The organism is Glutamicibacter sp. AOP38-B1-38 (genome assembly GCF_052377485.1).
In the GTDB taxonomy this organism is placed as follows: domain Bacteria; phylum Actinomycetota; class Actinomycetes; order Actinomycetales; family Micrococcaceae; genus Glutamicibacter.
The window spans coordinates 57,672-114,534 of record NZ_JBQSWU010000008.1 but is presented as its reverse complement, the minus strand read 5'-3'; the positions used below and the strand labels follow the sequence as shown (position 1 = coordinate 114,534).

The window sequence follows — 56,863 nt, the reverse complement described above, 5'->3', positions numbered from 1 at the left end:
TTGTTTTACTTGGTGGAGAAACGCTGCCAATTTCGTTTATTCGCGAATGAGGGGGAAGTTTTCCTTGACTCTGAGGATCGTTCTGCAATAAGTTGTTGCTAACTACAAATCATTTAGGAGTACGCATGACTTTGCAACCAACGCCAGCAGACCGTTTCACCTTTGGCCTATGGACGGTGGGATGGACCGGGAACGATCCGTTCGGCACGCCAACCCGCCAGGCACTCAACCCGGTCGAAGCGGTCAATCGGCTCAGCGAGCTGGGTGCTTACGGTATTACCTTCCACGACAACGACCTGATCCCGTTTGATGCAACGGCAGCAGAACGCGAGAGCATCCTCAAGGATTTCCGTGGCGCCTTGGAAACGACCGGTTTGAAGGTCCCAATGGTTACCACCAACCTGTTCAGCCATCCGGTCTTCAAGGACGGCGGCTTCACTTCCAACGATCGCTCCATTCGCCGCTATGCCTTGCGCAAGGTGTTGGAAAACATTGACCTCGCTGCCGAGATGGGTGCCGAAACCTTTGTCATGTGGGGTGGCCGCGAAGGCAGCGAATACGACGGATCCAAGGATCTGGCATCTTCGCTCGATCGCATGAAGGAAGGCGTTGATACCGTCGCCGCCTATATCAAGGAAAAGAACTACGGGCTGCGCCTTGCGCTGGAACCTAAGCCAAACGAGCCACGCGGTGACATCTTCCTGCCCACGGTAGGCCACGCGCTGGCTTTCATTGCCGAGCTTGAGCACGGCGATATCGTAGGCGTTAACCCGGAAACCGGCCATGAACAGATGGCAGGATTGAACTTCACGCACGGCATCGCGCAGGCGCTTTGGGCAGAAAAGCTGTTCCACATCGACCTCAACGGACAGCGCGGAATCAAGTACGACCAGGACCTCGTCTTCGGCCACGGCGATCTCACCAGCGCCTTCTTCACTGTCGACCTGCTTGAAAATGGATTCCCGAACGGCGGGCCAACCTACAACGGTCCACGCCACTTCGACTACAAGCCATCGCGAACCGACGGCTATGACGGGGTATGGGACTCCGCCAAGGCGAATATGTCCATGTACTTGTTGCTCAAGGAACGCGCTACCGCATTCCGCGCCAACCCAGAGGTGCGGGAAGCGCTGAAGACCGCAGGCGTCTTCGAGCTGGGCGAAAGCACTCTGGCCGCCGGCGAAACCACCGCGGATCTGCTGGCGGATACGTCGGCATTCGAAGGCTTTGATGCAGACGCTGCCGCCGAGCGTTCCTTCGGGTTCATCCGCTTGAACCAGCTGGCCTTGGAACACCTGATGGGCGCACGCCAAGCCTGAGGTTTTTACAAGAAAAGTTTGACCGCGTCCCCGGTTCTGTTGCCAGATCCGGGGACGCGGCGCTGTTATTCATCCCAAGCCCGAAAGTTACCTAAATGCAGCTGGTTGCCGGAGTGGATAGCTCCACCCAATCTTGTAAGGTCGTCATTCGTGACGCCGGTTCCGGAGCCCTGATCCGACAGGGCTCCGCGCGCCATCCATCGGGCACCGAGATCGACCCAGAGCACTGGTGGACGGCACTGCAGCAAGCCATCGAAGAGGCCGGCGGCCTGGAGGATGTCTCGGCTATTTCGGTGGCAGGCCAGCAACATGGCATGGTTTGCCTCGACGCCGACGGCGCGGTAGTTCGTCCGGCCTTGCTGTGGAATGACACTCGCTCCGCGGGCGCAGCTCGGCAGCTCGTCGAAGAATTCGGCGCCGAGTATTGGGCGCGCACTCTCGGAACCATCCCGGTGGCCTCACTCACCGCGACCAAGCTGTTGTGGCTGGCTACCGCGGAACCAGAGAACGCCGCGCGCACTGCCGCGGTATGCCTACCTCACGATTGGCTCAGCTGGCGCCTGGCAGGATTTGGCCCAGGCAGCGGTGCCGAAGGCCTAGCCGCGTTGCGCACCGACCGTTCGGATGCCTCGGGAACCGGGTACTGGTCACCGAGCACCGGCGAGTATCTTCCAGAGGTGCTCGAACGCACCCTAGGGCATGTGCCGGTCCTGCCAAAGGTCCTGGCGCCATTGGAAGTCGGACAGTTGACCTCATCTGGAATGCTGATCGGCCCCGGCTGCGGCGATAACGCCGGAGCGGGATTAGGCGTGAACGCCACGCTGGGCACCGTGGTGATCTCGGTTGGCACCTCCGGGACGGTATTCACCGTGTCCGACCAGCCTACCGGGGATCGTTCGGGGCTGGTGGCCGGATTCGCCGATGCCACCGGCAGCTACCTGCCACTGGCTTGCACCTTGAATGCCTCCCGCGTGCTGGATGCGACGGCGGCGCTGCTGAAAGTCGATCTTCCGCAACTGTCCCAGCTGGCATTGACCGCGCCTGCCGGTGCCGAGGGTTTGAGCCTGATCCCTTACTTTGAGGGGGAACGAACCCCTAATCTGCCCGACGCTACAGGCTCGCTGCACGGGCTGACCTTGGAGAACTTCACCGCCCAGAATCTGGCTCGAGCCGCCTTCGAGGGGATTATCTGTTCGCTGGCGGACGGGCTGAAGGCACTGACGGACTTGGGGGTGCTGGCCGAGCGTATTGTGCTGGTCGGTGGGGCGGCGCGTTCGGTTGCACTGCAGGAAATTTCGGCCAGTGTGCTGGGCCTGCCGGTAAGCGTTCCGGAACCCGGGGAGTACGTTGCCGATGGGGCAGCGCGCCAGGCGGCGGGAGTGTTAAGCGGAGTATTGCCGCTCTGGCCAACCAATGAGGCCCTGCTGGCGACAAGCGAACCGGACAGCCGGGTCCTCCGCCAGTACCGGCAGGCTGCTTCCGGTTACTGAGAGCCCAGAGGACTGCCCTTCGGCTACATGGTCAACATGAAGTCGAGGGGCAGTCCTTTGCCGGAAGCGCGAGCTAAGCCGAGGCAGGGGCGGAACTTCTCGGGAGCTGAAAATTTACTGTGAGGCTAAAGTGTCGGAGCGTCCTCGTAGTGTCGTTGATGGATCAAGCAAGATTCAATCCGGATCACGACCATGGGGTATGAGCCGGTTTCACTTAGGCGCTGGCTAAGCGCCGTCATCACTTGAGGAAATATTCATGTCTGCTGGAACTCCACTGGAGCCTGCACCGCACTCGCAGCTCCCACCCGCAAAGTCCACTGCCGGCAAGGGGCTGGGAATTGCCGCACTGGTCATTGCCATCGTTGCCCTGACCCTGTGCTGGGTCCCGATCGTGAACAACTTCGCCGCGGTTCTGGGTTTTGTCGCCCTGATCCTCGGCGTCATCTCGCTCGCCATCGCCGCGAAGCGGCGCGGCAGCAAGGGGCTGGGGATCGCCTCTAGCGTGATCGCCATCGTTGCCATCGTGCTGGTCTTCGTCACCCAGTCCGCCTACGTCAAGGCCTTGGACGGTGTCTCGGCTGCCATCGATGACGCCGCGGACGGAGAGGTCGCGGCTCCGGAGAAGGTCATCGAGCAGGCGGCAGATGAGTCTCAGGTGCTCAAGCTGGGTGAGGCGGCCACTATCGGTGAATATTCGGTCAACGTCAGTTCCGTGAACCTCGAAGCCGACGAGGCCATGGCCAAGGCCAACTCATTCAATGAAAAGGCCGAGGGGCAATATGTCCTCGTAGATCTTTCCGTGGTGTACAACGGCGAGGAAGAAGGCGACGCCTGGCTTGACCTGTCTCCAGAGCTGGTTGGTTCCGATTCGCGCATCTACAGCACCTCTAGCTCCATGGCCATGGCTCCGAAACCAGCCATGGATGTGCCTACGCTGACCAAGGGCGGCAAGGGAACCTACCAGGTCGTCTTCGATGTACCGGCCGATGCGCTCGATGACGCGAAGATCCGCGTCACCGAAACCTTGTCCTTCGACGACGAAGCGGGACTCTGGGCAACTAAGTAGTCCTGTCCGGTTAGGCGCACGCACGGGGCAGAGCAAGGCCGTGCCGCACAGTGACTTACTGTGCGGCGCGGCCTTGCGGCATTATTGCCCGGCGCCGGCCCTGTCGATGTGCAGTTGGACCGCCGCCGCATACTGCTCGACGACCTCGTCGGAATCGAAATCCTCGGACGCGAAATAGCCCAGGACTCGAATGCCCTCGGCCAGGCCCAGCAGCTGGCAGGCCACGGCCGAGGCGTGGCGGCGGTCGGCGGTGGTATCTCCGATGGTCCTTGCCACCCCGGCCAGATAGGTCTCGCGCAGCTCGCGCTGGGTTATCTCTGGAGTGGGCGATTGCCTGATCCGCGGGACCAGGGTCTCCCAGGGATCAACCACCGCGGCATCACGCCGGTTGAGGATCTGCTGCACCAGCGCCCGGCCCAGGCGTTCGCGGGGCAGGTCCAGGTCTGCCAGCGGAACGGTGATGGTGCTGGCCACGGTGTACAGCTCGGCCTTGGAACCGAAGAGCTTGATCACCAAGGCGGGGGAGACCTGGGCGGCCTCGGCGATCTCGCGCACGGTAACATCATGAAATCCGCGCTCGCCGAACAAGGCCGATGCCGCTTGGCGGATGCGTCCCCGGCCATCGATGGCGCTCATGCTGGCAACTCGATATCCACACGCTCGGTCCGCGCCCGCAGAATGAGCTTGACCGAAGTGGCGGTGTCACTGTGCGGTGACGCGGCGGTTAAAACGTAGGTTCCCACCGGAGGCAGATCCAAGGTGTAACTCCCGCGCCCGTCGGTGTGGGTCGCGGCGATGAAGTCGCCGGCTCCGGCACTCAGGCTGACCAGGGCCCCGGTCACGGCCATATTGCCGGTAGCCACCACGCCACTGAGCGAAAGCGTATCGTGCAGTTCCACATTGTGCTCCGTGGTTCCGCCGGAGAAGGTCACCAGCTGGGAATTTGGCACCCAGCCTGCGGCGTTGGCGACCACGAGATAGCGTCCTGGTCCGGGCAGCGCCGCGGTGAAAAGCCCCTCATGGTCGGTGCGCGCCCAGTCACCGGGGACGCCGTCCTGGCGCACAAAGGTCACAATGGCCGGACGCTGGGTACCGCCGGCAGCGGACATGATGACCCGGCCATGCACCATGGTCTCTTCGACGTTGTTGTCTGCCTTCGGCGTGCGCCCGCCGCTGGGGATGAACAAGGCAATGGCGATGCCGATGGCCGCGGCCAGCGCCGCGAGCCAGAACGCCAAATGCAGCGCGTCGATCGAGGGCAGCACGGTGCCGTTGTGCTCGACGACCAGCGTGGCGAGGATCAGGCCGGTCAGTGCGCTGGCCACGCTGGTGCCCAGCGAACGGATCAGCGCATTGACCCCGTTGGCCGAGGCGGTTTCGGTAATCGGCACCGCGCTCATGATCAGCGTCGGCATCGCGGCGTAGGAGAAGGCGACTCCGACGTTGACCAGGGTTGCCCCGACGATCACCTGCCACACAGCGTCATCCAGGAAGACCCGGCCCACGTAGGTGAGGGCCATAATCGCCGCGCCGAAGATCATCGTCGGTTTGCCTCCCCAGCGATTGAGCATCGCGCCGGCAACCGGGGACAAGAAGACCATGGCCAGCCCCGAAGGCACCATGGCGAGCCCGGCGACCAGCACCGACAAGCCAAAACCATAGCCGGTCTGCGTGGGGATCTGCAGCTGTTGGGTGGTGATGAGCATGTTGACGAACATCGCCACGCAGAGGAAGAACGAGGCGACGTTGGTCAGAAGCACCGGCCGCTTCACCGCGGTGCTCAGGTCCACCATCGGCTGGTTGACGCGCAGCTGCAGCGGGATCCAACCGGCAAGCAGCGCGAGTGCCAGAGCAAATAGGCCGAGTGTGAGCGGACTGTTCCAGCCCCAACTGGCACCCTTGGTGACGGCCAATAGGGCGGCGGTGAGTATTACGGAGAGGACCAGCGCCCCGGAGATGTCGAAGCGGCCGGGGGTGGTGATCGTCGATTCCTTGACCAGCAGCAGCACGCCTACGAGGAATACCAGGCCCAGGCCTGCGGAAACCCAGAACAGCGATTCCCAGCCATAGGCGTTGTAGAGCAGTCCGGACATCGGCATGCCCAGCGCCGAGCCGATGCCCAAGGTTGCGCTCATCAGCGCGACGGCCGAGGCCACCTTTTCCTTGGGCAATTCGTCGCGAAGCACCGAGATTCCCACCGGGATCAGCGAGGAGGCGAAGCCCTGCATGGCCCGCCCGGCGATCAGTGCGCCAAAGGATCCGCCGAGGGCGGCAACAAGCGAGCCGAGGGTCATCACGGCCAAAGCGAGCAGCAGCATTTTGCGCTTGCCGTACATGTCGGCCATGCGGGAAATGACCGGGGTGAAAATCGCCGCGCTGAGCAGCGTGGCGGTGACCAGCCAGGAGGAATCTTCGGCCGAGACGTCGAGGATCACCGGAAAATCAGGCAATAGTGGGACAACGAGGGTCTGCTGGAGCGCTACCACCATCCCGCACAAGGCGAGGATGGCGGTGGTCGCCCACGCGGGAACGGAACGTATCGGCACGACGGTGGCCTTCGGATAATAGATGGCGCAAATGGGGTGAACGGCTGTTTACCCTCTCTAAGAACACACGGACATTCGGTGTACTGTCAGGTAGGTTCCGGTGCCGGAGGGGGCGATGAGACCGTCGGAACCGGACTATCGGATCCTCAGCGTGCACGGCAGCAGGGCGTTCAGTGCCCTTTCGGTTGCATGGATTCCAGCTAGCAATTGTTGATCCGGAAAAGTTCATCCCGGACGATTTTTCAAAAGCGCCAGCGTACTTCTACAGAACGTAGCCGGCGATCACTTGGGAGAGGGCGCGAATATCGACTTTGCCCTTGAAATCCAGGCTCACCTTGCCCAGACCGCTAAACCACAGTTCCAATTCCGCGTCGAGATCAAAGGTTCCGGCCGTTTCGACGGAGAAGGCCTGGATGCGGGAGTAGGGCAGCGAGGTGTAGTCGCGTTTCTTGCCGGTCAGGCCTTGGACATTGACCGCAACGAGCCGCTTATTGGTGAAGACTACATAGTCGCGTGCACCCTTGAACGCGGCGAGCAGTTCTTCCCCGGAGACGAGCATGGGAGTTATTTCCGGTGCTACCTCGGCCAGGTTCCATGGGCCGAGTTTGAACACTGAGGAGTTATTAAAATCGATCATGCCTTGATCCTAGGCATGACTTGGGACAATTTGGAGCGCATTCGTCGGTGGGCGTGCCTATGTGATGTTGGCAAGGAATGAAGCGCTCCGGGCGCATCTGTCGGAAGCTGGTGATACGTTGAGCCCATCGGGCCTTCGGGCGCATTACAGGGGGAACACGTGCCACTTTTCGCAATGAATTCGATCGAGCATGACGACGCAGTCGCCGATCTCAAGAAGTACTTTGAAATCCGAGAGAACGGTCGACCTCGATATTCAGGTTCGCAGTTCGAATCCTTCGCAGGTGGAGGTGACCTTCGCGAACCCAACAAGATCACTGCCGAGGATTTGATAGCGGTTTCGATGCTCTCGGTTCACGTTCCAGGACAGGCCGCATTGGGGATTTTGGGAACCTATGCGGAACAGCTCGGCGAACAACTTGCTCAGATTCCAGTGGGCCTTCGATTCGAGGAGCTGACCGAAGGAGAATTCCAGAAATTTCTGGCCGACGGATCTCCCGCAGACAAGTTGTGGGAGATCCTTCGTCAACCAGGGAACAGGTGGGGGATTGGGCAGACTACCGCGAGCAAGATCCTGGCCCGCAAGCGTCCGCATCTGATTCCTATATTCGATTCCGTGATCGCCAAGCGGGTAAAAATACCTGGCTCCGGTACTCAATGGGCTCGTTGGTGGGACGCGTTCCATCAGGATCCAGCTGAGGATGTAAAACTCGTTGAGAAGCTGAAGAGCATTCGCGAGGACGCGGGGCAAACGCACCTCTCGCTCTTGCGAGTGCTGGATATTGTGCTGTGGACAAGCGGCGGAAGGCAAGGCATCGTTCCCGATGCAACACTCGACGAGGCGTAACGAGCTGAACGACGAGCATCCCGCTTAGCTCCGCAAATTCCCGCCAACGGGTCAAGAATTTCATACGAAAAAATGCGTGATGGTCGCTCCGGATAGTTCTCGAAGCGACCATCACGCATTGCGTATTAGAAGCGAACGCTACTCGCCGAGCGCCGCGATTGCACGCACCGCGCGCGCGGCTTCGGCGCCCTTCGTGACGAAGTGCTCGAAGTAGAACTTTTCGTGCTCTTCGCTGGAGTGGAAGTGGTGCGGGGTCAGGCTCACCGAGAAGGTCGGCACATTCGTGTCCAGCTGCACGCGCATCAACCCATCGACAACCGCCTGAGCGACAAAATCGTGGCGGTAGATCCCGCCGTCGACTACTAGCGCGGCGGCCACCACGGCATCATACTTTTCCGACTGCGCTAGCCGCTTGGCCTGCAGCGGCATCTCGTAGGCACCAGGCACGGTGACCACATCGATGCCGTATTCAACACCGGAAGCATCCATATCTGCTTTGAACCCTGCCAGCGACTGGTCCACGATATCTGCATGCCAGCTGGCCTTGATGAATGCGATATTTAGTGGCTTGCTCATGTAATTCTCCTGTGTCAGTTTTTCTTGTATTAGGCAAAATCTCATCGGAGCCATTCGAACTGCTCAACGGCTCGGGCAGTCTGAAAACCAAGCTCTCCCTATCCAGCCTAGTGTCCTGCGTCTCATTCGCTTCAATGGCGGCGAGAATTGTTGTAACGATTGCTCTCCGCCGAGTGCCTACCCCGTAGCAGCGCCAGCGGCACCGATCTGGAATCGATGGCTGGCCCGTTGTACTTGATGCCCGGCTAGTTCGGGGCAACCGGACTATTTTCCTGCGGCGTGCTGCACTAGGCTTAAATCGCCTCGGAATCGCGTCTGATCTCGACATCTTGTTCATCGCGACGCGCTGTGGAGTGCCATCCGGCGGAACCTGCCCCGACAAGATCAAACCGAACGGAAACTTGATGCACGAGTATGATTTCTGGAATGCAATCCACGCTGAACGGCACAGGCTCCTGGAAATATTGTCGCGACTGGATCATGAGGCTTGGCAATCTCCCACGCTGTGCAGCAATTGGTCGGTCTCCCAGGTTGTCGCGCATCTGAGCGCCGCCGCAAACACCGGCACGATGTCTTGGCTGCGCAGCATCGTGTTGGCAGGTTTCAACTCCGCTGTGCATAACGAGCGTAGGCTGCGCAGATATTTGGGCGACACTCCTGCCCAGACGCTCGCGAACCTGCGTGCATCCGCCGAGAACACAGTCGCCCCGACCAAGGATTACGCGGCGATGCTCGGGGAAGTGATCGTCCACGGTCAGGACATCGCCCGGCCGCTTGCCCTCGAGCTGATCCCTGATCCGGATGCGGTGCACGAGGTTGCCAAATTCTTCTCCGAGCGGGATTTCGCGGTGAACAGCAAACGCCTCGTCACTGGTCTGGCCCTGAAAGCCGAAGATTCTTCCTTCTCGGCGGGAGACGGGCCGCTGGTCAAAGGCAAGCAACTCGATCTTGTCATGATCATGGCGGGACGGCCTGACTACCTGTCTTCCCTTCGCGGCGACGGGGTAGCGGTGCTCGCACAGCGGCTAGCCTAGGGAATCCCGTGAAGTAGCCAGGCCGGTAAAGATCAGCTCGGCGTTCTCCCTAGCGCCAGCCCAGCAGCGGAGCGACATGTTTGAGCACCGATTCGATAACGTGTGCGTTGTACTCGACTCCTAGCTGATTGGGCACGGTCAGCAGCAAGGTATCCGCCGCGGCAATGGCCTCATCCTCGGCCAGCGTCTTGGCCAGTTCATCGGGTTCTCCGGCATAGGACTTGCCGAAAATTGCGCGGGTTTTGGCGTCGATGTTGCCGATCTGGTCGGAGCTGTAGCGGTCGCGTCCGAAGTACTGCCAGTCCCGCTCATCGGTCAGGGCAAAGATGCTGCGGCTCACCGAGACCCGCGGTTCGCGTGCATGGCCAGCGTCTTTCCATGCCTGTCGGTAGAGCTCGATTTGCTCGGCCTGCTGCACATGGAACGGTTTGCCGGATTCGTCGTCTTTCAGCGTGGAGCTTTGCAGGTTCATTCCAAGTTTCGCCGCCCACACGGCGGTGGCGTTCGAGCCCGAGCCCCACCAGATGCGCTCGCGCAAACCCTCGGAGTGAGGTTCTATGCGCAAGAGCCCCGGGGGATTGGGGAACATCGGCTTGGGGCTGGGCTGGGCGAATCCTTCTCCGGAGAGCACTTGGAGCAGACGCTCGGTATGCCGGCGTCCCATCTCGGCGTCGCTCTCGCCCTCATGCGGTTCGAAACCAAAATGGCGCCACCCGTCGATGACCTGTTCCGGTGAACCGCGGCTGATGCCCAACTGCAGGCGGCGGTTGGAGATGAGGTCGGCGGATCCGGCGTCCTCGGCCATGTACAACGGGTTTTCGTAGCGCATGTCGATGACGCCGGTGCCGATTTCGATGCGGCTGGTGCGCGCTCCGATGGCGGCGAGCAGCGGGAAGGGGGATGCGTATTGCTGGGCGAAGTGGTGCACGCGGAAGTATGCGCCGTCCGCGCCGAGTTCCTCGGCCGCAACCGCTAGATCGATTGCTTGCAGCAGCGCATCCGAGGCACTGCGGGTTCCTGACTGTGGGTGATCAGTCCAATGCCCAAAGGACAAAAATCCGATGTTCTTCATACTTGTGCCCAACGCATATTGCCCGGCCGGTATTCCGCAAGGTCGCCGCGCCCGGGGGCTAGGCGGGAATCGGAGCCAGCGCACGGGCCGCTGCGGCCAGCGCCTCCGGGCGGCGTGCCGGATCGCGGACCAGATTTGCGGGCAGTCTCCCGGCGAAGCTCCACCCGAAACGGGTGGCTAAGGCCCGCAGACCCGCCAGATTGCATTCGGCAAGCTGCGTGGGGCGGTCCGGGTAGCTGCCCAGCACCAGCGTGCCGCGGGAGAAGCCGCGGGCCGCACAGGCCTCCAAGGTCAGCGCGGTGTGGTTCAGGGTTCCCAGGTCCGGGCGGGTGACGACCACCAGCTCCGCCGAGACGGCCGCGGCCAGATCAGCGATGGTTTCGCCCGCGGACGTCAGCTCGACCAAGAGCCCTCCGGCGCCCTCGACAAGCACCTCGTCATAGGCAGCTGCCAGCTCGCGGATCCGCCGCACGTGCTCGGCCAGGGGCGGCAGGACCTCGGCGGGGTCGGCGAATCCCGCGCACCGGGCCGCATCCAGCGGTGCCATCGGCGCACACAGCCGCACCCCCTCGGCGGTGCCCAGCCGCTCCGGGTGGCCAAGCCAGCCGGCCGCGTCTTGCACGTCTCCGGGCTGTCCGGGAAGCACACCGGTCTGCGCCGGCTTGTAGATCGCCGCCCGGGCACCGCGGGCCAGCGCCCGGGCGGCGAGCACGGCGGTGGCCACCGTCTTGCCCACCTCGGTGTCGGTTCCGGTGATGGCGTGGATCATCGGTGGGTCCTTTCGAAGGGGAATCCAGTCGGCACCGCGACCGGCGCCTGGAAGGAGAGCAGGTGGGCGAAGCGTGGGGCCGCGCCGGCGGCTTCGAGGTCCGGAAGGCAACGGGCCGTTTCGGCGAGCACCAGTTCGGCCTCCATCCGGGCCAGGCCCGCCCCCAAGCAGCGGTGGACGCCATGGCCGAAGGCCAGCGAATCGTCGCCGCCGGTGCCGAGGATTCCGCCGGACAGGCGCAGCACCAGCTCCTCGCCGACGGCGAATTCGTGATCGCCGACGCGGGCGTCCACCGCGGCGATGCGCCGCCAGGTTGGCACCGAGGAGGCGACGGCCAGCACCTCGCGCACCACGGCTTGGGCCGCGGCTGGTCCGGTGTCCGGGTCGGCGCAGGCGGCCCAGTGGCCCTCGCGCAGCGCCGCGTGCAGAGTGCTCTGGATGAGCATCGCGGTGGTCTCCTGTCCGGCGATCCCCAGGAAGTAGGCCAGCGAGCGGATTTGGCGTTCGGGAACTCCCGAGCGATGCAGCACGGCATAGAGGTTCGGCTCCTGGCTCCTGACCGCCTCGTGAACCGTCTGATCCAGCCAGGCATAGAATTCGGCGGCGCTGGCGGCGAGCACCAGCTGTCGTTCCTCCTCGGGCCACCCCCAGAACAATTCCAGCGAATCCTGGCTCCAGCGTTTGAGTTTTTCGGCCGGCGGCACGCGCACCCCGGTCAGCACCGCCATGATTTCGACGGGGATCACCGCGGCCAGCTCTACGGCCAGATCCAGGGATTCCCCGTTGCGGTAGCGCGGTTCGAGCCGGGCGCAGATTTCCCGCACTCGTTCGGTGACCGGCTGGCGCTGCGACTGGACCTTGGCGGGGCTGAAGAATCCGGCGACGAGCCGGCGCACGGAGAGGTGTTCGCTGCCCGAGGCGCTGGCGAGCACCGGTGGCAGCGCGAATTTCACCGCGGCCAGGATCCGCAACGCGGCCGGGGTGAGGTTGATGGCGGTGCTCAGCGCGTTGGCCGTGGTGAATTCCCCGGGGCGGCGCAAGATGCCGCGCACCGTGTCCGGGTCCTCGACGCTGCGGTAGCGCCGGTTGATGGCTTCGGGAAAGGCCGCGGGCAGCGGGCCGGCCAGCGGGGCGTCGGCCAAGCTGCCGGCGGTGGGGGCGTAGGGGCAATTCATGATTCCTCCTCGATGGCCGCCCGGGCTACCTTCCCGATGGCCGTGGACAGTTCGGCCGGTTGCTGGTGGGCGTGGGCGGTCAGCCGGATACGGGAGATTCCGTCGGGGACGCTGGGCGGGCGGAAGCAGGATACCGCGATGCCCTGCGCGGCCAGGGTGGCGGCGGCCCGCACGGCGGCCGCGGCGCTGGGCATCTTCACCGAGTGGATCGGTCCGGCCCCGGATTCCACCCGCCCGGCCAGTTCCGGGTACTCCGCCAACAGACCGCGGATCAACCGCTGGTTCCGGGCCAGCGCGGCAAGCCGGGCCCGGTCCGCCAAGCGCAGGGCGGCCAAGGCACCGCCGGCGGCGGCGGGGGCCAGCGCGGTGTCGAAGATGAAGGTGCGGGCGGTATTGAGCAGATGTTCGCGCAGCGCTGCGGCAGCCGGGCCGCCGAAAAGCACCGCTCCGCCTTGGGCGCCCAGCGACTTGGACAGGGTTGCGGTGGTGATTACCTGGCCGCGAGCTTCGAGGCCGGCGGCGCGCAGCGCCGACCCGGATTCGCTGGCGGCCAGCGAGTGGGCCTCATCCACCAGCAGCAGCGCGCCGAACTCCCGGCACGATGCTGCCAGCTCGGTTAGCGGCGCAGCGTCGCCGAAAACCGAGTAAACCGATTCGACGGCCAGCAGCACCCGAGGCTTGGGGTGCGCGCTGCTGTGGTTGGCTTGGAGCAGCCGCCGGAAGCTGGCCAGGTCGTTGTGCCCGGCGGTGGCCACAGCCGCGCCGGAGAGCCTGGCCCCGTCGACCAGGCTGGCATGGGCATGCTCGTCCAGGATGAACAGGCTGCCCGGACCGCCCAGGGAGCCGAGCACCCCGAGGTTGGCGGTATACCCGCTGGAGAAGACCAAGGCGGCATCCCGGTGCGTATACCGGCACAGCGCGGCCTCCAGCTCCCGGTGCACTGCTAGAGTTCCGCTGGCCATTCGGCTTGCACCGGCCCCGGTGCCGTAGCTTTCCAGGGTTTCGGCGGCGGCCCGGAGCACCTCGGGATGATTCGAGAGACCCAGATAGTCGTTGGAGGCCAAATCAATGGATCCGGCCCGCAGCGCATCGCTGCGGCGCAGGCCGCGGCGCTCGCGCACGGTGGCTCGGGCGGACAGCCAGCGCTCCCAGCCGGAGGTATTCTCAGCCATGGACCTGCTCCACCGCGGCCAGCAGTCCGCGGCCGAGCGCGGCGAGCTCTTCGGGGGTGCTGATATAGGGAGGCATGACGTAGACCAGATCGCGGAACGGGCGCACCCAGACCCCCTGCGCTACCGCCGCTCGAGTCACTTCGGGTACGTCAACCGGGGCGTGAAGTTGGATGACTCCAACCCCGCCGAGCACCCGCACGTCCTTGACTGATGCCAGTCCGGCCGCCGGGGCGAGCCCGGTGCGCAGCCCGGATTCCAGCGCGGTAACCTGGGCCTGCCAGGGTGCCGCCGGTGGGCTGCCGGCCGGTGCACCGACGAGCAGGTCAAGCGAGGCGCAGGCCACCGCGCAGGCCAGCGGGTTGCCCATGAAGGTCGGCCCATGCAGCAGCGCGGACCCGGCGGACCGAGTGCCGCTGGCAAGCGCGGAGGCGATTTTGCTGGTGCAAAGCATCGCGGCCAGGGTGAGATACCCTCCGGTCAGCGCCTTGCCCACGCACATGATGTCCGGGACGATGCCTGCATGCGCCACGGCGAACAGCTCGCCGGTGCGTCCGAATCCGGTGGCGATTTCATCGGCAATCAGCGGCAGGTCGTGCTCGTCGGCGAGTTCGCGCAGGATGCCGAGCGCCGCCGGCGGGTAGATGTGCATGCCTCCGGCGCCCTGGAGCACCGGTTCGCACACGATCCCGGCCAGCTGTGCGGAGTTTTCGGAGATCAATGCGCGCACCGTGCATTCCCAGTCGGCCAGCTCGGAGACGAGGTATTCCCAGTGCCCCTGTGCGCTGCGGCGTGCGCTCGGGGGCTTGGGCAGGAACAGCTCGGCGGAGGAGCGCGGCGCGAAAGCCGCGTGCATTCCGTCCTGCGGGTCGCAGATGCCCATGGTGGCGAAGGTGTCCCCGTGGTAGCCGCCGCGCAGGGCCGCGAACCGGTGGCGCGTGGTGCGGCCCTTTGCCTCCTGGTATTGGAGGGCGAGCTTCAGGGCCACCTCGACGCTGATTGACCCGGAATCGGCCAGAAACACGTGGCGCAGCTCGCCCGGGGCCAGGTCCACCAGCCGCTCGGCCAATTCGATGGCCGGGGCGTGGGTCAGCCCGCCGAACATCACATGGCTGAACTTCTCCAGTTGTCCGCGCGCCGCGGCATCCAGCGCCGGGTTGCGGTAGCCGTGCACCGACGACCACCACGAGGACATCCCGTCGATCACCTCGCGGCGGATGCCGGTCTCGTCTTCGAGGACCAGCCGGGCGCCGCGTGCCTCGGTGACCGCGTAGCCTGCCCCGGCATCAAGTGCGGCATAGGGGTGCCAGAGCAATCCTGCGTCGCGGGAGAGCAGGCTGGCATCGGTGGGCATCACGCGTTGGGGTTCTCTGCGGTCCCGGCGCCGCGGCGGCGCAGCACCGGTTCGGTCTCGCCGGCGCCGCCACCTGAGGCCGCTTTGCCGCAGGCCGCCGAGGCCGCGGAGGAGCAGCAGGATCCGGCGCACCCGGCCGCGGCGGCATTGTCTGCGTCCGCTGGTTGGCGGGCGGCGTGGGCGGCGGCTTCGTGCAGGGTCTGGGCGATCTGCGCGGTGTTTTTGCCTTCCTGGCCCAGCACCACGAATCCGGCGTCGGCGATCATCGCCAGGTCGGCGCGTGCATCCTGGCCTTCGCTGGTCAGGTAGTCGCCCAGAAAGAGCGAATTAGCCACTTCCAGCGCGGCGGACTGCAGGGAGCGCAGGTGCATTTCCCGGCCGGCGGCGATACGCAGTTCCTTGTCCGGGCAGGCCAAACGAACCAGTGCGAGGATGCGCAGGCAAGCCAGCGGGGTGAGGTTCCAGGTGCCTTCCAGGGGAGTGCCGTCAAAGGGCATCAGGAAATTGACCGGAATTGAGTCGGTATCCAACGCACGCAGCGCGAAGACCGCTTCGATGAGCTGGTCGGTGCTTTCGCCCATGCCGACAATGAGTCCAGAGCAGGGGGAGAGGCCTGCCCCCTTGGCCTGTTCGACGGTGGCTACGCGCTCCTGGTAACTGTGTGTGCTGCAGATTTCCGGGTAGAGGGATTCTGCGGTGTTGAGATTGTGGTTATAGGCGTCGGCGCCGGCCGTCTTGAGCTGTTCGGCTTGTCCTCCTTTGAGAATGCCCAGGCAAGCGCAGACCTCTACCTGCGGATGTTCTTCTTTGAGCTGGTCAATCATGGTGCTCACGCGATTGACGTCCCGGTCGGTGGGCCCTTTGCCCGAGGCCACCAAGCAGACCCGCGAGGCTCCGGCGGCAATGCCCAGTCCGGCCTGGCGGACCGCTTCATCTGGTTTGAGCCAGGTGTATTTCAGGATTTCTGCCTTGGAGCCCAGGCGTTGCGAGCAGTAGGTGCAGTCTTCCGGGCACAATCCAGATTTGAGGTTCACCAAATAGTTCACCTTCACGGTGTTGGAGAAGTGCTTCCTGCGCAGCCGGCCGGCTGCCGTAACGAGCGTTAGTGTCTGCTCATCAGATGTGGCCAGGATAGCGCGGGCCTCGGCCACGGTCAGGCGATGCCCTTCGCTGATCCGTGCGGCGAGGGCAAAGGGGTCAAGCGCGATGCGCTTCGGGCCGGTTAGTGTTGTCATCAAAAATCTCCTGTTGAACAGTGTTCAATATTGTTTGAATTCACTGTACAGCGGATTTCCGAATCATTGAACACTGTTCAGGTTTTTGGCTCGAAGATTAAATGAAGCAGCTCGCGTCGTTCGATGCCAACCAAACGACGCGAGCTGCGAGAAGCTATCGCTAAACCGGAGAGACCACCCGAACCAAGGGGTTGTCCAAATCGCCGGCATAGAGCAGCCCGCCGGATTGATCCGAAAGATCCAGCATCTGCTGGTTATTTCGCAATTGCAGCCGGTTCAGGCAAGAGAGCGGGAAGCTGTCGGCAAACAGGCCCAATGCCTCGAAGCGGTCTGCAAAATCAGGATGCTGTTCCCGGTAGTTCAACAGGTTTTCGGTGACGACCTGCCAGAATTCGGTTTCCGGGAGCAAGGATTCGGCATCCAATAACGGGGCGAGGAAGCGGAAGAAGGAATCAAAAACATCGGTGAAAATCGAAAGCACCGGGTCGCCTCCGGTGCGCACCCGACGAATTGTTTCCGGAAGTTCCACGCGGTCCGAGAGCACCGCAATTTCTTCGCCCAGGTCCTTGAGCAGCACCCGCTGCACCGCCCCGTCGCGCAGGACCAGGATGATGTTCTCGCCGTGCGGCATGAACACCAGATCATAGGCCGCGAGGCAATGCACCAGCGGAGCCAGATAGGCCTCCAGGTACTGGTTGAGCCACACCTTCGGTTCAAGTCCGCTCCGGCGGATCAGCGCCGCGGCATAACTCTTGCCGTGGGCATCGACATGGAGCAAACTGGCCATCGTGGCAAGGGTTTCGCCCGGTCCCAGCATGTCGATGGGCGACTCGCGCCAGAGCGCGGCAAGCATCTTGCGCTGTGGTGCGCTGGGCGTCGTGGCCGCCTCGAACTGCTGGTTTCGATAACCAACGGCCGCGACCTCGCGCAGCAACGCCACCGGTTGCGAGGCGAGTACCGGATCCGAGGCGAAGAGCTCATAAAGCCACTGATTGATGGCCGGAGTGACCTTCATATAGTCCGCGCTGAGTCCGCGCATGAACCCCATGTTAAGAATCGACATCGCGGTCTTGACATAGTGCTTGCTCGGTGAGGTGACATTGAAGAATGTGCGAATCGACTGTTGCGCCTGGTACTCGTCCGCGGAATATCCCAGCCAAATCAACTGGCCACGAGCAATGTCGTTGGCAAAGGTGGTGGACAGCCGGTTCTCCCATTGCCAGGGGTGGACCGGAAGATAAATGTATTGCGCAGGATCAAGTCCGGTACCGGCCAGACGCCGGGAGAGGTGCCGATCCAATTGCGCTTTGGCCTCACCGTCCAGTTCTTGTTCAAGCAACGACTGGTAGTCCAGCCCGTCGATGGAGTCGAATGAAGCCTGCGAAATATGCGCGGCAACCCAACCGAGCCGGATAGCGGACCCGGTTTCCGGCGCATAACGCAGGTAGTCTAAGCTTCCCACCCCAATGCGCCCATTGTTGGCCACGAAGCACGGATGCCCCTCGGTCATGGAGGATTCGATGCGTTGGAAGGATTCTGCCGGGCTGCCGGCGGCTTCGGCAAGCTGCGTGCTGTCGTGCAGCGCGTGCGCCTGCTTGTAGCAATGGCTGCCTAGCGTGCTGTTTAGCTCCTCTAGATAAGTGGGGAGCTGTGCTTCGCTGAGCGTGAGTTCGGTGGCGAAAAGGGTGACAAAATCCAAGACGTCTACGTCGCTGCCGTCCCAGCCCTCCGCGCCCTGGACTAGATGTTCAACCGATGACTGCGAGATCTGCCAGTGATTCAGCGCGTAGCGTTGGGCGGTAAATACATAGCGGTGTCCCTGCTTTTCGACCCGGTAACGGTCCTTTCCCAGGGGGAGCGGCTCCAGCAGGCGCTCGTGGCTGAATTCGCCTAGGGCCTTGGCCAGAACATGCCGATTCGCCCGTTCCCAGCGAGCCGGGCTTAGATGGTTGGCGCCGGCTGATATCCCGGTGGTGCGCTCAAAATCCTCGCGGGTGCAAATTGAAAGCAACGCCGCCTTGGGGCCTTGTGGCTCATCAAGCGTGACTTCTTTCAGCGGCTGGAAGCCGACGCGCGAGTTGAGCGCTTGAATCGCCTTGTTCCGCACATCAGGTTCAACCACCACCCGTTCAATTCCCGGTTGCGCGAAAGCGTGCCGGATGGCTGCGCCGAGGGCATGCAAGGTAAATCCTGTCTCGCCTTTCCCGGCGGGGTCCGGAGCCAGGAAGTGCAGCCCGCGGTCTCCACGAACGTACGGGTATTTTCCCGCAAGACTGGATGTCGAGGGATCGTAGAGTTCTACCAGGAAGCGTGGTTCACCGCGGAGCTCTCCAAGGAGCACCTCATAGTCGGGGAGCTCCAGCAGTCCGCGATATTCGGTTTCAATTTCGTCAAGGCTTGCGGTGGGCATTCCCCAATAGCGGGCATGCTCGGTGGCGATCCAGGAATGCAAAAGCTTGGCGTCGGAGGGCAGTTGAATGCTGCGGAAGGTAAATGAGTCGTAGGTCGTCATGGGGCTCCTAGTCTTGGGCCGAGATTGGCTGCGGTTGGCAAGTTGGCAAGTTCTCCAGCGAGGCGGCACCGAACCGCTGGAAGGCGATGCGGTCCTCGACCCGGTAGACCTCGCGCCCGGCAATGCGGTTGATAAGTACCGAATTTCTGTAGGCGCCCATGCCTAGATCCGGGGCGGTGAATCCGTGCGTGTGCAGTTCAGCGTTTTGCACGAAGATGTCGTGGTTCGTGCCTATCGAGTAGTTGCGGTCCACGTCCAGGCGGCCGTCGGGCAGTCGGGTGATTCGGTCTTCGAGGCCTTCGAGGAAGTCTGGTGTGCCGTTGCGGTAGCCGGTGGCGAGCACCAGCGCGTCGGTGAGGAACGCGAGCTTCTCCTTTTCCCGTTCGTGGTGCAACTCGACCTGGATCGCCCCGTCCTGCGGGGCCACGGCTGTCGCGGCGCATCCTGTGCGCAGGTGAACGGGGGCCGGAGAAGCCACGCTGCGCTGGTAGAGCTCTTCATGTATTTCATCGATCAGGTCGGCATTGATGCCCTTGTACAGGCCTTTTTGCGCCTTGGACAGAGCGTCGCGTTCCGAGATCGACAGGGCGTGGAAGTGGTCGATATATTCTGGGGAAGTCATTTCCAAGGTCAGCTTCGTATACTCCAGCGGGAAGAAACGCTCGGAGCGTGTCGCCCATACCAAATGGTCGTGTTCCGGCAGGCTGCGCAGCAGGTCAAGGAAGACCTCCGCGGCGCTCTGTCCACTGCCCAGCACCGTGACGACCTTGGGCCTCTGCTCGGCCTTGGGCTCAATGATGCTCTGCCGTGAATGCAGGTACTCGGAGGAATGGGTCACCGAGCTCGTGGACAGCAACTGCTCGTCGACAAACTCCGGGAGATAGGGCTGGGAACCGGTGCCGAGCACCAGCTTGTCCGCGCTGAAATGGGTCAGACCTCGATCGGTGAGCACCGAAAGCTGGTAGGCGCCGTCCGCATATTCGGCGGAAAGCACCCGATGGCCGAAGCGGACACTGGGCAGCAGCTGCGAAGCCCACGCGAGATAGTCGCTGTATTCCTTGCGCAGCGCGTAGAAGTTTTCGCGGATGTAGAACGGGTAGATTCGCTCCTTTTCCTTCAGATAGTTCAGGAAGGAAAACTTGTTGGTGGGATCTGCGAGCGTGACAAGATCTGCCATGAAGGGCACTTGCAGGTGCGCGCCGTCCAGCATCATGCCCGGGTGCCACACGAAGTTGTCGCTGGCCTCGAGCACCGCGACCGTCAACTCCGGTAGCGGGTCGGTGAGGGCGGCGAACCCTAGATTGAAGGGGCCAGCGCCAATGGCGATCACATCAAAGTGCTCCTGGGCTAATCCACGGTTCATGCGCGGGCTCCTTCTAAGCGTTCGAGCAGCAAGTCATTGCCGACGCGGCAAATTGCGTCGAGTATTTCGGTCAGGTCTTCCATGGTGGTATTCGGGTTCAGCAAGGTCAGCTTGAGCATCCGCCGGCCGTCCACGGTGGTGGCTGCGATCATCGCTTCGCCGGTGCGGTAGAGCCGCTGGCGAATCTGGTTGGTCAGTTCATTCATTTCGGAGCAATCCAGGTGGTTGCCGGGTGCTTTGAAGCTGAAGACCAAGGTGCTCAGCTGCACCGGGGCCGCCAGCTCCAGCTGTGGCCGGAGGGAGACCTCGGCCTCGAGGGATTCGGCGAGTTCGATCACCCGGTCGAACATGGTACCCAGACGCACCGCTCCGAGTGTGCGGAGGGTGACCCAAAGCTTCAGCGCATCAAAGCGCCGAGTGGTCTGCAACGACTTGTCGACCTGGTTGGGGGTCTGCTGGGCTTGGGACTTCGGATTCAGGTATTCGGCGTAGTGGGCAATGGATTCGAAGGAATCTGCCTCGTGCAGGATCAGCGCGCTGGAACCGATTGGCTGGAAGAAGGACTTGTGGAAGTCCACGGTCACCGAGTCTGCAAGCTCAATGCCCGACAGCCGTTCGCGGTGCGAGGACGAAAGCAGCAGTCCGCCGCCATATGCGGCGTCGACGTGGAACCAAGCACCGACTTCATTGGCCAGGGCGGCTATGGGACCCAAAGGATCGATGGCACCGAAGTCGGTGGTCCCGGCGGTCGCGGAGATCGCCATCGGAACCAGCCCACGGTTGAGATCGTGGGCAATCTGCTCGCGTAACTTGCCGGCATCCATTCGGTGGTGGCCGTCGGTTTCGATGCCGACTGCCGCTTCATGGCCCAGCCCCAGCATCATGGCTGCGTTTGAGATGCTGAAGTGAGCGTCTTGTGAGGTGTAGATGCGCAGGTTCTGCAGCCGCTGAGGCAACGGTCCGGAGGTTTTCGACACCGCGGCGTTGCGGGCTATCAACATGGCTTGCAGATTGGACTGGGTGCCACCGGAGGTGAAGATGCCATCCGCGGCGAGTTCCGGGAATCCTATGAGCTGCGCGGTCCACGCGGTGAGGCGACGCTCAATGAGCGTGGCCCCGGCGCTCTGGTCAAAAGTATCCATTGAGGTGTTCAGGCTGGTGACGAACGCTTCGGCGGCCACGGCAGGAATTGCCACCGGGCAATTGAGATGCGCGGCGTACTTCGGGTGATGGAAATAGACGGCGTCACGCAGGTAGATCTTTTTCAGCTCGTCAAAAGACTCGGCGTTGCTCCCAAGCGGTGAGTCGAGGTCGATGGCATCGACCAGCCCTCGCAGATCCTCTGGATAGGGGCCTGTGGTGGGTGACTCGACGGCGGCCAGCTGATCGGTGACCCGCAGCAGTGCCTCTCGGGCCTCGGACTCATAGCGATCTAAGGTGCCCGAGCACAGCAATGAGTCATCAAAAAGCTGCGAGTCAAACAGGGGGATGTGCAGGGTCTCAAGAGAGGTTCCCACGGATACTCCTCACATGGTGAATTAAGTATTTGGTTAGTCTTCCCTAACCGCGAACTATTAACATCACAACTAAGTAACGTATTGCAAGCCCTTTGTGGATATGACGATCCGGTGGGAACCATCTGAAGGCGCCCAAGGGATCGAAATGGCAGTGAATTTTGAGCTCGAGGCGAAGATGGGATTCTCGCCAGATTTCGCCGCTTAAGCACGGAAGATTGCCGGTCGACAAGGAGAAATGCTGGTCGGCTCGGTTCGGAATGAGGTAGCGTTGACATGGGGTCCCGGTGTGACGTATCTGACAATTATCATGGAGCGTAATGGAAACGACTTTGCGTGGTGAGCGACGTTTCCTTTTATCAAATACCAGCGACGCAGCCGGCAGAAGCCTGGCAGACTTCACCGTGGACCTCATCTTTGTCACCACCCTTGGTGCTAGCGCCTGGCAAATGGGGCTGCTCAACACGTTGGGTTCCGTCGCGTTCCTCGTCGCCACGATTCCCATCGGGTATCTGGTTGACCGTTACCGGCCTCTGCGGTTGCTGCGCATTGGGCTTGCCGCCAAGCTCGCGCTGGCCGGTTGCCTCTTGCTGCTGACCTTCACCGGAACCCTGAGTATCGGGTACGGATTCCTGCTGGTCACGCTACTGGGCGTCTGCAATGTCGTAGCAGAGACTGCGCAGGTCTCGGCCGTCCCGCAATTGCATACGAACACCGGCGCGAGACGCGCAACCTCGATGAGTCGGCTGATCGCTAAACTCACCGCCGCGGATCAGTCGCTGGCGATTATCATCCCTGTTGCCGCGGGCACCGGCTTCGTCATCTTCGGAGCGTCAACACTTCTGGCGGTCGCCGTGGTCCTGGCCATGCTGGCCCTGGGCCTCGCCTATCTGGTCAGGCTCCCACGCAAGCCAGATTCGCATGGAAGTCAAGGTCCCGGAGGCAAGGAAGCAAAACACGATACTCACTGGCTATCCGGGCTGAAATACCTGCGTACAAACCGGACCCTGATTGCGGTCACCATTGCGGTCATGTGCTCAAACTTCGGGCTCGCGCTAGGCTCCGCGGTAGAAGCGCTGTTCATCGTGAATTACCTAGGATTCGGTGCCCAGGGATTTGGTATTTTTGCCGGACTGGGCGGTGCCGGTGGGCTGCTAGGTGCCGCGCTGGCCACGCGCATTGCCGTCCGGTTTTCAACGGCTCGGCTGACGACGGCGACGTTGCTCAGTCAATTTTTCTTGGCCACCATGGTTTTTATCGCCGCATTCACCGCACCAGTAGTTTCCATGATTCTGCTCGGCGTGCAGGCAGTGGCATGGGGGATCGTGGTGATCGTTTTCAACATCGCCGTCTCGGCGTGGGTTGCAGACATCACGCCCGAGCAGCTTTTGGGCAGGGTGAGCAGCGCTCGCCGATTGTTCACTTTTGGCGCGATACCGTTGGGAAGCCTCGCCGGCGGCGCCATCGGTTCGGCCTTCGGCATTCCGGCTGCGCTGGGGCTGTGGTCGCTGGCCGTTGCCGCCGGGCTCATCGGATACCTCGTGGTGCGCCCCCGAAAGGCACTTTTGAGCGCAGGCCAGACTCGGTGACCTTAAACGATAAGCTTGGAAAACCAGCTCCCCAAACGAAGGCTTCCACGCTCGTGAAACTCGTCATCGATGCCCGCTACACCCGGGTCACCCATCACGACGGAATCAGCCGCTATACCGCGGGACTCATCGAAGCAACGGCCAAGATCGCCGACGTGACGATGCTGATCAACGATCTGCGGCAGCTGGACCTGTTGCCAGATGTTCCGTACCTCAAGATTTCTGCCCCCACGAGCGTCCTTGAACCGTTGGTGGCCCTGCAGATCAATAAGCTGCAGCCAGATGCGGTGTTCTCCCCGATGCAGACCATGGGCACGCTGGGGCGAAAATTCCCGGTCATTCTCACCCTGCACGACCTGATTTACTATGCGCACCCGCATGCCCCGAAATTCTTGCCCGCGCCCATCCGCTGGGGCTGGTTCCTGTTCCACCAGGTCTACTTCCCGCAACGAATTCTGCTGAACCGTGCCGACGCGGTAGCTACCGTTTCACAAACCACCGCGGATCTGATGCGCAAGCACAGGCTCACCAAGCGGCATATCGGCCTGGTGTCCAACGCTCCCTCGAACGAGAGCGCGAGCCGCGATCTGCGAGCCGCCGCGAAGAACGCGCTGCTCTACATGGGCTCATTCATGGAGTATAAAAACGTCGAGACGTTGATCCGGGCCATGCGGCTGCTGCCCGATTACGAGTTGCACCTGCTCAGCGGCATCAGCCAGCAGCGTCGCGCCGAGTTGGAAGCTGAAATTCCGCACAACGCCAAGGTGGTATTCCATGGGGGAGTGAGCGACGAAGAGTATGCCAATCTGTTGGCTTCGTGCACCGCCTTGGTGACCCTGTCGCGTGAAGAAGGATACGGACTTCCGCTGGTGGAAGCGATGAGCGCAGGCACGCCAGTAGTTGTCACGGATATGCCAATCTTCCGCGAAGTGGCCCAAGACGCGGCCCTCTTTGCGGATCCCGATAGCGAGGAAGCTTTCGCACAACAGGTGCAGAAGCTCTCGGATCGGGATGTCTGGAGAGAATACGCGGACCGTGCGCTTGTTCGTGCCAGCCAATATTCGTGGGAAACCTCGGCTGGGCAATTAGTTGAACTGGCGCAGTTCGCGATTGACCACTCGCAGCGTTCATCAAAATAGGTTTCGGCTGAGATTTGAAAGGAATCGCCGACTCTCGGGTCGGGTAGCTGCGTGCCTTGGACACGAGTCGAGTCCCTGATTTCAAAACAGTACTTGGCTAGTGCTAAAGTAGTTCTCGTAGCATTCCTCCATAGCTCAATTGGCAGAGCATTCGACTGTTAATCGAAGGGTTACTGGTTCAAGTCCAGTTGGAGGAGCCAAGTCAGCACCCCGTATTCATCTGAAATTGAATGCGGGGTGTTGTTCGTCCGGTGGACTAGCCGTCGAGCACACCGTCATCGGTCACTCGCTGTCACGATCATTTCTGACCGGAACCTTGCGGGTCGATATGTCGCAAATCACCGGGTGCAGATATGGTGCTGTTCGACGGGGGCACGAAGGAATAGTCCTATAATCGGCGTGAAACCGGAAAGACTGGTACCTCTGGCGCAGCGTGTGGTCGATTTGAAAACGTCATTTGGCCGATGCTAAGGTATTACTCGTTGTATTCCTCCATAGCTCAATTGGCAGAGCATTCGACTGTTAATCGAAGGGTTACTGGTTCAAGTCCAGTTGGAGGAGCTTTCATAAGGCCCCAACCGCATGACGCGGTTGGGGCCTTATTCGTTAAAGCTTCACCCATTGGACTTCGGGATATCTGCGGGATCTTCAGGGGAAACCCCGATAGCGCCGCAAGTTGGGCTCTGGCTAGGATATTTATTAGGTAATCGCGGGTTCGCTCCGGTGCGTTTTGAGACGCGGCGGACAGCTAGAGGTTCGGGTAGTCAGCATGGACTATATAAAACTGATCCTTGAGAGCGAATCGGATTTCTGGTCCGTGAGGTATTGACGGGCTTCGGACACGATTAGTCGGCAGGTAACTGATGAACAGGTTGTGAACAACGGGGCATGCATATTGATGCGGTCGCTTCCTATAAGCTCAAGTGGATAGACGATAGACTTTCAAATCGTTAACAGTTACACCCGTGGCATGAGATTTAGCTGTGGGGTTTACGCCTGAAGACTGATACGTAGGCGGTAACCGGAGTGCTAGCGTGGAAACACCGGTTGCCGAGCGATCGAGAATATGGAGAAACCATGTCTGAAGCTGATTCGATGCAAGCAGATGAAAGCCTGAAGTCGAGCGTCAAGAGTGCCAAGGCGCAAGTCGATGGACTCAAGGAGCTTGTCCCGCAGCAGCTCTCGGACGAGATTAAGCTAGGAACCACCTTGCTCAAGAGCAAGGGCATTAGTTTGGGTGTGGCCGCCGGACTTGCGGCGGGTGCACTTGTAGTAGTTTCGCTGTTTGTAGTTGCCGTGGTTGTCACCTTGGTGAACGTGTTGGCTATCTGGTTCCAGGGCTGGGCAGCGGCACTGATCGTCGCAGGATTCTTCCTGCTAGTGGCAGCAATTCTTGGCCTTGTTATTTACCTCAAGGTCAAGAAGGCCTTGCCGCTGACTCCGGAAGCAGCGATTCGCGGCCTGCGCCACGATATCGGTGTGATCAAGGACGGCAGCAACTTCGACGTCAGCACCTTGGATGAGCCAATGCGCAAGAAGGACGAATCCGAAGAGTCCGCAAAGGACAAGAAGAAGGAACCTAAGCCTCCGGCTCCTAGCGCGGATGAACTGGTACTTCGCACAAAGCGTCGCCGCCGCCAGATACAGGCGTTGCGCGACAACTTGGGTCAGAGCGTTCTAGGACCCAAAGCCAAAATCGACAAGGCACGCCAGTTTGCCGAAAACGCCGGCGACTCGGTGACTAACGCTGCCGCCAAGGCACGTAGTTTCGTCACCCCGTCGGTGAACAATGGTGAGAACAGCGAAGCTGATCGTGCAGGACAAGAACGGGTGGAGAAGGCTAAGCCTTTTGCGATCATTGCAGCGTCGGCCGGGGCTCTCGTTGCGATCATTCGTAAGCTGGTCAAGCGCTCCTAGGTTCTTGAACCGATGAGGTGGCGCGGCGATATCACGCAACCGCGCAGCATGGCCTCTCGGAATACAAGGAACTAGTGGGAAAGGCACTGACATGGTTTGGATCGCTATTACAGCAGCACTATGCGGTGCCTTTTGCCTTGCCTTCGGCGCGCACTTCCAATCGAGCGCCGTAAAGTCTGCCGCCGGTGGTTTGGATGTCACTCTCGGCAATATCGGCAAGCTGCTGGGCAATGGCCGATGGATGAGTGGCTTGCTGCTGCTGGGGCTTGGCATGGTGCTCAATGTCTTCGCATTGGCCAGCGCCCCGCTGACCGTCGTACAGCCAATTGGCGCCATCGCGCTGGTGGTGACCACGGTGGTCAACGCGCGCGAGCACAAGCTCACGATGAATCTTCCGACGGTACTCGCGATTGCCGCCTGTATGGTTGGCTCGGCCACGTTCGTCCTGATGGCAATCAACGTTACCGGTGACCAGCATCAGGTCAGCAACTCCGAGGAGTTGCTCATCGAGGTGATCCTGGCATGTGTTATTGCAATGATCGGAATCACCGCACTGTTCTTCCACCGGAAGCTCGGGGCTATTTTCTACATCGTAGGGGCCGGTGTGCTCTTTGGCTTCGTGGCGGTGCTGGTGCGTACCGTCGCAATCGATGTGCTGCACTTGGGTAGCCAATTCTGGTCATCGGTGCCATGGCTTGCTCTAGCAGCTGTGGTGGTGGCGGGGCTGCTTGGTTCATATTTTGTGCAAAACGCCTATTCAAAGGGACCGCCGGACTTGGTTATCGCAGGACTGACGGTAATTGACCCGATTGTCGGCATCGCCATAGGCATAACGATCCTGGGTGAGCTTCGTCCGGATGTGCCTGCCATGCTGGCTGTGGCCATGGCGTTGGCTGGGGTGCTTGCGATCGTTGGCGTGGTGGCGCTGTCTCGTCATCATCCGGTGGTTCTGGATCGCAAAGCCAAGGCGCGGCATTTAAAAACCCTGTCTAGCCATGACACATAGAAATAGCTAAGTACTTCTCACAAGACAATATGTTGATCGAACAAGGACAATACGTGGCCGAGGAAAAACCGCTGACGATCGTCATCGCCGCCGATACCTACCTGCCGGATATCAATGGCGCGGCCATGTTCTGTTATCGCTTGGCCACCGCCATGAAAGAGCGTGGGCATCGCGTGCACGTCTTGGCGGTACGCGGGGAGAACGGCAAGACCTTCACCGAAGTTCGTCCGGAGGCGATTGTGCATCGCCTGCAATCCCACGCCGTACCAACCCACGAGTACTTCCGGATCGTTTTTCCTTGGGAAGTCAATTCACAGATCAATAAGCTCCTGGCTGATATCAACCCGGATGTGGTGCACGCGCAGAGCCACTATATGATCGGCCAGCAGACGATTGCCTACGCACGGAAGCACGGTGTGCGCTCGGTGGCAACAAATCACTTCATGCCCGAGAACCTGGACCCGTTCTTGCCATTCCCGAAGTGGTTCAAGAAAATTGTCGCGCGTAACTCCTGGCGCGATATGGGAAAGATCTTCGGCAAGGCCGACGCGGTCACCACACCCACCCCGCTGGCGGCCAAAGCCATGAAGGACTACGCACGGCTGACCAAGGTGCTGCCGCTGTCCAATGGCATTGAAGCCGGCAATTACGAGTTGGCTGAGGGCGAAGAGATAGTTCGAAACGACGCGCCGACTATTCTTTTTGTTGGCCGATTGGCTGCTGAGAAGAACGTCAACGAACTGATCGAGGCGTTGGCCCTCATGAAGCGGGTTCCCAACGCGGTCCTCGAAGTAGTCGGAGGCGGTGAACAGCGCGCGCCCCTGGAGCGAATTGCCCACGAGCAGGAACTGAGCGATCGAGTTCGATTCCTGGGCCATGTCAGCACCGAGGAGCTTCGCCAGGCGTACCTGCGCTGCGACGTATTCTGCCAGCCGGGCACCGCAGAGTTGCAGTCTCTCGTGACGCTAGAGGCGCTCTCCGCATCGAAACCTGTGGTGCTCGCCAATGCGATGGCACTGCCGCATCTTGTCGATGTAGGGGTGAACGGCTACATGTTTGAACCCGGGAACCGCGAAGACCTGGCGCAGAAGCTTGATACGGTGCTGAGCATGGACAAGCAGGCCCGCGAACGACTGGGCGAAGCTGGCCATCGCAAGGTCATGAATCATGCGCAGGAGAAGACCATGAATTCCTTCGAAGCGCTATACCGCGGTCAAAGCGTCACCCAGCATTAGAGCCTGCGGACACCGCCGCGACCTCGAATCGAGATTTTGGCTGGTCATGCCCTAGAATATTTCGAGTGTGGTTACCGCTCTGGCGGTAATTCTCATAGTGGGGCGTTAGCTCAGTTGGTTAGAGCAGGGAACTCATAATTCCTTGGTCGCCGGTTCAAGTCCGGCACGCCCTACGGTATAAGCCACCGAGTGACTTGTGGAAACAAGTCACTCGGTGGCTTTCCTTTTTTGCCATGTCGGGCATGAGGCGACTGAATCCGCAGGTTCAGTCGTTCAGCGGCAAGAGGATTGACGGGCGCAAGTCCTCGATCAAGAGCGCTGGATCAATATATTCTCCGTCCAGTCGTACACCCCAATGAATGCATCGGCCCGTGCAATGGGCCCCTGCTGACACGATCCCGAGTTTGGCGCCGGACTCAACCCAGCTTCCCGCAGGCAGCTCACTGGTTACCGGTTCCAAGCTCGTCTTAAACCCGTAGCCGTGGTCAATCACCACCACCGGACGGTCCACGACCACCCCAGTGAAGGTGATGCGTCCACGATTCGGGGCAATTACTTGGGCGCCTTCTGCTGCTGAAAGGTCCACGCCACGATGACCCGCCGACCATTTTTCGGCCGGCTTATCAAAGGCATTCAGGACCTTCGGCTCACCGGCCAACGGCCAACGCCACACAGCGGCAGCGGCTGGCTGTGCGAGGGAATCCACCGGTTGTGCATGGGCTCCCGGAGGAACCAATGACAGCATTAGCAGTGCTTGGGCCAGCAGCAGGAGGTGTTTCGATTTCATCTATCCAGCGTGCGCGGCAGAGACCGGATGGACCTCGGATTGATTGCCGGCTGTGGGTAAGTTCCGGGATGAGTTTATAGGCGCTAGATCACCAAGGATCGCTGTTAGCCGGACGGAGCCGGTGTAGTACACTTGGAACTGCAGTTTCTTGTCATAGGTGTGTCCAAAATTGGTGCACCAGTCAAGAGATTGACTTCGCGTGCGGGGTTCCACGACCTTTACAGGAAGTGGGCGCAAGTTCCAGTGGTCCGAGAGAATCGGTGGACTTGCGCGGACTGTCAAGCAGTCCGGGCCGCGCACTAGGGCAGATAACCAAAACGGGGATCTGCGTACAACCCAAACAACTAAGAGCAGTTACCGCGGACGCGCACGCGTCCGGTCCGCCACTGCTGAGAGGAGTTGCGACATGCCAGTCGTAACCATGCGAGAGCTGCTTAACAGCGGCGTCCACTTCGGCCACCAGACCCGTCGCTGGAACCCAAAGATGAAGCGCTTCATTCTGACCGAGCGCAACGGCATCTACATCATTGACCTGCAGCAGTCGCTGTCGTTCATTGACCGTGCCTACGAGTTCGTCAAGCAGACCGTTGCCCACGGTGGCACCGTCCTGTTCGTCGGTACCAAGAAGCAGGCTCAGGAATCCATCGCCGAGCAGGCTAACCGCGTTGGCCAGCCATACGTGAACCAGCGCTGGCTCGGCGGTATGCTGACCAACTTCCAGACCGTCTCCAAGCGCGTACAGCGCATGAAGGAACTGGAAGAGATCGACTTCGAGGACGTTGCCGGTTCGGGCCACACCAAGAAAGAACTTCTGCTGCTCAAGCGCGAGCTGACCAAGCTGCAGAACAACCTCGGTGGTATCCGCAACCTGACCCGTACCCCTTCCGCTATCTGGATCGTTGACACCAAGAAGGAACACTTGGCTATCGACGAAGCTCAGAAGCTGGGCATCCCAGTTGTGGCCATCTTGGACACCAACTGCGATCCGGACGAAGTTACGTTCCCAATCCCAGGTAACGACGACGCTATCCGCTCCGTCAACCTGCTCACCCGCGTTGTCGCAGACGCTGTTGCTGAAGGCCTCATCGCCAAGAACAACAAGGCTGCCGGCAAGACCGAGGGCGCTGCAGAGCCAATGGCCGAGTGGGAGCGCGAGCTGCTCGAAGGCGAGAAGGCAAAGGCTGAGGCTCCTGCCGAAGCTGCAACCGAAGCACCAGCTGAGGCAGCACCTGAAGCAGCAACCGAGGCACCAGCTGAAGCTGCTGCTGAAGAGGCTCCAGAAGCCAAGTAGTCATCTGACTATCTCTTAGAGTTTGCTTTCACGCGCTACGGTGCGTTGAAGGACACTCAATAAAGTCTCGTGGGACGGGTTGGTTATCCGACCCGTCCCACGAGCGACATAAACTTGAAACCTCCTAGTGAACGGGGATGCACGTGGCAAACTACACCGCTGCTGATATCAAGGCTCTGCGCGAACGCACTGGCGCTGGCATGATGGACGTGAAGAAGGCTCTCGACGAGGCTAACGGCGACGCCGAGAAGGCCATCGAGATCATCCGCGTCAAGGGTCTGAAGGGCGCTACCAAGCGCGAAGGCCGCTCGACCGCAGAAGGCCTCGTAGCCGCCAAGGTCGATGGCACCGTTGGTGTCATGATCGAGATCAACTGCGAGACCGACTTCGTCGCCAAGAACGAGAAGTTCATCGAGCTGGCAAACAAGGTTCTGGATGCCGCTGTGGCCTCCGGTGCCGCAGACGCCGAAGCACTGCAGGCTTACGAGCTGGACGGCAAGGCGATCTCCGAGATCGTCATCGAAGAGGGCGCAATCCTCGGCGAGAAGATCGTTGTCCGCCGTGTTGCCCGCGTTGAGGGTGCAAGCGTTGCAGCGTACCTGCACAAGACCAGCAAGGACCTGCCTGCACAGGTTGGCGTCCTGATGGCCGTTGATGCGGATTCCGAAGCTGCCGCAACCGTCGCTCACGACGTTGCAGTGCACACCGCCGCATTGGCTCCTACCTACCTGTCCCGCGATGAAGTTCCTGCGGACAAGGTTGCAGACGAGCGTCGCATCGCCGACGAAACCGCACGCGCCGAGGGCAAGCCAGAGGCCGCCCTCACCAAGATCGTTGAAGGCCGCTTGACCGGTTTCTTCAAGGAAATCGTGCTGGTTGACCAGGCTTTCGCCAAGGACGCAAAGAAGTCCGTAGCCAAGGTCTTCGAAGAGGCTGGCACCAAGCCAGTTGCCTTCGCCCGTTTCCGTGTTGGTGCCTAAGGGTTCAGCCAAACAGTAAGCGAATGCCGCCTCTAGCGAGCGGCTAAACAAGTCAAGGGAGGTGAGCCACCGAGCAACTCGGTGACTCGCCTCCCTTTTCTTGAGCCCGGATGACAAGATAGTTTGAGATCCGGATACAGATTTCTCAACCCCAGGAGACAGACCCCATGCCTACCAGCCCAGAAACCAAACGCCGCCGCGTCTTATTGAAGCTTTCCGGAGAGGTCTTCGGCGGAGGCAACGTTGGCGTCGACCCAATCACCGTGCGTGGTGTCGCCGAGCAGATCGCTGCGACCGTCGGCGAGGTCGAGGTGGCAATCGTCGTCGGCGGCGGCAACTTCTTCCGTGGCGCCGAGCTATCGGCCGCGGGCATGGACCGCTCCCGCGCGGACTACATGGGCATGCTCGGCACCGTGATGAACTGCTTGGCGCTGCAGGATTTCCTGGAACAGTGCGGCGTGGAAACCCGTGTGCAGTCGGCCATCGCCATGGCGCAGGTTGCGGAGAACTACATCCCGCGCCGCGCCATCCGCCACATGGAAAAAGATCGCGTGGTCATCTTCGGCGCCGGCGCCGGCCTGCCTTACTTCTCCACCGACACGGTGGCCGCACAGCGTGCCCTGGAGGTGGACGCGGACGAAGTCTTGATGGCCAAGAGCGGCGTTGACGGCGTATACACCGCGGACCCGAAAAAGGACCCAAGCGCGAAGAAGCTCGAGACCCTGACCTACTCGGAGGCGCTGCAGCGCGATATACGGGTTATGGACCAGACCGCGATGACCATGTGCCAGGACAACAACGTCAACATGCTGGTCTTCGGCATGGAAGGCGAAGGAAATGTGGCAAGCGCCATTCGCGGCGAGCGGATCGGCACCACCGTCACCCCATAAGGGTGTTCGTGGCATAGGATTGAATTAGATCTATTTGTTCGGCTGCTTCACCTGCGTGTTATCGCGGTTGAGGCAGCAGAGCGCAGGCAAAGTACTGAGGAGTACCGGTGATTGACGAAACGTTGGCGGATGCCGCCGAAAAGATGGACCGCACCATTGAAGCCGCCAAGGAGGACTTCGCGACGATCCGTACCGGTCGCGCCCACCCTGGCATGTATTCCAAGGTCATGGTGGACTACTACGGTTCCCCAACCCCACTGATGCAGCTGGCCTCCTTCGCTGTCCCAGAAGCACGCACCATCACCATCAGCCCCTTCGATGTTTCGGCCATGCGCGCCATCGAAAAGGCTTTGGGCGACCCAGAGGTCGGTGCCAACCCATCGAGCGACGGCAAGATGATCCGCGTGGTGCTTCCGGTGCTGACCGAGGAACGCCGCAAGGAATACGTCAAGCTTGCCCGCACCAAGGGCGAGGACGCGAAGGTTGCCCTGCGCAACCACCGTCGCAAGGCCAAGGACAGCATCGACAAGTTCGTCAAGGATGGCGAAATTGGCGAGGACGAAGGCAGCCGTGCCGAAAAAGAACTCGACTCGCTGACCAAAGCGCACGTTGATTCGGTCGATGAGATCCTGAAGAAAAAAGAAACTGAGCTGCTGGACGTCTAATGCCAGGCTCGACAGACAGCACTGAGGGCAACGCTTCGGCGGTGCCCTCAGTGGCATCCGGCGAAGACCAGCCCATGACTCGGCGTGAGGCCCGCGCGCGCCGCGAAGCCGCCGAGCGCGGTCACTCACGCGCCTCGAAACTCAAGCGAGCGCTCTCCGGGGCGCAAGCCGAGCCTGCGAAGCCAACCGGGGCTAAGGCCGCCGACAAGGCGAAACCGGCTACGGCCCAGCCGGCAGCCGAGACCGCTTCGCCGTCCCCAAAAACTTCTGCACCGACCGCGCAGTCGGCCGCCGCTCAGACCGCGCCCCAACGTGCACCCGATGCCGCAAAGCCCGGAGCGGCTAAACGGGACGCCGAAGCTCCCGAAACGCCCGAACCTGTTTCGGTGGCTCGCCCGGATAGCGTCAAAGCCCCCGAGGCTACCATCGGTTCCTCCCCGCAGCCGGCCCAGGCCGAAGGGGCCCCGAAGCCAGCCGAAGCTGCCGGTGCGGCCCAAGCTCCGCAAGCTCCCAAACCGGTAGTCGATGCGGCCAAGGCGAAAGCTAAAGCGCAGGCAAAGGCGCAACTAGTTGCCCCTGCGCCGGCGTCGAAGGCCTCGGACGGGCAGCCAGCGGCGGGAAAGCCTGCGGAAGCAACGCAGCCAAAACCTCCGCAAGCGAACAGCGAGGACCTGGCCGAAACCGGCAAAGCCGAACCCGAAGAAGCGGAGATCCCCGCAGAATTGCTGATCGGGGGACCACCGAAGAAATCCCGGGCGGGGCGAAACCTTCCGGCGGCCATCGGCGTGGGCCTTTTGATGCTCGGCTTGGCGATGCTGGGACTGTTCTGGATGCCAACCCTGCTGGTGGTTCTGATCGTGGTGCTCGCCGGGGTAGGTTCCTGGGAGGTGGCCCGCGCGACAACCCATGCGAAAACCGAGGTGCAGCAATTCCCGCTGTATTTGGCGGCCATATTGCTTCCGGTCAGCGCTACCCTCGGTGGCCTCGACGCGTTGGGTTTCGCCTATCTGGGTAGCTTGATCTTGGCATTGCTCTTCCGAATCCTCGAGGGGCTCAAGGGTGCGGCAGCCTCGGTGATGAGCAGCGTGTTCATCATCAGCTGGGTTCCCTTGCTGCTCAGTTTCGCCCTCTTGGTGATGCGTGGCGAGAACGGCAACCTGCTGATTACGACGATTCTGCTGTTGGTGGTCAGCAACGACACCTTTGGCTACGCCGTGGGCGTGCTATTCGGAAAGCATCCGATGGCCCCGAAGATTTCGCCCAAGAAATCATGGGAAGGCTTCGCCGGGTCCATGGTCGGGTCCATGGCTATCGGCGCGCTGGCAGCCAACTACTGGCTGGATATGCCTTGGTGGTCCGGAGTGATTCTCGCCTGCTTCACCACGGTCGCAGCGACCACCGGTGACTTCGCTGAATCCATGGTCAAGCGTGAATTGGGCATCAAGGACATGAGCAACCTGCTTCCGGGGCACGGCGGCATTATGGATAGACTGGATTCGCTGTTGTTCGCCATCCCGTTGGCCTATCTCATCTCGCACCTCTTGGCCTGGAGCGTCGCGGTTTTCTAAACGCGTGAGCTGCAGAGCCGGTGACGGATCTGCGCCGGACGGTGTGCCCATGGCAGCAAAAGAATTCACAACACATAAGATTGAAGGGTGCCGCATCATGGCGGTACGCCTAATGACTTTTCGTCTAGAACTAAGGAATAGTCGTGTCGCAGCAACAAGATGCTCCGTTCTCCCGGGTCCCGGACAAGGAATTCGGCTACAACGTAAAGCAGGTTGATGCTTTTCTCAGCCGGGCGCGTGCCACCTTCAACGGAGGCGGGAACGATGATGCCGTGGTGACCAGCCACCTGATCCGCCGCACGACCTTCGCACCGCAAAAGGGCGGCTACCAAGCCCGCGAAGTGGACGGCGCGCTGGATCGGCTGGAAGACGTATTCGCCAAGCGCGAGCGCGATGACCTCATTGCCCACCAGGGCGAAGAGGTCTGGTTGCAGCAGGTCGGACGGCTAGCAGCGATCCTTCGCGGGCGTTTGCACCGTGCCAAGGGTGAGCGTTTCCGCCGGCCTTCACGCTCCAACGCCTCAAGCTACAACATAGAAGACGTCGACCGGCTCTGCGATCAACTGATCGACTACTTCGAACGCGATGTGCCGATGGCCGTCGACTCGGTACGCCGCGTGGAGTTCCGCTCGGCGGTGGGCACCGAAGGCTACGAAGAGTCCCAGGTGGACGCGTTCCTCGACCGCGTGGTCGAGCTGATGGCTTCGATCGACTAAGAATTTTGCGACGCGCTGAACCGCGGCTCTGGCAGGCCAGCAGGCCTGCCAGAGCCGCGGTTAGTGCTTTAAAGCGTCCTGGGCTGCATCGCTTCGATTCGTGGCCGAATCAGCGGAGCCGGTCAGCGCCCGTGTCACCCGATGGCTTGTAGCTGCGCTCGGGCACATGCAGCAGCGCCATCACCCGGTCGGCATTGGCCGGGATCCTGCGCCCGGTGGACTTGGAGACCAGGATCATCACCACGAAGGCCAGCGGAACGCTCCACGCCGCCGGCTGGCGAAGCATCAGCACCCACAGCGAATCGCTGCTTTCGGGCAGCATATTCGACCCGAGCAACGCCAAGCCGCAGCAGGCCGCCCCGACGGACATGCCGGCAATGGCCCCGCGGGCGGTGAGCGAACGCCACCAGATGCCCAGCAGGAGCAGCGGGCAAATGGTCGAGGCGGTAAATGCGAAGACGTTGCCGATGGCGCCGGCCAACGCCAAGGAATTCGTGAGCAAGGCGATCAGCACCGGCAGCGCGGTGGCGAGCACCGTGGAGATCCTGAATCCGCGCACGGTGCCCTGGAAGAATTCTTGCGACAACGCTCCGGCCAGGGAGACGGCCAGCCCGGAGGTGGTGGACAAGAACGCCGCGAAGGCTCCTCCCACTACGATCGCGGTGAGCAGATCGGCGAGGAACCCATCGAAGATGCGTTGCGGCAGCAGCAGGATCGTCGCATCGGCGTTATTGGCGCTCAGATCCTGGGTATAGAGGATCCCCAGCACCCCCAGGGTGGTGGGGAGCAGGTAGAACACCGAGAGCAGGCAGAGCACAATGGCCGTCGTGGTGCGTGCGGCTTGCCCCGAGGGGTTCGTGTAGAAGCGCACCAGCACGTGGGGCAGGCCCAAGGTGCCAAAGAGCAAGGCCAGGATGATCGAAATCGTCTCGTAGAGGCTCATCCCACCGATGGACTGCAACTGCCCGGCGACCGCTGCCGCCCGCTCGGGCACCGAGTATTCCGGCATGACCTGGAAGAGCACGAATAAGGTCGGGATCACCAGGGCCGCAAGCTTAAACCAGTATTGGAAGGCCTGCACAAAGGTGACCGAACGCATCCCGCCGGAGACCACTGTCAGGCACACCACCGCGGCGACGATCACCGGTCCGACCCAGCCGGGCAGCCCGGTGGCGATGGACAGGGTCAGCGACGCGCCATGCATCTGCGGGACGATATACAGCCAGCAGATGATCACCACCAGATAGGTGGTGATCTTGCGCAGGAGCACGGAATCTTCGAAGCGGATCTGGGCGAAGTCCGGGATGGTGTAGGCCTGGGAGCGGCGCAGCGGAGCGGCCACAAAGAGCAGCAGCATCAGGTACCCGGCGGTGTAGCCGATGGGGAACCAGAGCCCGGACTGGCCGCTGAGCACAATCAACCCGGCCACACCGAGGAAGGAGGCCGCCGAAAGGTATTCTCCGCCGATGGCCGAGGCATTCCACCAGGGTTTTACGGTGCGCGAGGCCACGTAGAAATCGCTGGTCGTGCGGGAGAGCCGCAGCCCGTAGAAAGCGATGAGCATGGTGGCCACGCAGACCATCAGCAGCGCCAGGATGGAAAGCACGCCGGTCATCGAGAGATGCTCCGGTAGCGTCGCTCGTTGCGCGCTGCGGCCCGATTGAACAACAGCCCGGCAACGATGATCATCGGGTAGATTCCCACGCCCAAGATCCACCAGGGAAGGGGAATGTGGAAGAGCGTCACCTGGGCGACCACCGGCCAGAAGGCCAAAATCGCCGAGATGCCCACCAGCATGATGAGCAGCCCCGCAGCGACCGCCATCGCCAAGCGAAGCTGGGAACGGATCAGCTGGCGCACGTAGAAGGTCTCGGCGCTCTGCTCGGGGCGGGCGGCGGCGATATTCAGGCTTGCGTTCTGCGGTGCCTGCACGCGCACGCGTTGCGGGCGCTGTTCGGCAAATCGGTCTTGCTCCGGGCTCACGATGGGCGGATCCGGTTCGCGGCCAATCGTTCACGCAGGTCGGGCAGGGCGCGCCGGGAGATCGGCAGCTCGGCGCCGTGGACCACTACCGCCGCCTTGCCCGTTTGCAGCCGCACCGTCTCGATCTTGTCCATGCAGACCAGATAGGAGCGGTGGATCCGCACATAGCCGGATCCGGCCCACTGCTGTTCGAGGTCATTGAGCGGCACGCGAATCAGGTAGCTGGCATCGCGGGTGTGCAGCCGAGCGTAGTCGCCTTGGGCTTGGACATAGCCGATATCTTCGCGGGCAATGAGCTTGGTGATGCCGCCTTGGTCAACGGTGATCATTTCGGGTTTGGCCGGTTCGTCATCGACCAGTTCGCAGATGCGGCGCACCGATTCGGCCAGGCGCTGCGGGCGGATGGGTTTGAGCACGTAGTCGATTGCCGCCAGCTCGAAAGCCTGGAGTGCCTGGTCCTCGTCGGCGGTGACAAACACGATCAGCGGCGGGTGGGTGAAGCGGGAGATGACTCGGGCGATATCCAATCCGGACAGCGCCGGCATGTGGATGTCCAGGAACAGGGCATCAACGTCGTTTTCTTCCAGTGCCTTCAGCGCCGCGGCGCCGGAGGTGGCACGGTGGATTTTTCCGATACGCGAATCCTGTCCGAGCAGGAAGGAGATTTCTTCAACCGCTGGAAGTTCATCATCGGCAACGACCACATTAATCATGGCTAAAACTCTACCGTCAGTTAGGCCAATACGTCTGTCTCTAGCCCTTGTGGGGGACGGAACTTGGGGATTCTCAGGGTAATCAGCGTCCCGGCACCCGGAGCGGTGTCGATGAGCAGCCCATTGGCGTTGCCGTAGAGCTGGCGCAGCCGCAAATCGACGTTGCGCAATCCGACGTGCATATTCACGGTGGTTCCGGCCAATACCGAGGCCAGCTGTTCCGGGTCCATGCCGGCCCCGTCGTCTTCCACGGCGATCACCGCGTGCAAACCGTCCTCGGTGGCGGTAATCGAAATCCTTCCGCCGTCCGGGCGGGCTTCCAGCCCGTGGTGCACGGCGTTCTCCACCAGTGGCTGGAGGCACAGAAACGGGATCTGGGTGGGCAATACTTCGGGGGCGATCTGCAGCGACACCTTAATGCGATCCCCGAAGCGGGCCTTTTCCAGGAGGAGATAGCGGTCAATGGCTTCGAGCTCTTCGGCCAAGGTGGTGAACTCACCACGACGGCGGAAGGAGTACCGGGTGAAGTCCGCGAACTCGATGACCAGTTCGCGGGCACGCGCCGGATCGGTGTTGATGAAGGAGGCGATCGCGTTCAGCGAGTTGTAGATGAAATGCGGGGAGATCTGCGCGCGCAGCGCACGCATCTGCGCCTCGAGCAGCTGCGCCTTGGACTCGTCGAGTTCGGCGGTGGTGACCTGTGCGGAGACGAAGACCGCGACCTCGCTGACGGCTCGCACGAAGCTCGCCCCGGCGCGTTCGGCCAGGGCGGTGACGGTGCCCACCGCCTGCCCGCCCACCATGATCGGGGCCGCCACCAGATCCAGCCCGGAGGTGCGGTGGACCTGTGTTTTCTGGCTGCCGATCACCGAGGAGCTGACGGACTGGGCGTGTGCTTCGAGATCGGCGGTGAACTCGATGGCCGCGTCGGTGGCGAGGATCGCCCTGGTGTCGCTGATCAGGAAGGCGGAGCAGCCCAGCAGCTTGCGCAGCGCCTTGGCGCTTTTGGCCGCACCCTCTTCGGTGAGCCCGCGTCCGAGGTGGGGGACCGCAATGGACATATGGTGCAGGGCCTGGAAGGTGGCTTCCTCCGCGTAGGTCCCCAGTTCGTTGGTGGAACGGGAGATCTTGAATCCCAGGTAGCCAACGATGGCGATGCCCACGACCACGATGGTGACGATGAGGGTGATCTGCAGCGCTGGTGACATATTTCAATCCTAAAGCCCGCCGCCGTCGTTGACCGTTCGTCGTCACGCAGCGTGCCGTTGAGCGCAGGAATTTATCCGCTAATCCATTGGCGTGGCCGAACCCCTAGTGGGGGACGGGCAAATGACCAATAGTGAACTTAGTCACAATGCACATGTGTGCGTCATCACTACCCTGTTTAACTCGTTCAAGGAGGGCACCAATGAGTGCTGAATCGCAACCCGATGTCACCGATGACATTGATTTTGTGGCGGAAAGGGATTCGGAAGAATTCCAGGAACTGCGCAAGACCCACCGCAGCTTCGTTTTCCCCATGGCAATCTTTTTCCTCGTTTGGTACTTCGCCTACGTCTTGTTGGCGGACTACTTCCATGACTTTATGTCCATCAAGGTTTTCGGCAACATCAATATGGGTATCCTGCTTGGCCTGTTGCAGTTTGTCTCGACCTTCGTCATCACCGCACTGTACGTGCAGTTCTCCAACAATAAACTTGATCCCAAGGCTTCGAAGATTCGTGAGCGTCTGGAAAAAGAGGGCGTGAACTAATGAATTCTTCGCTGATCCTGGCCCAGGGGGCCGAATCGACTCAGGTCGGCAACCCGCTGGTGAATATCGCAATCTTCGCCGCATTTGTGGGCATCACCTTGGTGATCGTGCTCAAGGCAAGCAAGAACAATAAAACCGCCGCGGACTACTACGCCGGTGGCCGTTCCTTCACCGGAACGCAAAACGGTACGGCCATTGCCGGCGACTACCTTTCCGCAGCGTCGTTCCTGGGCATTGTCGGTGCCATCGCGATCAACGGCTACGACGGATTCCTGTATTCCATCGGTTTCCTCGTCGCCTGGTTGGTGGCCCTGCTGCTGGTGGCCGAACTGCTGCGCAACACCGGCAAGTTCACCATGGCAGATGTGCTCTCCTTCCGCTTGAAGCAGCGCCCGGTGCGTATCGCCGCGGCGGTCTCCACCCTCGCGGTGTGCGTCTTCTACTTGCTGGCGCAGATGGCCGGAGCCGGTGCGCTGGTCTCCCTGCTGCTGGGCATTGATGGCAAGTTGGGGCAATCGCTGGTCATCATCGTCGTCGGCGCGCTGATGATCATGTACGTACTGATCGGCGGCATGAAGGGCACCACCTGGGTGCAGATCATCAAGGCTTGCCTGCTGATCGCCGGCGCACTGATCATGACCGTGTGGACGCTGGCGTTGTTCGGGTTCAACTTCTCCGAGCTGCTGGGCAAGGCCGCCGAGGTCGCCGGCAATCCGGAGCTGCTCAACCCGGGCCTGAAGTACGGCATGAGCGGAACCTCGAAGCTTGACTTCATCTCGCTGGCCTTGGCCCTGGTCCTTGGCACCGCGGGCCTGCCGCACGTGCTGATGCGTTTCTACACCGTGCCAACTGCCAAGGAAGCGCGCAGGTCGGTTGTCTGGGCGATCTGGCTGATCGGCGCCTTCTACTTGTTCACCCTGGTTCTCGGCTTCGGCGCGGGCGCACTGATCGGTCCGGATCGAATCAAGGCCGCTCCGGGTGGCGTGAACTCTGCCGCTCCGCTGCTCGCCTACGAATTAGGTGGCACGCTGCTGCTGGGTCTGATCTCGGCGGTCGCCTTCGCAACCATCCTCGCGGTGGTCGCCGGCCTGACGATTACCGCCGCCGCCTCCTTCGCCCACGACGTCTATGCCTCGGTGATCGCCAAGGACAAGACGACTCCGGAAAAGGAGATGAAGGTTGCCCGCCGCACGGTAGTGATCATCGGTATCTTCGCCATCGCCGGCGGTATCGGCGCCCAGGGGCAGAACGTTGCCTTCCTGGTGGCGCTGGCCTTCGCGGTCGCCGCTTCGGCTAACCTGCCAACCATCCTGTACTCGCTGTTCTGGAAGGGTTTCAAGACCCGCGGTGCGGTATGGTCCATGTACGGTGGCCTGTCCTCGGCACTGCTGCTGATCATCTTCTCCCCGGTCTTCTCCGGTTCGGAGACCTCGATGATCCCAAGCATCGATATGGCCATCTTCCCACTGGCCAACCCCGGCATTGTCTCGATCCCGTTGGCCTTCCTCTTGGGCTGGCTCGGTTCGATCACCGATCCGGGCGTTGAAGACATTACCAAGCAGGCAGAGATGGAAGTTCGCTCGCTGACCGGCGTCGGCGCCGAAAAGGCGGTCGATCACTAGCCCGAGGCTCAGCAACGGATAACGAATCAGGGCGGTGCCCGGGATCGGCCAGCAATGGCTGATCCCGGGCACCGCCCGTTTAACGGCTGGCCTTGGCCCGGGGGCTACTTCTGCGTGAGAAGCCGTTCCACCCGCGGCTTGACCTCGGTTGCAAGCAACGAAATTGACTCCAGCAAGTGTTCCTGGGGCAGCCCGCCGATGTCGCTTTGCAGGAAGTGGCGCATGTGCCCCAGGTATCCGTGCAGGTGGACGATGCGTTCGGCGACCTCGTCGGGGGAGCCGACGTAGTAGGCGCCGGGGGCGGCCACCTGGGCGTCGAAGGCCCGCTTGTCCGGCTTCGGCCAGCCGCGCAGGCGGCCCATTTCGATATTCAGGTTGTACCAGCCCGGGTAGAAGCGTTCCTCCGCTTCCTTCGCGGAGGGGGCGACAAGCCCCAGCGCCGCTACCGAAACCTTCAGGCTCTGCAAGGCGTGTCCGGCGGCCGCCCCGGATGTGCGGTAGAGCTCCGCCAGCGGTGCGAAACGATGCGGGGCGCCGCCGATGATCCCGTAGGAGACCGGCAAGCCGAGCCGTCCGGCACGGGCCGACGAGGCCGCGTTTCCTCCGGTGGCGAGCCAGATCGGCAGTTTGCCCTGCGCCGGGCGGGGCACCACCGCCAGATTCGCCAGGGCCGGGCGCGTGGTTCCGGACCAGGTGATGTTTTCGGATGCGGAGTCGTTGATGTTCATCAGCAGATTCAGCTTCTGCTCATAGAGCTCGTCATAGTCCTGGAGATCAAAGCCGAAGAGCGGGAAGGTCTCGACCGAGGAGCCGCGGCCGGCGGTGAGCTCCACCCGACCGCCACCGGAGATGATATCGGCCGTGGCAAATTGCTGATATATCCGCACCGGATCATCGGTGCTGATAATGCTTGCCGCGCTGCCCAGCGTGATCTGCTTTGTGGCGGCGGCCGCCGCGCTGATCAACGCGCCGGGGGAGGAAGCCGGCATGGTGGTGGTGTGGTGCTCGCCGATCCCGAAGTAGTCAAGGCCGCTGGCATCGGCATGCTTGACGGCTTCGAAGAGGTTGCTGATCGCTTGGGCGGTGGAACCCAGCGAACCGTCGGGGTTTCGCTGGGTGTCGCCGAAGCTGTAGGCGCCGATTTCCATGGGGCAGGTTCCTTTGCGTGAGTCGGTTGCCGGGCTAGGTGGGGATGCGAACGGTGTGCAGCAGCTCGTTGAGCTCGGTGGCGTTGAACCTTCCGTTGAAGATCTCGCTTCCCGGTTCGAAGAGCCTCCCGGCCTCCAAGCCGCCTGCATCCACCGCGTCGAATCCGATCCGTTCGATAAACCTGCGCAGCACCGTTTTGGCCGCGCAATTATCGCCGGCGATCGCCAGCGCCCGGCGTTCGCCGGTTGCCGCGGGAAGCGCGTCGGGCTCCATCTCGTGGTAGCCGATGTGGTTGAAGGATTTCAGCACATGGGAGGCCGAGAGGAACGCCGCCACGACTTCGCTGGAAGTCAGTGCGGTATTCACGAAGTCGGGGATCTCCCCGTCGGTGGCGGACCAGTAATTCATCGCGTCCACGACGATCTTGCCCGACAGCGCATGGGAGTCGAGGTCCTTGAACTTGTGCAACGGGATGGCCACGATGACCAGGTCGGCGGCGGCCGCTTCGGAGGCGCTGACCGCTTCGGCTCCCGGGGTGACGATCTCGATGATCAGCGAGTTCTCTTCGGCAGGTTTTGAGGTAGCGAGTTTAACCCGGTACCCGGCCGCGAGGGCCAAGCGGGCAATGGCGGTACCCACGCGACCGGCTCCGAGAATGCCGATCGTTGCCTGCGGGGCCAGGGACGCCCCTTCGATTGTGTTCACCAAAGCCACCCTTCAACGATTTATGATGTTTTACAGACTATATTTGCGACAGAACATCTTGGCAACCCCATTGCTTCGGATATGATGGTGATCATGAGCACCTCACGCAGCACACCTCCCGGCGCCCGCCAGCCACTTCCCGGTTTTCTTCCAGGGGACCTCGGGTGGCACCTGGGGATGATTCTGCGCGGACATCAGCTCGCGATGGCGCAGAGCGTCGCGCCAGTGCCGGGGCAGGTGCGCGGATATCAGTTGCTTTCGACCGTGGTGCATCGCGATCCTGCGAACCAGCAGGCGCTCGGCTCCCACCTGGGGATCGACCGCACGGTGCTGACTTACCTGATCGACGAGCTGGTTGAAGCGAATCTGGTGGAGCGCGTTGCCGCGCCCAGCGACCGTCGCGCGCGCAAGATCATTGCGACCGCGCAGGGTGCAAGGCTGCTCGAAGAGCTTGAGCTGAAAGTTAATGCGGCTGAACAGGAGTTGCTCGCCGGCTTGAGCGACGCGCAAAGCACGCAGCTGGCCGGGCTCATCTCCACCCTGTCGGCAACGATCCACAACGCACAGCCCGGGGCCAACCCCTGCGAAGCCGTGGATCAGCTGGGCTAGCCAGCGCGGCGCCCGGGCAAAGCCGCGGTATCTGCATTCCACCGCCACGGGTTGATTCGCGGCATATATGACCGCGGGCTACCCCCGCCTGTTTCCGTTGTCATTGGCTAGCGAAAGCTCAATGAGTTTTGCGGTGCGGTAGGGGATGAGCTCCGCCATGGACAGCGCAGAATCCGCCCGATTGACCCCCTCGATATTCAGCAGCAGCCCATGGACGCGGAAGAGCTCCTCGGCATTTGCCGCAGCGGCGCGCACCAGAATATCTGCCGAGCCGGTCAGACCGTGAGCTTCGAGTACCTCCGGAATCTCTTCCAGCTTTTTGGCAATGTCCTCTAGGTGGCGCTGGTCCACATGCAGTTCGATAAAGGACAGCAGGCCGAAACCCAAGGCGGTTGGCGGGATGCGCCGATCCACGGTGGAGAGCACCTCGGTCTCCAGCCGGTTGAGCCTGGACTGCACGGTATTCCGGCCTAGGCCCAGCGCATTTGCCAGCGCCGAAGCGGTCCGGCGAGCGCTGCTGGACAGCGATAGGAGGATACGTCGATCGGTGGCATCTAAAGGCTGCATAATGCGCACATTAGCACTCGGGCGAGGGTCAAGATAGTGCGTTTTGCTTTAAATCTTTTCTTGCCATTGTGCAACATGCGCTATGTGAGTAGCATCACAGGTAGGTGGTAATGCTGAACTAGCCGTCCACCACTGACTACGCGAGAGTAAGGATGCCGATCGTGTCCACCAAGCACATCGACGTAGCCGCAGGTTGCCTACCTACGCACCAGCTGCTCAACGTCTCCGGAGAAAGAACTCCGGGCGAAGAACTAGACCATCACCTCACCGGGCTTACCGAACAAGACCTGGCCGACTTCCTGCGCGACATGGTTGTTCTGCGTCGCCTGGACAACGAGGCCACCGCCTTGCAGCGCCAAGGCCAATTGGGCCTGTGGGCGCCATTGCTCGGCCAGGAAGCCGCGCAAATCGGCTCGGTGCGTGCCACCCGGGACGACGACTTCATTTTCCCCTCCTACCGCGAGCACGGAGTTGCCTGGGCCAGGGGAGTCAAGGCCGAAGACCTGCTCAGCGTCTGGCGCGGCGCCACCGCCAGCGGCTGGGATCCGCACGAGGTAAATATTGCTTGCCAGCAAATTGTGATTGGCTCCCAGGCACTGCATGCCGCCGGCTATGGCATGGGCATCAAGTTCGATGGCGGAGAACAGGTGGCCGTGGCCTACTTTGGGGACGGAGCCACCAGCCAGGGAGATGTGAACGAAGCGCTGGTCTTCGCCGCAAGCTACCAGGCCCCGGTGTTGTTCTTCTGCCAGAACAACCAATGGGCCATCTCGGAGCCGGTAGCGCTGCAAAGCCGCACCCAGATCGCCGACCGCGCCAGCGGATTCGGCGTGAAGACCTGGCGGGTAGACGGCAATGACGTGCTCGCGGTCTATGCGGCGACCAAGGCTGCCTTGGCGCACGCTCGCCACGGGCTGGGCCCGACCTTTATCGAAGCGGTCACCTACCGCATGGGATCCCACACCACCGCAGATGATCCCACGCGCTATCGCAAGAACGCGCAGCTCGAAGAGTGGGAGGCCAAGGATCCGATCGATCGCTTGGTCAACCACCTGGCGGTGCTCGGCGCGGACGTGCAGTCCTATCAGCAGCGTGCGCAGAACGCCGCGGACAAACTCGCTTCCGAACTGCGCGAAGCCATAACCAATATGCCGGATCCCGAACCCAGCGAGCTCTTCGAGAACGTGTACTCCGAGGACCATGGACCCAATCGCAGGGAAAAGGAAAACTACCTGCGGTACCTCGCAGATTTCCAGGACGGTGAAGCATGAGCACCTCAATGATGAAGGCGCTGAACCAGTCCTTGCGCGATGCGCTGACCGAAGATGAAAAGGTGGTGCTGCTCGGTGAGGACATCGGCACCCTGGGCGGCGTCTTCCGCATCACCGACGGGCTGAAGGCGGAATTCGGCGAGCATCGAGTGGTTGACACCCCGCTGGCCGAATCCGGAATTGTCGGCAGCGCCATTGGCTTGGCCTACCGCGGGTACCGCCCGGTGGTGGAGATCCAGTTCGACGGCTTCACCTACCCGGCCTTCGACCAGCTGGTCTCCCAGCTGGCGAAACTCCACTTCCGCTCGCGCGGGCGGGTGAAGATGCCGGTCACCGTGCGCATACCCTACGGCGGCGGCATCGGTTCACCCGAACACCACTCGGAATCACCGGAGGCGTACTTCTCGCATACCGCGGGGCTGCGGGTCTTCGCCCCTTCCAGCGTGGAAGATGCCTACGTGATGCTGCGCCAGGCGATTGACTGCGATGACCCGGTGATCTTCTTTGAACCCAAGCGCCGCTATCACGAAAAGGCGGAAGTCGAGCTGCGCGCCCCGGAGAAGACCGGCTCGCCCAAGGCCAAGGTGCTCAACGTTGGCGAGGATGTCACGGTGGTCGGCTACGGCCCCACCGTCTACACGCTGAAGGATGCGGTGCTGGCGGCCGAGGATGAGGGCATCAGCCTGGAGATCATCGACCTGCGCTGCCTGGATCCGCTGGATCTGGACACCGTGGCGGAATCGGTCAAACGCACCGGCAAGCTCGTAGTGGTCCATGAGGCAAGCCGCACCTCGGGCATCGGCGCGGAGATTTGCGCGCAGATTACCGAAACCTGCTTCGACTATCTGGAGCACGCGCCGATCAGGGTGACCGGTTTTGATATTCCCTACCCGCCTTCGAGGCTTGAGTCCCATCACCTGCCGGATCTGGACAAGGTGATGCATGCCGTGGATACGGTCATGCGCCGCAACGAGACGCACACTGGAGGTGCCAAGTGATGGCTCCGAATACTTTCAAGCTTCCCGACCTCGGTGAAGGGCTGACCGAGTCAGAGGTCTTGAACTGGAAAATCCAGGTAGGCGAACATGTCACGCTGAACCAGATCATCGCCGAGGTGGAAACCGCGAAGGCGGTCGTTGAGCTGCCCTCGCCATATGCCGGAATCGTGCAGAAACTGCATGCCTCCGCCGGTGAAGTGGTACCGGTCGGCGGGCCGCTGGTGACCTTTGGCGACGAAGCCGCGGCGCCGGATGCCGATACCCCGTCCGGTGATGACGGCGCCTCCGCGGAGGCCGGACGCACCCCGACCCTGGTTGGCTACGGTGCTCCGGCGGCGAGCGCAAACCGTCCGGCCCGGCGCGCTCGCACAGGCGCAGCGTCCAATTCGCCTGCCGTCGTTCCTGCGGCTGGTTCTTCCGCCAGCCCGATACCGGCGCAAAGCTCAGAGGCGTCCGCCGCCGGCGCTCGCCGGACGGCCACCCGCAGCACCCCGCCGGTGCGCAAGCTCGCGCGGGACCACGGGATCGAGCTTTCAACGGTGCGCGGAAGCGGTGCGGACGGCGCGGTATTGCGGGCAGACGTCGAAGCGCTGATCGAGGTACCGGACAAAACAGCAAAGCCAGCGGCCGCCTCGGTTGGCGCGGCCTCAGCAGACCGCCACGTGAAGATCAGTGCGGTGCGCCGTGCAACCGCGAAGGCGATGGTCGATTCCGCTTTCACCGCGCCGCATGCCACCGAATTCTTGACGGTGGATCTGACCGAATCCATGAAGCTTGTCGAAAAACTGCGCAAGCATCCATTGCTCAAAGACGTGAAGCTCAACATCACGACCCTGACCTCCCTGATCGCCACACGTTTACTGGGCACCTACCGCGCGCTCAATTCCCGGTGGGATGCTGCAAATGGCGAAATCATCGAGTTCGGCTCGGTGCATCTGGGCATGGCAGTTGCCAGCGAGCGTGGACTTCTGGTCCCGGTGGTCAAGGACGCCCAGGCCAAGTCCTTGCGCGAATTGGCCGAGCAGCTGACGCAGCTCATCGACCTGGGCAGAGCCGGAAAGCTAGCCCCAGCCCAGCTGAGCGGAGGCACCTTCTCGATTACCAATGTGGGTGTCTTCGGCGTCGACGCCGGCACTCCGATCCTGCCTCCGGGGCAATCCGGAATTCTTGCTCTCGGACAGGTCAAGCGCCGTCCGTGGGAGTTCGAGGATGAGGTGGCTCTGCGCCACACCTCAACCTTGGCGTTGTCCTTCGATCACCGCGTGGTTGATGGAAAGGAAGCCAGCGAGTTCCTTGCCGGTGTGGGTGCGGTACTGGAGGACCCTGGAATGATGAACATTTTTATTTGATTTTTTGGCGCTTTCATGAGTAAAAAATTGAGTCGATCGATGGATCAACTCAATTTCAAGCACTACTTTCAGAGTTATTCATTGGTTGTTTCGCAATATTTGATGTAATCTCGTTCATTACGTGCTATGGCTCACAACTTGGAGCCCATGGCGTCTGTGAATTGCAGAAGCAGCAACGATCTGTTGAGGAGAAGAAAGATGCGATACTCGCACGCATCGAAGGCACTGGCTTTGTCCGCTGCCTTGGCATTGACCCTAACCGCCTGTGGCGGAGGGACTTCGGAAGAATCCGCCGGAGGCGGATCCGAAGGGGACGCCACCAAGGTCATCACCGCTAACACCACCGAGCCGCAAAACGGCCTGTTGCCAGCCAACACCAACGAAGTTGGCGGCGGCCGTGTCATGGACCTGATCTTTACCGGTTTGGTCAGCTACGACTCCAAGGGCAAGCCCGTCAACGAAATCGCTGAGTCGATCGAGACCGAGGATTCCCAGAACTACACCATCAAGCTCGCTCCGGGGCACACCTTCTCCGATGGTTCCCCAGTGACCGCTGCTTCGTTCGTGGATGCTTGGAACTTCGGTGCCGCAGCCAAGAACGCACAGCTGAACTCGTACTTCTTCGAGTCCATCAAGGGCTATGACGAGGTCAGCGCCGAGGGTGCCACGAGCGAGGAGATGGAAGGTCTGAAGGTTGTCGATGACAACACCTTCACCGTCGAGCTCAGCCAGCCGGAATCTGACTTCCCGCTGCGCCTTGGCTACACCGCCTTCATGCCGCTTCCCGAAGCAGCATTTGAAGACCCGCAGGCCTACGGCCAGATGCCGGTCAGCAATGGACCATACAAGCTGACCGAATGGAACCACGACGTCAACCTGAAGCTTGAGGTCAACGAGTCCTACGAGGGCCCACGCAAGGCAGCCAACGGCGGTGTTGACTTCAAGGTCTACCAGTCGACCGAGTCCGCTTACCAGGATATTCTCGCGGGCAATCTGGACGTGCTGGACCAGATTCCACCATCGGCGCTGGCTAATTACCAGGACGAGCTGGGCGACCGTTCGATCAACGCTCCCTACGCCGGCAACGCAACCATCACCATCTCGGGCTACCTGGATCACTTCAAGGAGGGCGAAGAGGGCAACCTGCGCCGTGCAGCGATCTCGCGCTCCATTGATCGCGAGCAGATCATCGAGAAGGTGTACTTCGGCGGCAAGGTCAAGGCCGAAGAATTCACCGCTCCGGTGCTCGATGGCTACACCGCCGAGATTCCAGGCTCCGAGGTTCTCGACTTCGATGCCGATGAGGCCACGAAGCTGTGGGACGAAGCCAACGCCATCGAAGCGTGGGGTGACTCCGAGGAGTTCTCCATCGGTTACAACGTTGACGGTGCCGGTAACAAGGAGTTTGTTGAAGCCGTAGCCAACCAGGTGAAGAACACCTTGGGTATCAACGCAGTGGCCAAGCCATACACCTCCTTCAAGGCTTTGCGTGAAGACGTAGGCAAGAAGACGATGACCGGCGCCCACCGTTCGGGCTGGCAAGCTGACTATCCATCGATGTACAACTTCCTCGGTGCGCTGTACGGCACCGGTGCAGGTTCCAACGACGGAGACTACTCGAACAAGGAATTCGACGACAAGCTCAAGGACGGACTCGCCGCAACGGATCCGGCCGAAGGCGCCAAGATCTTCAACGAATCCCAGGAGATCCTCTTCAAGGATCTGCCAGCTATCCCACTGTGGTACCAGGCAGTGCAGGGTGGGTGGAGCGAGAATGTCGACAACGTGGAGTTCGGCTGGAACGGTGTTCCAATCTACAACGCCATCACCGGCAAATAGGTTCGCTAGCTAAGCTGCCTGCTCAGGTGGGCTTCAGCTGAAAAACGTCTCAGGGAGACCCTGCACCATTCGGGTCTCCCTTTGGCGTGTCAGTCCTGCCTCTCCAAATGAACGTCTGGCGATCGCCGACGGAAAGAGGAAATAAAATGGCCCAGCGCCTTGCGACGTCTCGAGGTGAGACGCGCTCATGTTAAGTTTTACGTTTAAACGATTTCTGCAGCTGATTCCCGTATTCTTCGGTGCCACCTTGCTCGTTTACTTCCTGGTTTTCGCTACCCCAGGCGACCCGATTACCGCGCTCTCCGGCGGCAAGCCGATGAGCCCGGCGGTGGAAGCCTCCCTGCGGGCCCAGTACAACCTCGACCAGCCATTCTGGATTCAGTACGGCTTGTACCTGAAGAATCTGGTCACCTTGGACCTGGGCATGTCCTTCTCCGGACAGGAAGTGCGTGACCTGCTAGTTCGCGCATTCCCGGTGACTGCGCGACTGGCAGTCATGGCGCTGGCCATCGAAGCCGTCTTCGGCATTCTCTTCGGCGTCATCGCCGGTATGCGCAAGGGCAAGTGGTTTGACTCAACGGTGCTGTTCGCATCGCTGATTGTGATCGCAGTTCCTACCTTCGTGCTCGGCTTCGTGCTGCAGTACGTAGTCGGCGTTGAGCTTGGCTGGGCCAAGCCAACGGTTTCCGGCGGTGCTACGTGGGGCGAATTGATTCTTCCCGCCACAGTGCTTGGCCTGGTTTCTCTAGCCTATGTATTGCGACTGACCCGTACCTCGATCATCGAGAACAAGCAGGCCGATTACGTACGCACCGCTACCGCCAAGGGCTTGAGCCGTGGACGTGTAGTCAACGTGCACATCCTGCGCAACTCACTGATCCCGGTAGTCACCTTCCTCGGCGCCGACCTGGGTTCGCTCATGGGTGGCGCGATCGTCACCGAAGGCATCTTCAACGTTCCCGGCGTAGGCAGCCTGTTATTCTCGGCTATCCGCAAGGGTGAGATCCCGACGGTAGTGGCCGTGGTAGGCGTGCTCGTGGTCGTCTTCGTGCTCGCCAACCTCATTGTTGACATGCTTTACGCTCTGCTTGACCCAAGGATCCGATATGCCTGAGAACCAGAATTCTAATCCTGAGGCCGGATTGCCCATCGGCAAAAACCGTGCCGGCAAGATCTCCAAATACCATATTCCGCACTTCGTTGCACCGCTGGATGAAACCCCTTTGCAGGGAGTCGACGCGGTCAAGGAAACCGGAAAGCCGCTGTCCATGTGGGGCGAGGCTTGGCGTTCGCTGCGCAAACGCCCGCTGTTCATTGTTTCGGTTATTCTGATCGTATCGGTGCTCGTCGTAGCGGCTTTCCCGAGCTTGTTCAGCAGCACCGATCCGACCTATTGCGCGTTGGAGAACTCCAATGAAGGTTCCCGTGCTGGGCATCCGATGGGCTTCAACTTCCAGGGCTGCGATGTGTATGCCCGAGTCATCCATGGCACGCGCGCCTCGCTCATGGTTGGAGTGTTCACCACGCTCTTCGTCGTGATTCTCGGCGGTGCCATTGGCGCGCTGGCCGGCTTCTACGGCGGTTGGCTGGATATCATCTTGGCTCGCCTGGGTGATATTTTCTTCGCACTGCCGCTGATTCTCGGTGCGATCATCGTGATGCAGCTTCCCGCCTTCCGGGAAAACCGCAGCGTGTGGACCGTCATTATCACGCTCTCCATCTTCGGCTGGCCACAGGTCGCCCGCATCACCCGCGGCGCGGTCCTGGAAGCTCGAAATGCCGACTTCGTCAAGGCCTCCCGGGCCTTGGGGCTCTCAAGGTTCAACTCATTGGTACGGCACGTCATCCCGAACGCCATGGCACCGGTGATCGTCGTGGCAACCGTGAACCTCGGTATCTACATCGTTGCCGAATCCACGCTGTCCTTCCTTGGGCTGGGGCTCCCGCCAGATGTGATGAGCTGGGGCAACGATATTGCCGCGGCGCAGAACCAATTGCGAAATAATCCGATGATGCTGATGTGGCCTGCATTGTTCTTGTCCCTCACGGTATTGAGCTTCATCATGCTCGGCGATGCAGTGCGTGATGCACTGGATCCAAAGACCCGAAAGGGGAACTAGCTATGGTGCAGAACGCAGATCCAAAGCCCCTGCTGGAAATCAAAGACCTGGCCATCACCTTCAGCACTCCCGATGGCCCGGTCAACGCGGTGCGCAACGCAAACCTGACGGTGATGCCGGGGGAGACCGTAGCCATCGTGGGTGAGTCCGGATCGGGCAAGTCCACGACCGCTTTGGCCGCCATCGGCTTGCTGCCGGGCAATGGCGAAGTCTCCGCCGGCCAGATTCTCTTTGACGGTGAAGATATCTCCAAGGCCAGCGAAAAGCGTTTCGTCGAGTTGCGTGGCAACCACATCGGCATGGTCCCGCAGGACCCGATGAGTAACCTGAATCCGGTCTGGAAGATCGGTTTCCAGGTGAAGGAAACCCTGAAGGCCAATGGGCTGGCGGGGAGCAATCCGAAGCAGCGTGTTGCCCAGGTATTGTCAGATGCCGGTCTTCCGGATGCTGCAACCCGGGCGAATCAGTACCCGCACGAGTTCTCCGGCGGCATGCGCCAGCGCGCGCTGATCGCTATCGGTTTGGCCTGCCGTCCGCGGCTGCTCATTGCCGATGAACCAACCAGCGCGCTGGATGTCACCGTTCAGCAGCAGATCCTGGATCACCTGGACACCATGACCAGCGAACTGGGCACGGCGGTCTTGCTGATCACCCACGATCTGGGTCTGGCCGCCGAGCGTGCCGAGAAGGTCATCGTGATGTACAAGGGGCAGGTCGTCGAATCCGGCCCGGCCCTGGAATTGCTGCGCAATCCGCAGCACCCGTACACCAAGCGGCTGATCAATTCGGCGCCGTCGCTGGCCGCCCAGCGTGGTGACAAGCACGAGCTGGCGGTAGACCAAGTCGTGGCGCAGAAGACGGAGCCGCTGCTGAAGATTTCGAACCTGACCAAGGTATTCGACATCCGCAGGGGCTTCGGGCGCAAGGACAAGTTCACCGCAGTGGACAAGGTCTCCTTCGAGATCCCGAAGGGCACGACCACCGCGGTGGTGGGCGAATCCGGTTCGGGCAAGTCAACCATCGCGCAGATGGTGCTCAACCTGCTGGATGCAACCTCCGGTGACATCGTCTTTGACGGGCAGGCCATCGGCAAACTCAGCGAGCGCGAACTGTTCAAGTACCGCCGCCGCGTGCAACCGATCTTCCAGGACCCCTATGGTTCCTTGGACCCGATGTATTCCATTTTCCGCACCATCGAGGAGCCGCTGCGCATCCACGGTATTGGAAATCAGGCCTCCCGGGAGAAGAAGGTCAAGGAACTGCTGGACCAGGTTTCCATGCCGGCTTCGACGATGCACCGATTCCCGAATGAACTTTCCGGCGGTCAGCGCCAGCGTATTGCGATCGCACGTGCGCTGGCCCTGAAACCGGAAATGATCGTCTGCGACGAGGCTGTGTCGGCGCTGGACGTGCTGGTGCAGGCTCAGGTACTGGAGCTGCTGGACGAACTGCAGCGCGAGCTAGGACTCACCTACCTGTTCATCACCCACGACCTGGCGGTAGTGCGCGAGATCGCAGATAACGTGTGCGTGATGGAGCACGGACAGATGGTTGAGCAGGGGACGGTGGATGAAATCTTCGAGAACGCGAAGAGCGACTACACCCGCAATCTGCTGTCGGCGATCCCGGGTGCAAGCCTGATCTAGGCGCTTTCAACGGCCTATTTCCCGTCCATTTCAGGGCAGTGACTTCTTCTTGAAGTCACTGCCCTGAGTTCGTTAAAAATGACTTATTCAAGAAATGTTTCAGTTTTTGAGGATGTGAAATAAATGTTGCAAAAACGTTATAAATGAGTTTGCCCACCGGCGCGACGAAGCGCGTCATCTGATTGAAAAAACCCAATGTGAAAGAAATCCTTGAAATCTCGGGGATGTGAGCCGGATCTCTAAACTGATCGGTAACAAGGCGATTGTAACCAGATTGTTTCCCGGGGCCACTTGGCAGATGTGAAACGCATCTTTCTATATCCAAGATGGCAAAATCCGGTTAGTCTATTTCTCAATGGTTCCATCAGGTGATGTGTTCCACACTGAGCTTCACGGTTCAGAACTCGTATCGTTCAAATTCTCAAGGAGGCGGAATGCGATTCCAACGTGTTTCGAAGGCAGTAGCAGTAGGCGCAGCGATGGCTCTGGCGCTGTCCGCATGCGCACCGGGCGGCGGCGACCCAGCGGCATCCGAGTCGGGGGCCGCCGGCGGCGACGGGTCGGCAGAAGTTACCAACAGCGGCCTCGCGGATCTGGGGGATGTCACGACCAAGGACGGCGCCATCAACGTGTCGATCGGTGCTCCGGAGTTCCTCAGCTACAACGGCTTCACCCCGAACACCTACTCGACCTATAACTCCGGGATCGTCGACCGCATGTTCGCAGGCTTCTCGTACTTCGGTACCGATGGAACCCTGTACCCAAATGAAGATCTCGGCTCCTACGAGAAGGTCAGCGATGATCCGCTGACGATCAAGTACACCATCAACGAGAACGCCACCTGGTCCGACGGAACGCCAATCACCGTCGCCGACTCGGTGCTCGCCTGGGGCGTGCAGAACCTGAACCTGAACGAAGGCGGCGACAAAGAGAAGGCATTGTTCAACTCGGTCTCCGTCGACTTGGGCGACACCGTGCCAAAGGGCCCGCAGGGCGATGTTGCAGGCAAGGAATTCACCGTTGAATTCGCCGCACCCGATCCGGACTGGGCCTTGCAGTCCTGGATGCTCCACCCAGCACACGTGGTAGCCAAGGAAGCCGGCATGAGCACCGAAGAGCTGGCCAATGCCATTCTCGCCGGTGAATCCGACAAGCTGAAGGAGGCCGCCGAGTTCTGGAACGAAGGTTGGGTGACTAATCCGGGCACCCTGCCGGACGAAGCGATCAGTCCCGTTTCCGGACCGTACAAGCTCGGTTCCTGGAAGGCCGGCGAATCGGTCACCCTGGTCGCCAACGAGGAGTACTACGGAACTCCAGCGGCAACCAAGGAACTGACCTTCCGCTTCGTTGAAGATGCTGCCATGGTGCAGGCCCTGCAGAATAAGGACCTCGACGTCATCAACCCGCAGCCAACGGTTGATACACTTTCCCAGCTTGAGGCCTTGGGCGATCAGATCAACATCCAGAAGGGTGACACGCTGACCTGGGAGCACCTGGACTTCAACTTCACCGAGGGCAACGCGTTCACCAACTTGGAATTGCGCAAGGCCTTCGCCATGTGCGTCCCTCGCCAGAACATCGTTGACAACCTGATCAAGCCGCTGAACCCAGAGGCTATTGTCATGAACGCCCGCGAGGTCTTCCCGTTCCAGGACAACTATGAAGACGTCGTCTCGGCTTCCTATGACGGACGCTACGATGAGGTCGATATCGAAGGCGCGAAGAAGATCCTGGAAGAGCAGGACGCAGTGGGCACCAAGGTGCGCATCGGCTACTCCGCTCCGAACGAGCGCCGTACCAACCAGGTCGCAGCCATCAAATCCTCCTGTGATGAGGCTGGATTCGAGATCGAGGATGACGGCGATGCGAAGTTCTTCGCACCGGGCGGCGCCCAGGATCGCGGCGACTACGAGGTAGCACTGTTCGCTTGGGCGGGTTCCGGCCAGATTTCTTCGGGTCAGAACATCTACGCAACCGGCAAGCCGCAGAACTTCGGCAAGTACTCCAACGAACAGGTAGACGCCGAGTGGGAGACCCTGGCCACTTCGCTGGATCCGGCCGTGCACCAGGAGCAGGTCAAGAAGATCGAGAAGCTCTTGTGGGATGACCTCTACGGCATTCCAGTCTTTGCCCACCCAGGCCTGAGTGCCTCGGGCTCAGATATCCAAAATGTCCGCCACACCGCGACCCAGGACCAGATCGTCTGGAACGCAAATCAGTGGGTACGTGCAGAGTAACTGCCGGTAGGCACAGAACTCAGACACCGTGAGTGAACGACTGCGGGGCCCGATAGATCGTCGGGCCCCGCAGTGTGTCCACCACATCCCCACAACGGTTCAGAATCGCCACCACCCTGGGCGCCGCGAATCGTTCGGTGACAACGAAAGTAGGACATAGACGCCGTGTTGAAATTCATCGCCAAGCGACTTGGATCGGCCCTCGCAGTGCTGTTTGCAGCCTCGCTGCTGCTGTATATCCTCGTCATTAACTCCGGTGATCCGCTCAAGGATCTGCGCGAAAGCAACGCCGATAATCGCGAGTATCTGATGGCCCAACGCATCGAGTACATGGAGCTGGACCAGCCCTGGTACCTGCGCTACTGGGACTGGCTGACCGGCGTTTCAAAGTGCTTTGTCGGCCAGTGCGACCTAGGACGGAATATCAACGGCGTGGAGGTCTCCGGATTGCTGGCAAATGCCGCATCCTCGACCCTGCGACTGGTGCTGATCGCCACCCTGATCGCAGCGATCTTGGGTATCGCCATCGGTGTGCTCACCGCGGTGCGCCAATACTCGGGTCTGGACTACACCGTCACCTTCCTGACCTTCCTCTTCTTCTCCCTTCCGGTGTTCTGGGCAGCGGTGCTGCTCAAGGAATACCTCGCTATCGGATTCAACGACTGGATCGCGGCACCGGATATCTCCTTGGGAACCTCAATACTTGTCGGTATGATCCTAGGGCTGATCCTGCAGACGTTCCTCGCCGGATCGCTCAAGCGCCGCATGCTGACCTTCGCGGTGGTCACCGTCTTCGTGCCGCTGGCCATGCAGTATTCGCTGTGGCTGAACTTCTACCGCTA

49 protein-coding genes and 3 tRNA genes (1 of these 52 running past the window's edge) are annotated in these 56,863 nt (G+C 61.2%); 31 read left to right on the top strand and 21 right to left on the bottom strand.

The genetic code is table 11. The annotated features are described in order from the left end of the window. Window positions 1-125: 125 nt before the first annotated feature. The 3 genes from xylA (at window position 126) to ACT3TP_RS06695 (ending at window position 3,875) form a co-directional block, all read left to right on the top strand. Window positions 126-1,319, top strand: a complete 1,194-nt coding sequence (gene xylA, locus ACT3TP_RS06705) for a xylose isomerase (protein WP_444619990.1) — start codon at window positions 126-128, stop codon at window positions 1,317-1,319. Window positions 1,320-1,414: 95 nt separating this feature from the next. Beyond that, a complete protein-coding gene (locus tag ACT3TP_RS06700; protein WP_444619988.1) occupies window positions 1,415-2,809 on the top strand; it encodes a xylulokinase in 1,395 nt (464 codons plus the stop codon). A 256-nt stretch (window positions 2,810-3,065) separates the two neighbouring features. Then, complete coding sequence (locus tag ACT3TP_RS06695; RefSeq protein ID WP_444619986.1) at window positions 3,066-3,875, top strand: DUF4352 domain-containing protein; 810 nt, start codon at window positions 3,066-3,068, stop codon at window positions 3,873-3,875. Window positions 3,876-3,956: 81 nt separating this feature from the next. On the opposite strand, the gene ACT3TP_RS06690 is transcribed toward ACT3TP_RS06695, so the two are convergent. The 3 genes from ACT3TP_RS06690 to ACT3TP_RS06680 all read right to left on the bottom strand — a co-directional run bounded on the left by ACT3TP_RS06690 (window position 3,957) and on the right by ACT3TP_RS06680 (window position 7,058). Beyond that, window positions 3,957-4,511, bottom strand: a complete 555-nt coding sequence (locus tag ACT3TP_RS06690) for a TetR/AcrR family transcriptional regulator (RefSeq protein ID WP_444619984.1) — start codon at window positions 4,509-4,511, stop codon at window positions 3,957-3,959. Continuing rightward, window positions 4,508-6,421, bottom strand: coding sequence for an MFS transporter (locus ACT3TP_RS06685; protein ID WP_444619982.1), 1,914 nt, complete (start codon window positions 6,419-6,421; stop codon window positions 4,508-4,510). Before ACT3TP_RS06685 ends, ACT3TP_RS06690 begins: the two co-directional genes overlap by 4 nt. 262 nt (window positions 6,422-6,683) lie before the next feature. Further along, on the bottom strand, window positions 6,684-7,058 hold the full coding sequence (locus ACT3TP_RS06680) for a PH domain-containing protein (protein ID WP_105553743.1): 375 nt from the start codon (window positions 7,056-7,058) through the stop codon (window positions 6,684-6,686). A gap of 174 nt (window positions 7,059-7,232) precedes the next feature. Between ACT3TP_RS06680 and ACT3TP_RS06675 the strand changes: the two genes are divergently transcribed. Next, window positions 7,233-7,904 carry a DUF6308 family protein gene (locus tag ACT3TP_RS06675; RefSeq protein ID WP_444619980.1) on the top strand — a complete coding sequence of 224 codons (672 nt, stop codon included), beginning with the start codon at window positions 7,233-7,235 and terminating at the stop codon, window positions 7,902-7,904. 138 nt (window positions 7,905-8,042) lie between these two features. On the opposite strand, the gene ACT3TP_RS06670 is transcribed toward ACT3TP_RS06675, so the two are convergent. Then, window positions 8,043-8,525, bottom strand: coding sequence for a 6,7-dimethyl-8-ribityllumazine synthase (locus ACT3TP_RS06670; RefSeq protein ID WP_258133596.1), 483 nt, complete (start codon window positions 8,523-8,525; stop codon window positions 8,043-8,045). A gap of 359 nt (window positions 8,526-8,884) precedes the next feature. On the opposite strand from ACT3TP_RS06670, the gene ACT3TP_RS06665 reads away from it, so the two are divergent. Further along, window positions 8,885-9,514, top strand: a complete 630-nt coding sequence (locus tag ACT3TP_RS06665; protein ID WP_105553740.1) for a maleylpyruvate isomerase family mycothiol-dependent enzyme — start codon at window positions 8,885-8,887, stop codon at window positions 9,512-9,514. Between the two features lie 49 nt (window positions 9,515-9,563). On the opposite strand, the gene ACT3TP_RS06660 is transcribed toward ACT3TP_RS06665, so the two are convergent. The 9 genes from ACT3TP_RS06660 to ACT3TP_RS06620 form a co-directional block, all read right to left on the bottom strand. After that, window positions 9,564-10,586: an LLM class flavin-dependent oxidoreductase gene (locus ACT3TP_RS06660; protein WP_105553739.1), complete on the bottom strand. Its 1,023-nt coding sequence runs from the start codon at window positions 10,584-10,586 to the stop codon at window positions 9,564-9,566. Between the two features lie 58 nt (window positions 10,587-10,644). Further along, on the bottom strand, window positions 10,645-11,355 hold the full coding sequence (gene bioD, locus ACT3TP_RS06655) for a dethiobiotin synthase (RefSeq protein ID WP_105553738.1): 711 nt from the start codon (window positions 11,353-11,355) through the stop codon (window positions 10,645-10,647). Continuing rightward, window positions 11,352-12,530, bottom strand: a complete 1,179-nt coding sequence (locus ACT3TP_RS06650) for a cytochrome P450 (protein WP_105553737.1) — start codon at window positions 12,528-12,530, stop codon at window positions 11,352-11,354. Before ACT3TP_RS06650 ends, bioD begins: the two co-directional genes overlap by 4 nt. After that, window positions 12,527-13,702 carry an aminotransferase class I/II-fold pyridoxal phosphate-dependent enzyme gene (locus ACT3TP_RS06645; RefSeq protein WP_105553736.1) on the bottom strand — a complete coding sequence of 392 codons (1,176 nt, stop codon included), beginning with the start codon at window positions 13,700-13,702 and terminating at the stop codon, window positions 12,527-12,529. Before ACT3TP_RS06645 ends, ACT3TP_RS06650 begins: the two co-directional genes overlap by 4 nt. Next, the gene (gene bioA / locus ACT3TP_RS06640; RefSeq protein ID WP_444616077.1) at window positions 13,695-15,053 is read right to left on the bottom strand and encodes an adenosylmethionine--8-amino-7-oxononanoate transaminase; all 1,359 of its coding nucleotides are present in this window, start codon (window positions 15,051-15,053) and stop codon (window positions 13,695-13,697) included. Before bioA ends, ACT3TP_RS06645 begins: the two co-directional genes overlap by 8 nt. Next, window positions 15,053-16,288 (bottom strand): biotin synthase BioB, encoded by a 1,236-nt coding sequence (gene bioB, locus ACT3TP_RS06635; protein WP_444616065.1) that lies wholly within the window; start codon window positions 16,286-16,288, stop codon window positions 15,053-15,055. The genes bioA and bioB overlap by 1 nt, the downstream gene beginning before the upstream one ends. Before the next feature lie 160 nt (window positions 16,289-16,448). Next, window positions 16,449-18,800, bottom strand: a complete 2,352-nt coding sequence (locus ACT3TP_RS06630) for a GNAT family N-acetyltransferase (protein ID WP_096287402.1) — start codon at window positions 18,798-18,800, stop codon at window positions 16,449-16,451. 7 nt (window positions 18,801-18,807) lie between these two features. After that, entirely contained in the window at window positions 18,808-20,163 is a 1,356-nt protein-coding gene (locus tag ACT3TP_RS06625) for a lysine N(6)-hydroxylase/L-ornithine N(5)-oxygenase family protein (protein WP_444619977.1), read from the bottom strand. Then, window positions 20,160-21,680, bottom strand: coding sequence for a pyridoxal phosphate-dependent decarboxylase family protein (locus ACT3TP_RS06620; protein ID WP_444619975.1), 1,521 nt, complete (start codon window positions 21,678-21,680; stop codon window positions 20,160-20,162). The genes ACT3TP_RS06625 and ACT3TP_RS06620 overlap by 4 nt, the downstream gene beginning before the upstream one ends. Before the next feature lie 317 nt (window positions 21,681-21,997). On the opposite strand from ACT3TP_RS06620, the gene ACT3TP_RS06615 reads away from it, so the two are divergent. The 8 genes from ACT3TP_RS06615 (at window position 21,998) to ACT3TP_RS06580 (ending at window position 28,736) form a co-directional block, all read left to right on the top strand. After that, complete coding sequence (locus ACT3TP_RS06615) at window positions 21,998-23,266, top strand: MFS transporter (RefSeq protein ID WP_444619974.1); 1,269 nt, start codon at window positions 21,998-22,000, stop codon at window positions 23,264-23,266. A 53-nt stretch (window positions 23,267-23,319) separates the two neighbouring features. Further along, on the top strand, window positions 23,320-24,405 hold the full coding sequence (locus ACT3TP_RS06610) for a glycosyltransferase family 4 protein (RefSeq protein ID WP_444619973.1): 1,086 nt from the start codon (window positions 23,320-23,322) through the stop codon (window positions 24,403-24,405). A 124-nt stretch (window positions 24,406-24,529) separates the two neighbouring features. After that, window positions 24,530-24,605, top strand: a tRNA-Asn gene (locus ACT3TP_RS06605). A gap of 288 nt (window positions 24,606-24,893) precedes the next feature. Beyond that, window positions 24,894-24,966: transfer RNA gene (locus ACT3TP_RS06600), tRNA-Asn, on the top strand. Between the two features lie 516 nt (window positions 24,967-25,482). Continuing rightward, window positions 25,483-26,322: a phage holin family protein gene (locus tag ACT3TP_RS06595; protein ID WP_444619971.1), complete on the top strand. Its 840-nt coding sequence runs from the start codon at window positions 25,483-25,485 to the stop codon at window positions 26,320-26,322. A gap of 91 nt (window positions 26,323-26,413) precedes the next feature. Then, window positions 26,414-27,328: a DMT family transporter gene (locus ACT3TP_RS06590; RefSeq protein ID WP_444619969.1), complete on the top strand. Its 915-nt coding sequence runs from the start codon at window positions 26,414-26,416 to the stop codon at window positions 27,326-27,328. A 53-nt stretch (window positions 27,329-27,381) separates the two neighbouring features. Next, window positions 27,382-28,563, top strand: a complete 1,182-nt coding sequence (locus ACT3TP_RS06585) for a glycosyltransferase (protein ID WP_444619967.1) — start codon at window positions 27,382-27,384, stop codon at window positions 28,561-28,563. Window positions 28,564-28,662: 99 nt separating this feature from the next. Further along, window positions 28,663-28,736: transfer RNA gene (locus ACT3TP_RS06580), tRNA-Ile, on the top strand. Window positions 28,737-28,828: 92 nt separating this feature from the next. On the opposite strand, the gene ACT3TP_RS06575 is transcribed toward ACT3TP_RS06580, so the two are convergent. After that, a complete protein-coding gene (locus ACT3TP_RS06575; RefSeq protein WP_096287364.1) occupies window positions 28,829-29,350 on the bottom strand; it encodes a M23 family metallopeptidase in 522 nt (173 codons plus the stop codon). A gap of 406 nt (window positions 29,351-29,756) precedes the next feature. Between ACT3TP_RS06575 and rpsB the strand changes: the two genes are divergently transcribed. The 6 genes from rpsB (at window position 29,757) to ACT3TP_RS06545 (ending at window position 35,460) form a co-directional block, all read left to right on the top strand. After that, window positions 29,757-30,641: a 30S ribosomal protein S2 gene (gene rpsB, locus ACT3TP_RS06570; protein WP_444617763.1), complete on the top strand. Its 885-nt coding sequence runs from the start codon at window positions 29,757-29,759 to the stop codon at window positions 30,639-30,641. Window positions 30,642-30,784: 143 nt separating this feature from the next. Then, window positions 30,785-31,621 (top strand): translation elongation factor Ts, encoded by an 837-nt coding sequence (gene tsf, locus ACT3TP_RS06565; RefSeq protein WP_096287773.1) that lies wholly within the window; start codon window positions 30,785-30,787, stop codon window positions 31,619-31,621. A 167-nt stretch (window positions 31,622-31,788) separates the two neighbouring features. Continuing rightward, on the top strand, window positions 31,789-32,511 hold the full coding sequence (gene pyrH, locus ACT3TP_RS06560) for a UMP kinase (protein WP_096287360.1): 723 nt from the start codon (window positions 31,789-31,791) through the stop codon (window positions 32,509-32,511). Between the two features lie 107 nt (window positions 32,512-32,618). Continuing rightward, window positions 32,619-33,176, top strand: coding sequence for a ribosome recycling factor (gene frr / locus ACT3TP_RS06555; RefSeq protein WP_096287358.1), 558 nt, complete (start codon window positions 32,619-32,621; stop codon window positions 33,174-33,176). After that, window positions 33,176-34,744 carry a phosphatidate cytidylyltransferase gene (locus ACT3TP_RS06550; RefSeq protein WP_444619965.1) on the top strand — a complete coding sequence of 523 codons (1,569 nt, stop codon included), beginning with the start codon at window positions 33,176-33,178 and terminating at the stop codon, window positions 34,742-34,744. The genes frr and ACT3TP_RS06550 overlap by 1 nt, the downstream gene beginning before the upstream one ends. Window positions 34,745-34,887: 143 nt before the next feature. Continuing rightward, window positions 34,888-35,460, top strand: coding sequence for a DivIVA domain-containing protein (locus ACT3TP_RS06545; RefSeq protein WP_374954794.1), 573 nt, complete (start codon window positions 34,888-34,890; stop codon window positions 35,458-35,460). Between the two features lie 109 nt (window positions 35,461-35,569). Here ACT3TP_RS06545 and ACT3TP_RS06540 read toward each other — a convergent pair whose 3' ends face one another. The 4 genes from ACT3TP_RS06540 to ACT3TP_RS06525 are packed head-to-tail and all read right to left on the bottom strand — an operon-like array spanning window position 35,570 to window position 39,364. Beyond that, window positions 35,570-37,075, bottom strand: coding sequence for a sodium/solute symporter (locus ACT3TP_RS06540; RefSeq protein ID WP_444619963.1), 1,506 nt, complete (start codon window positions 37,073-37,075; stop codon window positions 35,570-35,572). Continuing rightward, window positions 37,072-37,443 carry a hypothetical protein gene (locus tag ACT3TP_RS06535; RefSeq protein ID WP_258133595.1) on the bottom strand — a complete coding sequence of 124 codons (372 nt, stop codon included), beginning with the start codon at window positions 37,441-37,443 and terminating at the stop codon, window positions 37,072-37,074. The genes ACT3TP_RS06540 and ACT3TP_RS06535 overlap by 4 nt, the downstream gene beginning before the upstream one ends. Then, window positions 37,440-38,156: a LytR/AlgR family response regulator transcription factor gene (locus ACT3TP_RS06530; RefSeq protein WP_096287350.1), complete on the bottom strand. Its 717-nt coding sequence runs from the start codon at window positions 38,154-38,156 to the stop codon at window positions 37,440-37,442. Before ACT3TP_RS06530 ends, ACT3TP_RS06535 begins: the two co-directional genes overlap by 4 nt. 20 nt (window positions 38,157-38,176) lie before the next feature. Next, on the bottom strand, window positions 38,177-39,364 hold the full coding sequence (locus ACT3TP_RS06525) for a sensor histidine kinase (protein WP_444619960.1): 1,188 nt from the start codon (window positions 39,362-39,364) through the stop codon (window positions 38,177-38,179). Window positions 39,365-39,564: 200 nt separating this feature from the next. Here ACT3TP_RS06525 and ACT3TP_RS06520 point away from each other — a divergent pair, with 200 nt between their 5' ends. Next, window positions 39,565-39,909 (top strand): DUF485 domain-containing protein, encoded by a 345-nt coding sequence (locus ACT3TP_RS06520; RefSeq protein ID WP_096287346.1) that lies wholly within the window; start codon window positions 39,565-39,567, stop codon window positions 39,907-39,909. Beyond that, window positions 39,909-41,531: a solute symporter family protein gene (locus tag ACT3TP_RS06515; RefSeq protein WP_096287344.1), complete on the top strand. Its 1,623-nt coding sequence runs from the start codon at window positions 39,909-39,911 to the stop codon at window positions 41,529-41,531. Before ACT3TP_RS06520 ends, ACT3TP_RS06515 begins: the two co-directional genes overlap by 1 nt. A gap of 104 nt (window positions 41,532-41,635) precedes the next feature. Here the strand turns inward: ACT3TP_RS06515 and ACT3TP_RS06510 are convergent, their stop codons facing one another. After that, the gene (locus tag ACT3TP_RS06510) at window positions 41,636-42,679 is read right to left on the bottom strand and encodes an LLM class flavin-dependent oxidoreductase (protein ID WP_444619958.1); all 1,044 of its coding nucleotides are present in this window, start codon (window positions 42,677-42,679) and stop codon (window positions 41,636-41,638) included. Window positions 42,680-42,713: 34 nt separating this feature from the next. After that, window positions 42,714-43,385, bottom strand: a complete 672-nt coding sequence (locus tag ACT3TP_RS06505) for an NADPH-dependent F420 reductase (protein ID WP_444619956.1) — start codon at window positions 43,383-43,385, stop codon at window positions 42,714-42,716. A gap of 93 nt (window positions 43,386-43,478) precedes the next feature. On the opposite strand from ACT3TP_RS06505, the gene ACT3TP_RS06500 reads away from it, so the two are divergent. After that, window positions 43,479-43,994: a MarR family winged helix-turn-helix transcriptional regulator gene (locus ACT3TP_RS06500; RefSeq protein WP_444619954.1), complete on the top strand. Its 516-nt coding sequence runs from the start codon at window positions 43,479-43,481 to the stop codon at window positions 43,992-43,994. A 78-nt stretch (window positions 43,995-44,072) separates the two neighbouring features. On the opposite strand, the gene ACT3TP_RS06495 is transcribed toward ACT3TP_RS06500, so the two are convergent. Beyond that, complete coding sequence (locus ACT3TP_RS06495; protein ID WP_444619952.1) at window positions 44,073-44,561, bottom strand: Lrp/AsnC family transcriptional regulator; 489 nt, start codon at window positions 44,559-44,561, stop codon at window positions 44,073-44,075. A 152-nt stretch (window positions 44,562-44,713) separates the two neighbouring features. On the opposite strand from ACT3TP_RS06495, the gene pdhA reads away from it, so the two are divergent. From pdhA to ACT3TP_RS06450, 9 genes are all read left to right on the top strand, one after another. Beyond that, a complete protein-coding gene (pdhA, locus tag ACT3TP_RS06490) occupies window positions 44,714-45,832 on the top strand; it encodes a pyruvate dehydrogenase (acetyl-transferring) E1 component subunit alpha (protein ID WP_444619950.1) in 1,119 nt (372 codons plus the stop codon). Further along, window positions 45,829-46,830 (top strand): alpha-ketoacid dehydrogenase subunit beta, encoded by a 1,002-nt coding sequence (locus ACT3TP_RS06485; protein WP_444619948.1) that lies wholly within the window; start codon window positions 45,829-45,831, stop codon window positions 46,828-46,830. Before pdhA ends, ACT3TP_RS06485 begins: the two co-directional genes overlap by 4 nt. Then, complete coding sequence (locus ACT3TP_RS06480; protein ID WP_444619946.1) at window positions 46,830-48,179, top strand: dihydrolipoamide acetyltransferase family protein; 1,350 nt, start codon at window positions 46,830-46,832, stop codon at window positions 48,177-48,179. Before ACT3TP_RS06485 ends, ACT3TP_RS06480 begins: the two co-directional genes overlap by 1 nt. 198 nt (window positions 48,180-48,377) lie before the next feature. Then, a complete protein-coding gene (locus ACT3TP_RS06475; protein ID WP_444619944.1) occupies window positions 48,378-50,018 on the top strand; it encodes a peptide ABC transporter substrate-binding protein in 1,641 nt (546 codons plus the stop codon). Between the two features lie 187 nt (window positions 50,019-50,205). After that, the gene (locus ACT3TP_RS06470) at window positions 50,206-51,132 is read left to right on the top strand and encodes an ABC transporter permease (RefSeq protein ID WP_444619942.1); all 927 of its coding nucleotides are present in this window, start codon (window positions 50,206-50,208) and stop codon (window positions 51,130-51,132) included. Then, a complete protein-coding gene (locus tag ACT3TP_RS06465; RefSeq protein ID WP_444619939.1) occupies window positions 51,125-52,138 on the top strand; it encodes an ABC transporter permease in 1,014 nt (337 codons plus the stop codon). The genes ACT3TP_RS06470 and ACT3TP_RS06465 overlap by 8 nt, the downstream gene beginning before the upstream one ends. A 2-nt stretch (window positions 52,139-52,140) precedes the next feature. After that, complete coding sequence (locus ACT3TP_RS06460) at window positions 52,141-53,784, top strand: ABC transporter ATP-binding protein (protein WP_444619937.1); 1,644 nt, start codon at window positions 52,141-52,143, stop codon at window positions 53,782-53,784. A gap of 434 nt (window positions 53,785-54,218) precedes the next feature. Beyond that, window positions 54,219-56,021 carry an ABC transporter family substrate-binding protein gene (locus tag ACT3TP_RS06455; RefSeq protein WP_444619935.1) on the top strand — a complete coding sequence of 601 codons (1,803 nt, stop codon included), beginning with the start codon at window positions 54,219-54,221 and terminating at the stop codon, window positions 56,019-56,021. 165 nt (window positions 56,022-56,186) lie between these two features. Beyond that, window positions 56,187-56,863: the start of an ABC transporter permease gene (locus ACT3TP_RS06450; RefSeq protein ID WP_105553713.1), read on the top strand. The gene runs 841 nt beyond the window's last position; only the first 677 of its 1,518 coding nucleotides appear in the window; the start codon lies at window positions 56,187-56,189; the stop codon falls past the right edge of the window.

What these genes read in the sequence shown, in the direction of transcription:
- ACT3TP_RS06675 (WP_444619980.1), top strand. Translation starts at nt 7,233, where the DNA reads ATGAATTCGATCGAGCATGACGACGCAGTCGCCGATCTCAAGAAGTAC.
- ACT3TP_RS06475 (WP_444619944.1), top strand. Translation starts at nt 48,378, where the DNA reads ATGCGATACTCGCACGCATCGAAGGCACTGGCTTTGTCCGCTGCCTTG.
- ACT3TP_RS06480 (WP_444619946.1), top strand. Translation starts at nt 46,830, where the DNA reads ATGGCTCCGAATACTTTCAAGCTTCCCGACCTCGGTGAAGGGCTGACC.
- ACT3TP_RS06680 (WP_105553743.1), bottom strand. Translation starts at nt 7,058, where the DNA reads ATGATCGATTTTAATAACTCCTCAGTGTTCAAACTCGGCCCATGGAAC.
- ACT3TP_RS06660 (WP_105553739.1), bottom strand. Translation starts at nt 10,586, where the DNA reads ATGAAGAACATCGGATTTTTGTCCTTTGGGCATTGGACTGATCACCCA.
- ACT3TP_RS06525 (WP_444619960.1), bottom strand. Translation starts at nt 39,364, where the DNA reads ATGTCACCAGCGCTGCAGATCACCCTCATCGTCACCATCGTGGTCGTG.
- ACT3TP_RS06510 (WP_444619958.1), bottom strand. Translation starts at nt 42,679, where the DNA reads ATGGAAATCGGCGCCTACAGCTTCGGCGACACCCAGCGAAACCCCGAC.
- ACT3TP_RS06515 (WP_096287344.1), top strand. Translation starts at nt 39,909, where the DNA reads ATGAATTCTTCGCTGATCCTGGCCCAGGGGGCCGAATCGACTCAGGTC.
- ACT3TP_RS06590 (WP_444619969.1), top strand. Translation starts at nt 26,414, where the DNA reads ATGGTTTGGATCGCTATTACAGCAGCACTATGCGGTGCCTTTTGCCTT.
- ACT3TP_RS06625 (WP_444619977.1), bottom strand. Translation starts at nt 20,163, where the DNA reads ATGAACCGTGGATTAGCCCAGGAGCACTTTGATGTGATCGCCATTGGC.
- ACT3TP_RS06630 (WP_096287402.1), bottom strand. Translation starts at nt 18,800, where the DNA reads ATGACGACCTACGACTCATTTACCTTCCGCAGCATTCAACTGCCCTCC.
- ACT3TP_RS06550 (WP_444619965.1), top strand. Translation starts at nt 33,176, where the DNA reads ATGCCAGGCTCGACAGACAGCACTGAGGGCAACGCTTCGGCGGTGCCC.
- ACT3TP_RS06690 (WP_444619984.1), bottom strand. Translation starts at nt 4,511, where the DNA reads ATGAGCGCCATCGATGGCCGGGGACGCATCCGCCAAGCGGCATCGGCC.
- bioA (WP_444616077.1), bottom strand. Translation starts at nt 15,053, where the DNA reads ATGCCCACCGATGCCAGCCTGCTCTCCCGCGACGCAGGATTGCTCTGG.
- xylA (WP_444619990.1), top strand. Translation starts at nt 126, where the DNA reads ATGACTTTGCAACCAACGCCAGCAGACCGTTTCACCTTTGGCCTATGG.
- bioD (WP_105553738.1), bottom strand. Translation starts at nt 11,355, where the DNA reads ATGATCCACGCCATCACCGGAACCGACACCGAGGTGGGCAAGACGGTG.
- ACT3TP_RS06650 (WP_105553737.1), bottom strand. Translation starts at nt 12,530, where the DNA reads ATGAATTGCCCCTACGCCCCCACCGCCGGCAGCTTGGCCGACGCCCCG.
- ACT3TP_RS06500 (WP_444619954.1), top strand. Translation starts at nt 43,479, where the DNA reads ATGAGCACCTCACGCAGCACACCTCCCGGCGCCCGCCAGCCACTTCCC.
- rpsB (WP_444617763.1), top strand. Translation starts at nt 29,757, where the DNA reads ATGCCAGTCGTAACCATGCGAGAGCTGCTTAACAGCGGCGTCCACTTC.
- ACT3TP_RS06670 (WP_258133596.1), bottom strand. Translation starts at nt 8,525, where the DNA reads ATGAGATTTTGCCTAATACAAGAAAAACTGACACAGGAGAATTACATG.
- ACT3TP_RS06455 (WP_444619935.1), top strand. Translation starts at nt 54,219, where the DNA reads ATGCGATTCCAACGTGTTTCGAAGGCAGTAGCAGTAGGCGCAGCGATG.
- ACT3TP_RS06700 (WP_444619988.1), top strand. Translation starts at nt 1,415, where the DNA reads ATGCAGCTGGTTGCCGGAGTGGATAGCTCCACCCAATCTTGTAAGGTC.
- bioB (WP_444616065.1), bottom strand. Translation starts at nt 16,288, where the DNA reads ATGACAACACTAACCGGCCCGAAGCGCATCGCGCTTGACCCCTTTGCC.
- ACT3TP_RS06460 (WP_444619937.1), top strand. Translation starts at nt 52,141, where the DNA reads ATGGTGCAGAACGCAGATCCAAAGCCCCTGCTGGAAATCAAAGACCTG.
- ACT3TP_RS06520 (WP_096287346.1), top strand. Translation starts at nt 39,565, where the DNA reads ATGAGTGCTGAATCGCAACCCGATGTCACCGATGACATTGATTTTGTG.
- ACT3TP_RS06470 (WP_444619942.1), top strand. Translation starts at nt 50,206, where the DNA reads ATGTTAAGTTTTACGTTTAAACGATTTCTGCAGCTGATTCCCGTATTC.
- ACT3TP_RS06465 (WP_444619939.1), top strand. Translation starts at nt 51,125, where the DNA reads ATGCCTGAGAACCAGAATTCTAATCCTGAGGCCGGATTGCCCATCGGC.
- ACT3TP_RS06530 (WP_096287350.1), bottom strand. Translation starts at nt 38,156, where the DNA reads ATGATTAATGTGGTCGTTGCCGATGATGAACTTCCAGCGGTTGAAGAA.
- ACT3TP_RS06695 (WP_444619986.1), top strand. Translation starts at nt 3,066, where the DNA reads ATGTCTGCTGGAACTCCACTGGAGCCTGCACCGCACTCGCAGCTCCCA.
- ACT3TP_RS06540 (WP_444619963.1), bottom strand. Translation starts at nt 37,075, where the DNA reads ATGACCGGCGTGCTTTCCATCCTGGCGCTGCTGATGGTCTGCGTGGCC.
- ACT3TP_RS06595 (WP_444619971.1), top strand. Translation starts at nt 25,483, where the DNA reads ATGTCTGAAGCTGATTCGATGCAAGCAGATGAAAGCCTGAAGTCGAGC.
- ACT3TP_RS06665 (WP_105553740.1), top strand. Translation starts at nt 8,885, where the DNA reads ATGCACGAGTATGATTTCTGGAATGCAATCCACGCTGAACGGCACAGG.
- ACT3TP_RS06615 (WP_444619974.1), top strand. Translation starts at nt 21,998, where the DNA reads ATGGAAACGACTTTGCGTGGTGAGCGACGTTTCCTTTTATCAAATACC.
- ACT3TP_RS06575 (WP_096287364.1), bottom strand. Translation starts at nt 29,350, where the DNA reads ATGAAATCGAAACACCTCCTGCTGCTGGCCCAAGCACTGCTAATGCTG.
- ACT3TP_RS06495 (WP_444619952.1), bottom strand. Translation starts at nt 44,561, where the DNA reads ATGCAGCCTTTAGATGCCACCGATCGACGTATCCTCCTATCGCTGTCC.
- pdhA (WP_444619950.1), top strand. Translation starts at nt 44,714, where the DNA reads ATGCCGATCGTGTCCACCAAGCACATCGACGTAGCCGCAGGTTGCCTA.
- pyrH (WP_096287360.1), top strand. Translation starts at nt 31,789, where the DNA reads ATGCCTACCAGCCCAGAAACCAAACGCCGCCGCGTCTTATTGAAGCTT.
- ACT3TP_RS06485 (WP_444619948.1), top strand. Translation starts at nt 45,829, where the DNA reads ATGAGCACCTCAATGATGAAGGCGCTGAACCAGTCCTTGCGCGATGCG.
- ACT3TP_RS06645 (WP_105553736.1), bottom strand. Translation starts at nt 13,702, where the DNA reads ATGGCTGAGAATACCTCCGGCTGGGAGCGCTGGCTGTCCGCCCGAGCC.